This is a genomic window from Actinomyces urogenitalis DSM 15434 (assembly GCF_000159035.1).
Lineage (GTDB): Bacteria > Actinomycetota > Actinomycetes > Actinomycetales > Actinomycetaceae > Actinomyces > Actinomyces urogenitalis.
The window spans coordinates 437922-494583 of record NZ_DS999576.1 but is presented as its reverse complement, the minus strand read 5'-3'; the positions used below and the strand labels follow the sequence as shown (position 1 = coordinate 494583).

Genomic DNA, 56662 nt, shown 5'->3' with positions numbered 1-56662 from the left:
GCGGCCGCCGTCGATGACGTCGCCGCCACCCCGCAGTACGTCACCGGCATCTCACCCCAGCGCGAGATCCCGATCATCAAGCGGATCGCGATGGGCTCGCTGCGCAACAAGCTGCTCATCATCCTGCCGGTGGCCCTGGTGGTCAGCTGGCTGGCGCCCGCCCTGCTGCCGGTCGCTCTCGTGGTGGGCGGGAGCTATCTGTGCTTCGAGGCGGGGGAGAAGGTCATCGACAAGCTCCTCCATCCCTCCCACGCCACCGCCGAACAGGTGATGGACCGTGATGAGGACGCCGTCGTGCGCCAGGCCGTGACCACAGACTTCGTGCTGTCCACCGAGATCATGCTGCTGGCCCTGGCAGAGGTAGCGGGGGAGTCCTCGCTGCGCCGGGTCATCGTGCTGGTCATGATTGCCCTGCTCATCACCTTCGCCGTCTACGGCCTCGTGGCGGCACTGATTAAGGTGGACGACCTCGGCCTCCACCTGGCCTCGCGGGGTCGTGGCAGTGACGTCCAGCGGCTGGGACGCGGGATCGTGCGGGCGGCGCCGGGCCTGTTTACGGTCATCGGCATCATCGGGACGGTGGCGATGGCCTGGGTGGGTGGGCAGATCCTGGCTCACAACCTCGCCGAGCTCGGTGTGGCGGTTCCCGCCCACCTCCTGGAGGAGGCCGCGGGGCTGGCGAGCAACCCGGTGCTGTCATGGCTGGCGGCCACGGCGGCGGCCTTCGTCTTCGGCGTCGTCGTGGGACTGGTCCTGGCGGGCCTGGTGAGCCTGGCACGAAAGCTGGTGCGCTGAGGTGGCTCGCCGTGAGCGAGGGCGCCGGTGGGGTGCGCGCCTGGCCTGGTGGGCCTGGGCCAGCGGCTGCGGCCTGGCCGTGTCGGCCGGTTTTGCCCCGCTAGGAGCCTGGTGGGCAGTGCCGCTGGGGCTGGGAGGCATCATCGCAGCCACGACGCAGGTTACCTGGGGGAGCGCTGGTGCGCGAGGTCTGTTCTTCGGGCTGGGGATGTTCACGCCCCTGTTCCACTTCACGGCCGTGTCCATGGGCAACGCGCTGGGATGGGTCAGCCTGACGGTGGTGGAGTCCCTCTACCTCGTGGCCTGGGCGATGGCCTGGTCGGTGGTCAGTCGCCTACCGGTCCTGCGCGGCGAGCGGGCCAGGGCGATGGCAGGGCGCGCACTGGCGGCAGCCGTGCTGTTCGGCGGCGTGGAGGAGCTGCGCTCGAGCTGGCCCTGGGGAGGCTTTCCCTTCGGTCGCCTGGCCTTCGCGATGGCCGACGCGCCGAGCCTGCCCTTTGCGGCCTACGGCGGCTCCTTGGGGCTGAGCATCCTGGTGGCCTTGACGGGGGCGTGTGTGGCCGAGGCGGTGGGAGCCGCCCGCCGCCTGCGCCTGCTGCAGACCATCACCGCCGCCACGCTGGCTGGCGCACTCATCCTGGCACCGGTGGCGCTGCCGGTGGACTCGGTAGCCCAGGACGGGACCATCCGCGTGGGCGCGGTCCAGGGGGACGTAGCTGACAGCGCCCGCGCCGCTGACGACGCCTTCGCCAGGGCGCTGGAGGTCACAGGCAACCACGCCCAGGCGACCCTGGACCTGGCCGGCCAGGAGCCTGCAGGGTCGCTTGACCTGGTCGTGTGGCCCGAGAACGCTGCCGACCTGGACCCTCGTACCCACTCCTCGGCCGCCGTCCTCGTTGAGCACGCGGCCCATGCAGCCGGGGCGCCCGTGCTGGTGGGCGCCGTGGCCTACGAGGACGAGGTGCGCTACAACGACGTCGTCGTGTGGACCCCGGGCGAGGGCGCCGGGCAGTACTACCGCAAGCACCGCCCCGTTCCCTTCGGCGAGTACATCCCGTGGCGTCAGGCGCTGCGCCGGCTGACGAGCCAGGTGGACCGGATCGGGACGGATATGGTGGCAGGTACCGGACCGGTGACCCTGACCGTGCACGCTGCCGCTCGCGACGAGGACGTCACCGTGGCCATGGGCATCTGCTTCGAGGTCGCCTATGACGACATCCTGCGTCAGGGGGTGGAGCAGGGGGGCAGCCTCATCGTCATCCCGACCAACAACGCCAGCTTCGGCCGCTCGACCGAGGCAGCCCAGCAGCTGGCGCAGGGACGGGTGCAGGCGGTGGTGCACGGGCGCAGCGTCGTCCAGGTCTCGACCGTGGGCCTGACCGGAGTCATCACTCCCAAGGGCGTGGTGGTCCAGGAGCTGGAGCCCTTCACCCGCTCCGCCCTGGCTGCCGACGTCGGTTTGCGCCACTCGCTGACGGTGGCTGACAGGCTGGGGGCCTGGCCCGGGCGTGTCGTGCTCGCCGTCGCCGCGGCGCTCTACCTGACCGGTATCCTGTGCTGTGCACATGAGCAGCTCAGGCGTCGTCGCCGCCGGCGTCACTGAGGCAAGACATCGGAAGGCCCTGCCGTGAAGACCGTCGTCGTCATCCCGACCTATAACGAGATCGAGTCGCTACCCGGCGCACTGGACCGGGTGCGTCAGGCGGTGGCAGACGCCCATGTGCTTGTCGTCGACGACGCCTCACCGGACGGGACGGGTGCCTTCGCTGACGCCCGAGCCGAGCGTGACGACCACGTCCACGTCCTGCACCGCAAGGAGAAGGCTGGACTGGGCCCGGCCTACCTGGCCGGGTTCTCCTGGGCCCTGGCCAGCGGCTACGAGCTGGTGGTGGAGATGGACGCTGACGGCTCCCATCGGGCCGAGGACCTGGCGCTGCTCATCCAGCGGGCCGAGATGGCCGACCGGCCCGACCTCGTCATCGGTTCACGCTGGGTCTCAGGCGGGGCGACCCAGGGATGGGACGCTCGCCGGGTGGCGCTCTCACGTGCTGGCAACCTGTATATCAACGCCATGTTGGGCCTGCGGGTCAAGGACGCCACGGCCGGCTTCCGGGTCTACCGCGCCTCGATGCTCCGGCGGCTGGACCTGGGCAAGGTTGAGGCCATGGGCTACGGCTTCCAGGTCAACATGACGCTGCTGGTGGACGAGATCGGCGGACGCATCGTCGAGATGCCGATCACCTTCGTCGAACGGGAAGTGGGTCAGTCCAAGCTCTCGGGCGGGATCTTCTCCGAGGAGCTCGCGCTGGTCACGAAGTGGGGACTGCTCAAGCGTGGTGGTCAGGCGCTCCAGGCGGCGCAGCGCGCGGAGAACCAGTTTATGGACGCGCGCGAGCGCTGGTCGGAGCGTCGCAGACGACGCTGAGACCAGCGCTCGGTGGTGGGCTCGCGCCGTGCCGGCGGGAACCTCAGAAACGCTGACGGTAGATCTCGCCTGAGCGCAGCAGCTCCAGGCGCTCGTCGAGCAGGACCTTGAGCTCGTCGAGGCTGCGGCGCTCCAAAAGCATGTCCCAGTGGGTACGGGGAGCCTTCTTGGGCTCCTCGTCCTCAGGCTCCTCCTCGCCACGCAGGGTGGCGACCTGTCCGCACTCCCCGCACTCCCAGGTCTGGGGAACGTCCGCCTCCACGGACATCGGGACGACGGTCAGATGCGCCATCGGGCACTCGTAGGTGACGGTCTGGCGCTCTGCGAACTCCACACCCTCCTCAGACTCCATCGACTTCGCGCCGATGGTCATGCCTCGCAGTGCGCGGTCAGCCATGCTTGCCTCTCTCCTTGGTGGATGTGGTGCGTGGACGTGGTGCCGGTCCGCTCGGACACGGCATCGCCTACGCCAACACCGCGTGCGTCCGCTTTCTTCCCGACGGCGCAGCGCAGTGGTTTCTGAGCGCATAGTGTACCGGGTTGCTAGGTCTGAGCGCGCTCACGGCGGCATAATTGCGGCCATGGCAACCAAGCGCATCGGTATCCTCACCGCCGGCGGCGACGCCCCCGGCCTCAACGCCGCGATCCGTGGATTTGGCAAGGCCGCCATCGGCGTCCATGGCTGGGAGCTCATCGGCTTCCGTGACGGCATGCGAGGCCTGGCGGAGAACCGCTTCGTGCACCTGGACTCCGCCTCGCTGTCCGGGATCCTGACCACCGGAGGCACCTTCCTGGGAACCAGTCGGGACAAGGTGCACCGGATGATGGTCGATGGCCAGGAGACAGACATGATACCGACCATCGTGGACAACTACGAGAAGAACAAGCTTGAGGCCCTGGTGTGCCTGGGTGGCGGGGGCACGGCCAAGAACGCCAAGCGGCTCATGGACGCCGGCCTCAACGTCCTCCACCTGCCCAAGACCATCGACAACGACATCGTGGAGACCGACTCCTCCTTCGGCTTCGCCACGGCGTTGGAGATCGCCACCGAGGCCGTTGACCGCCTCCACTCCACTGCCCACTCCCACCACCGCATCATCCTCACCGAGATCATGGGCCACCGGGCCGGCTGGCTGGCGCTGGGCGCGGGAATCGCCGGCGGGGCCGACGTCATCCTCCTGCCCGAGGTGCCCTACGACGTCGACGCCATCGTGGCCAAGATCGAGCGCCGACGCTCCCACGGCTCGACCTTCTCCGTCATCGCCGTGGCCGAGGGGGCTCTGAACACTGCCGACCGCATGGAGCTCGACCACGCTGAGCAGCTGGTCAAGGAGGCCTCGACGCCGGAGTCCAAGGCGGCGGCCAAGCGGGGCGTCAAGCGGCTGGAGGCGAGCCACCGCGCCAACACCTTCACCCTGGCCGAGCAGCTGGAGGAGCGCACCGGCCTGGAGGCGCGCGTGTCCATCCTCGGCTACGTCCAGCGAGGCGGCACCCCGAACGCTGCCGACCGCCTGCTGGGCACGCGCCTGGGGGTGGCCGGGGCGCAGGCCGTTGAGGACGGCAAGTTCGGCGTCATGGTGGCTGACCGTGGGCACGGCACCGAGCTCGTGCCGCTGAAGAAGGTGGCGGGCAAGGTCAAGTACGTGCCCGCTGACCACGAGTGGATCCAGGCGGCTCGCGCCGTGGGTACGTCCTTCGGAGACTGAAGTCACAGTCCCGGTTACCTCGCGTTCATCCGTTCAGGGGCAGGTGGTCACCGCTCGTTAGCCAGGCCTCATTAGCGTCACGGCCGTGACCGCCCCGATGATCCCCGGACTCCAGGTGCGCGGTGGCGACGAGCCCCCTCGCCGCCGCCGGCGCACCGACCTCAAGCAGGTCCTTCTCGCTGCCGCCCTGATCGGCCCGAACCTGGTCCTGTTGCTCGTCTTTACCTACCGGCCGCTGATCGACAACATCCGTATCAGCCTCTACCGCTGGAACATCTCCTCTCCGCGCATGACCTTCGTGGGGCTGGACAACTACGTCCAGTACTTCCGCGACCCTGAGTCCTGGGCGATCATGGGGCACACCCTGGTGTTCACCGCGGCGGCCGTCGTGGGCTCGATGGTACTGGGCCTGTGCCTGGCGCTGCTGCTGGACAGGCGACTGCGCGGGCGCAATATCGTCCGTTCGCTGGTCTTCATGCCCTACGTCATCTCCGGTGCGGCGATCGGCGTTGCCTTCCAGTTCGTCTTCGACCCCGGCTACGGGCTCATCCAGGACCTGCTGGCCAGGATGGGGATCGCGTCTCCCAACTTCTACCAGGAGCCGGGTTGGGCCCTGTTCATGGTGACGGCGACCTATATCTGGAAGAACCTCGGCTACACCTTCGTCATCTACCTGGCTGCCCTTCAGGGCCGACGTACGGACCTGGACGAGGCCGCAGAGATCGACCGCACGAGCCAGTGGCGCAAGCTGTGGAGAGTGACCTTGCCCCAGCTGCGCGGCACCACGGTCTTCCTGTCGATCACCGTGCTGCTCAACTCCTTCCAGGTCTTTGACGTCATCCAGGTCATGACCAAGGGCGGTCCCTTCGAGACGTCGACGACGACGATGGTCTACCAGGTCTATCAGGAGACCTTCGTCAACAACCGCGCCGGATACGGAGCGGCGGTGGCCACGGTGATGTTCCTCGTGGTCCTCGTCCTGACGGTGGTCCAGGCCCGCACCAGCAAGGAGGCCTGAGCAATGGCATCCCGCCACATCCCCACGCACCACCCTGAGGTCCTGCCGCCCACGCCGGGCACCCAGGTCGAGGGCGAGCCAGTCTTGACCGCGGCCCAGCTGCGCCGTCGTCGCCAGCGCATCCAGGCCGAGGCGATGACTCCGGCCAAGGTCCTGGGCTACCTCGCGATGCTGGGCGCAGGGCTGGTGTTCCTGGTCCCGCTCTACTTCATCGTCATCACCAGCCTCAAGCAGTACGCGGATATCTACTCCGACCCCATCAGCTGGTTCCCGTCTCCTGTGGTGTGGGAGAACTTCGCCAAGGTCTTCTCCGGGCTGAGCTTTGGCACCTACCTGCGTAACTCCCTCATCATCACCTCCATCCTCACCGTCATCGAGGTAGTCCTCGGTGTGCTGACGGCCTACGGCTTCGCCTTCCTACGCTTTCCAGGCCGCAACGTCCTCTTCCTCGTGGTCGTCGGCAGCCTCATGGTGCCCAGCCAGATCACCATCATCTCCAACTACTCCCTCGTGGCCCAGATGGGCTGGCGCAACACCTTCATCGGCATCATCGTGCCGCTGGCCGGCGTCGCCTTCGGCGCCTTCCTCATGCGCAACCACTTCGCATCCCTGCCCAAGGAGGTCATGGAGGCCGCCGAGATGGACCACGCCGGGTTCTGGCGCACCCTGACCCGGGTGGTCCTGCCCATGAGCTGGCCGACTCTGTCCGCCTTCGTCCTCATCACCGTGGTCAACGAGTGGAACCAGTACCTGTGGCCCTTCCTCGTGGCCGACAACGACGACGTCATGCCGCTTCCCATCGGACTGACCCAGCTGCAGAACGTCGAGGGCATGACGAACTGGGGCCCGGTTATGGCCGGAACCGTCGTGACGACCATCCCCATGCTGCTGGTCTTCCTGGTCCTGCAGAAGCAGCTCATCAAGGGCCTGACCGCCGGGGCGGTCAAGGGCTGAGCGCATCCGATCTACCCATCTCCGAATCCATCTCACACAAAGGACACCATGACCATGGCACTCAACCGCCGACTCTTCCTCACCCTGGCTGGCGCCAGCACCGTGACCGCGACACTGGCCGCCTGCGCCGGGGGCGGCTCCGGCTCCCAAGGCGACGAGGGCACCGGCACCATCCAGTTCTGGTCCAACCACCCCGGCTCTTCCAAGGACCTGGAGCAGGCGATGATCGACGCCTGGAACAAGGCCAACCCGGACAGCCCGGCTGAGCTGGTCACGGCGGGCTCGTCCTACGAGGAGCTGGCACAAAAGTTCAACGCCGCGCTGTCCGGCGGGGACCTGCCCGACATCATCGTGGCCTCGGACGTGACCTGGTTCAATTTCGCCCTCAACGGCCAGACCGAGGCCCTGGACGAGCTGTGGACCAGCGAGGGCGTGGACAGCGCGGACTTCGTGGACTCCCTGCGTGAGGACTACGCGTTGGAGGGCAAGCACTACGGGATGCCCTACTCGCGCTCGACCTGCCTGATGTACCTCAACAAGGAGATGCTGGCCAAGGCCGGTCTGCCCACCGACCGGGGCCCGCAGACCTGGGAGGAGTTCGATCAGTGGGCACCTGCGCTCATGGAGGCCTCGGGTGGCAAGCCCGCCCTGGTAGTTCCTGACGGCACGGACTACCTGGACTGGTACTTCCAGGGCATGATCTGGAGCTTCGGAGGCGCCTACTCCAAGGACTGGAAGGCCACCTTCACGGACGAGGCCTCGATCAAGGCCGGTACCTTCCTCCAGGAGCAGGTGGCAGCCGGGCACATCGCGATCGACGCCGATCCGACCACTACCTTCTCCCTGGGCAACGCGGCGGGCCTGCTGCAGTCCACCGGGTCGCTTGCTGGCCTGGCCGAGACCGCCACCTTCGAGTTCATCACGGCCTACCTGCCTGGCCCTGGACCCTCCTGCCCCACCGGTGGCGCCGGTATCGCGCTGGTGGCGGGCATCTCGCCGGAGCGTAAGAAGAAGGCCATCAAGCTCATGGACTTCCTGACCTCGACGCAGAACACCATCACCTTCTCCCAGGGCACGGGGTACATGCCGGTGCGTACCTCCGCACTGGAGCACCCGGACGAGGTTGCCTTCCTGGACGCCAACCCCAACGCCCGCACGGCCATCAACCAGCTGGCTGAGAACACCAAGAGCCAGGACGCCGCCCGCGTCTTCGTCTCCGGGGGAGGACAGCGTATTGGCGGTGGCCTGGACCGGATCACGCTCAAGCAGGAGGACGTGGCCACGGTCTTCGCCGAGCTCCAGGAGGAGACCCAGAAGACCATCGACCAGGACATCACCCCGGTCCTGGGCAAGTAGTCAGCAGGAGGCACACACACCATGGCGAGCGTCGAGTTCCGGCAAGTGTCGCGTATCTACGATCCTTCCCGCCCACCAGCCGTGGCCCGGCTGAGCCTGTCCATCGCTGACGGCGAGCTGCTGGTCCTGGTCGGACCCTCCGGCTCGGGCAAGTCCACCGCGATGCGCATGCTCGCCGGCCTGGAGCCGGTGGACGAGGGCGCCGTCCTCATTGACGGCAAGGACGTGACCGAGACGCGTGCGCGCGAGCGCGACGTCGCCATGGTGTTCCAGAGCTATGCGCTCTACCCCAACATGACGGCACGCCAGAACATCGCCTTCGCCCTGGAGAACCTGAAGATTCCCAAGGCGAAGATCGAGGAGAAGGTCGCCTACGCGGCGCGGATGCTGCAGCTGGAGGAGCTGTTGGACGTCAAGCCCGCTCATATGAGCGGTGGGCAGCGTCAGCGTGTGGCGATGGGACGCTCCCTGGTGCGTGACCCGCAGGTGTGGTGCATGGACGAGCCGCTGTCGAACCTGGACGCCAAGCTGCGGGTGTCCACGCGTGCCCAGATCGCCTCGCTTCAGAAGAGCCTGGGGGTGACCACCGTCTACGTCACTCACGACCAGACCGAGGCGATGACGCTGGGGGACCGGGTCGCGGTCCTGCGCGAGGGAGTGCTCCAGCAGGTCGATGACCCAACCCACCTGTACGAGCACCCAGGAAACACCTTCGTGGCCAGCTTCATCGGCTCGCCGTCGATCACCCTCATTGACACGGTGGTCAGTGACGGACGGGCCGGGCTGGGGCCAGGTTCCGATGTCGACTTCGGCCTCGCGCATGAGCTCGCCTGCCGTCTGAGCGACGAGCGCGTCGTCGTCGGCATCCGTCCGGAGGGCTGGGAGCTGGTGAGCGACCACACTCCCGGCGCGGCAGCCCTCAAGATCGAGCTGGTGGAGAAGCTCGGCGCTGAGGCCTTCGTCTACGCTGCCCCGGCCTTCGGGCCGGCCAGCCCCGCGACGGTGCGTCGCAACCGAGTCTCCGTCCGGGTCGAGCGCGCCGCGGGCCTGCAGCCCGGGCAGGTGGTCTATGCCCGGCCACGCCCTGGCGCGGCGGTCTTCTTCCACCCGGACACGCAAATCAACCTGGAGTACCTGGGCTAGGCCTGGGCCCCACCGGCGACGTAGCGGGCCAGGTACTGGCCGGTCAGGGTCGAGGCGGACTCCACGAGCTGGGCGGGTGTGCCGGTAAAGACCACCTGACCGCCCTCTCGGCCCGCGCCGAGGCCCATGTCGATGATCCAGTCGGCATGGCCCCTGACGGCCTGGTGGTGCTCGATGACCACGTCGGTGCGTCCGGTGGACACGAGGTGGCCGAGCAGCTCCAGGAGGGCCTCGACGTCGGCCAGGTGAAGGCCGACGGTGGGCTCGTCCAGGACTAGAACGTCACCGTCCTGGCCAAGGTGGACCGCGAGCTTGAGACGCTGGCGCTCACCGCCCGACAGGGTGGTCATCGGCTGGCCCAGCCGCAGGTACCCCAGACCAGCCTTGTGGAGGTGGGTGAGGATCTTGACCGCGGCAGTCACGCGCGTCTCCTTGGCGGAGAACAGGGCCAGGGCCTCATCCACGCTCATGGCGAGCACCTCGGCGATGTTGTACCCGCCAAGGCGGTAGGCCAGGACCTCGTCGTTGTAACGCCTGCCCTGGCAGGCCTCGCACACGGTCGTGACGGTCTCCATGAAGCCAAGCTGGGTGTCGATGACGCCGGCCCCGTCGCACACCGGGCAGGCGCCCTCAGAGCTGGCGGAGAAGAGGCCGGGCTTGACTCCTCCGGCCTTGGCGAAGGCCTTGCGGATCGGCTCCAGCGCTCCGGTGTAGGTGGCGGGGTTGGAACGCCTGGAGCCCTTGATCGGGGACTGGTCGAGGGTGACCACGCCGTCCATGGGGGACAGGTGCCCGTGGATGAGCGAGGACTTGCCCGATCCGGCCACGCCGGTGACGACGGTGAGCACGCCGCGGGGGATGTCGACGTCGACGTCGACGAGGTTGTTGGTCAGCGCTGCGCGGATCTCGATGACGCCGGTGGCCGATCGCAGTGTGTCCTTCAGACCAGCGCGGTAGGCCAGGTGCCGGCCGGTGAGCGTGTCGGAGTCCCGCAGCCCGGCGACCGATCCGGTGAAGGTGATCTGGCCACCCTGGGAGCCGGCCCCGGACCGAGGTCGACCACGTGGTCAGCGATGGCGATGACCTCAGGCTTGTGCTCGACGACGAGGACGGTGTTGCCCTTGTCCCGTAGCGAGAGCAGGAGCTCGTTCATCGTGTCGATATTGTGGGGGTGCAGACCGATCGAGGGTTCGTCGAAGACGTAGGTGACGTCGGTCAGACCGCTTCCCAGGTGCCGGACGAGCTTCATGCGCTGGGCTTCACCGCCCGAGAGGGTGGAGGCGGGACGGTCCAGGGAGAGGTAGCCCAGGCCGATGTGGATGAAGGCGTCCAGGGTCTCGCGCAGTCGGGCGAGCAGGGGAGTGGTGCCTGTGATTCCGGCGACCTGGCGTGCCGCCTCAGGGGTGTCGTCGTCCCCCGTGCTGGCTGCCTCGAGGCCTCGGACCCACTCAGCCAGGTCCCTCAGCGGCATGGCGCAGGCATCGGCGATCGAGACGCCGGCGATGCGTGCCTGTCGAGCCGGCTCGGCCAGCCGGGTGCCCTCGCACTCAGGGCAGGTGCGGTAGACGACGGCGCGCTCAACGAAGGCACGCACGTGCGGCTGCATGGATTCGGGGTCCTTGGACAGCATCGAGGAGCGCAGGCGGCCGACGAGCCCCTCGTAGGTCATGGTGTGGGAGGAGATCTTGATCTTGGTCGGCTCCTTGTACAGGAAGTCGTCCAGCTGCTTGGGGGTGAAGTCCTTGATGGGCTTGTCGGCGGGGAACAGGCCGGTTTCACCCAGGGCCTTGACGTAGTAGCCGTCGGCCGTGTAGCCGGGGACCTTGATCGCGCCCTGGCTCAGCGAGAGCATCTCGTCATAGACCTCAGCCAGGTCGATGTCCGTGACCTTCCCGGTGCCCTCACAGCGAGGGCACATGCCGGCCTGGACGGTGTACTGCTTGCGCTCGCGGTGACGGTGCGGCCGTTCTTGACCGTCTTGAGGGGCGCCACCACCGGTGACGGAGGGCACATTGAAGGCGAAGGCCTGAGGTGAGCCGATCTGGGGGACGGACAGCCGGGAGAACAGGACGCGCAGGGCGGCTCCCACGTCACTGGCCGTGCCGAGCGTGGAGCGAGGGTTGGCGCCCAGTCGCTCCTGGTCAACGATGATCGCTGGGGTCAGTCCCTCCAGGTGGTCGGCGTCGGGACGGGCCTGGGACGGCATAAGGCTTTGGACAAAGCTGGAGTAGGTCTCGTTGATCAGGCGGCGCGACTCCGAGGCGATCGTGGAGAAGACGAGCGAGGACTTGCCTGATCCAGACACTCCGGTGAAGACCGTCAGGCGGCGCTTGGGGATGCGGACGCTGACGCCGCGCAAACTGTTCTCGTGGGCGCCGATGACGACGATGGCGTCGTGGGCGTCGGCTGGGACTAAGGCGGTAGTCGTCTGAGTCAAGGTCCGATCATGCCTGAGAGGGCATCATGATGGGAGTGCCAGGTGACGCCGTCGTGTCCGCCCTCAGCGCAGACTGAGGCTGCTTGTCGCTGGGGCGGCTGCTCTTGCTGCGATCGATCACTGATCGTCACGGTTACTGTGATCGCCGCGATCCCAATGTGCCGATAATGCACATTATGTCATACTCGTGAGGGCGAGCCCGCTCCTCCCAGGTGCGGCAGTACTGTCAGCACGTGCCCACGATTCCGCGCCGTCAGCCCTTCCCTACCGCCGTGTTCCTCGGAGACGCGATCACCACCGGTTGGCAAGCCGTGACGCACCCGCGCAACCGATGGAGCTCGCTGGTGTGCGAGAACCTGCGCTGGCGTGAGGTCAACCTCGCGGCTGACGGCCTGGGCTTCTTCGCCCGGCGTGGCGGTCATCTGCCCGGTGGTGGCCGAGCGCCCTCGTGCCGGGACACGACCTGGCTGGAGATGGTCCTTCGCGCCGAACCGGACCTGGTGACGGTGTGCCTGGGCGTCAACGACGCCGCCTACCTGCCTAGCCAGCTGGAGCTAGTGACTGCGGCCATTGAGCATGACCTGAGCTTCCTGCGTGAGCGGCTTCCTGAGCGCGCGGTCGTCGTGGCCCCCTACTTCCCTGCGCTCGGCGTCGGCCCGCGTTTCGGCGTCGTGCGCCGTGTGGTCCACGAGACCTCCACCCGGCTGGGCCTGGTGTCGACGGACGCGATGAGCAGCGCGATCGACGCCGATGAGGACAAGCTCGCCCTGGACGGCATCCACCCTGATGACTCCGGCCACGCCGCCATCGCCCGAGCCATGATCCAGGTCTACCAGGAGGTCGTCCCCGCGCTGTGCGTGCGCGAGGAATCCAGCTAGAGCATAGGGTTGTTCCCCTGCAGGCAGTACGACCAGGTCAGGAGGTCCTTGTGAGTCAACGCCGTGAGCCCACGCTCACCGACGTCGCCCAGGCAGCCGGCGTCTCCCCCACGACCGTTTCACGCGTACTGAACAACCGCGGCTACCTCTCCGAGGCCACCAAGCTCCGCGTCGCGCAGGCGATCGAGGAGCTGGGCTACCGTCCCAACCAGGTCGCCCGGGCCCTGCACGGCAAGTCGACTCAGACCGTGGGCGTCATCGTGCCCACCGTGGCGCTGCCCTTCTTCGGCGAGCTCGCCGCTGAGCTGGAGGACGCCCTGGCTGAGCGCGGCTACAGGATCCTGGTGTGCAACTCGATGGGCCGAGCCGACCGGGAGCGGGAGTACCTCGACCTCCTGGTCTCTCACCGGGTGGACGGCATCATCTCAGCGGGCCACAACGAGGACCGGGTCGACTACCAGCACATCCGCATGCCCTTGGTCACCGTGGACCGTGACCTGTCCCCCACGGTGACCAACGTGCGCTGTGACAACCTGGACGCAGGTCGCACGGCCACCCGTCACCTGCTCGGGCGCGGCGCCACGGCGCCGGCGCTGCTGACCTCGCGCTCAGGCCCGCACAATCTGCGTGAGGCCGGATACCGTGAGGTTCTCGCGGACGCGGGCATCGAGCCGGTGGTGCTCACCGTTGACTTCCACACCCCGGACCGCCAGCGCGCACGGCTCATCAGCTCCCAGCTTGATGGGGTCCGAGACCGCATCGACGCCGTCTTCGCCACCGACGACCTGTCCGCGGCGGCTGTGCTGGACTGGGCCAAGGGGCGCGGTCTTGAGGTGCCCGAGGCCTTCAAGGTCGTGGGCTTTGACGGTGCAGCGGCCCTGCGACGGGCTCTGCCAGGGCTGACGACCGTGCGTCAGCCCATCGCGCAGCTCGCGCGTACAGCGGCGTCCCGTCTGGTTGCCCTCATGGCCGCCCAGGCGGCCGGACGCGAGCCGCTGGCCTGCCCACCGACCATCGAGCTGCCAGGTGAGCTGCTGCCCGGCCAGACCAGCTAGGCCGGACAGCAGCTCACGCCACGGTGACTCAGTCCGTGGCGGCGGGCTGGGCGGCCAGGACCGTGAAGAGCGGGGCCTGCGTGCCGACCTCGTGACGGCCGGCGTCCGCGCACAGCTCCTGGCCCAGCCCCTCGAAGGCGGTGGCGTTGGAGACGACGATCGGGGTGACCGTCTTGTAGCCCTCCTCGACCAGGGCCTGCCAGTCCACCTCAACCAGGGTCTGGCCACGGCGGACGGTGTCCCCCGCCTTGACGTGGGCGGTGAAGTGACGCCCACCGAGCTCGACGGTGTCCATGCCGATGTGGATGAGCAGCTCAATGCCCGAGGCTGAGCGCAGGCCGTAGGCATGTCCGGTCGGGAAGGCGACGATGACCTCGCCGTCGACCGGCGAGACCACGGGACCTGCTGCGGGCTCGACGGCGGCGCCGGGACCGAGCATGCCCGAGGCGAAGGTCTGGTCCTCGACCTCGGGCAGCGGCATCGCCGTGCCCTGGACCGGTGAGGTCACCGTGAGGTCCTCCTTGGCGCCCTCAGGCAGCTCGACGATCTCGCGCTCCGCGGTGGCCTCAGCCTGGTGTGAGTGCTCCTGGACCGCCGCGCTGGCCAGCGCGTCCTCGTCCGCCTCCCCGGCCAGGCTGGCCTTGCCACGCGTGCTGGCGTAGGTGAAGGCGGCTGCGAAGGCCAGAACGAAGGTGAGCAGCTCCAGCACAAGGTAGACCGGGATGTCCTCGGTCTTGATCGAGACGAAGCCGACGAAGCCGGCTGCTCCTAGCGCTGCGCCACGCACGTTGAACAGGGCCACACCAGCCGCTCCCACGGCCGCGGCCCCCATGCCGATGAAGAAAGGCCAGCGCAGACGCAGGTTGACACCGAAGATCGCTGGCTCGGTGATGCCGAAGACGGCCGAGACACCACCGGCACCGGCCAGGCCCTTCATCTTGGCGTCGCGCGTGCGGAAGAAGACCGCCAGAGCCACAGCTCCCTGTGCCACGTTAGCCATCGAGGCGATGGGGAAGATGAAGTCGCCCACTCCCCCATTGACCGGCAGCAGCGGGATCTCGACGGCGGGGAAGGACTGGTGGAGGCCCGTGACGACGATCGGAGAGTAGACCAGACCGAACAGGAAGCCACCGATCGGGCCCAGGGTGTTGTAGATCCAGTCCAGGCCGTAGGTGATGCCGTCAGACAGCTCTCGGGTCACCGGACCGACGATGACGAAGGTGAGGAAACCGGTGACCAGGATCGTGATGAGCGGGGTGAGCAGGAAGTCCGCGGTGCCAGACAGGCGCTTGTGCAGCCACTTCTCGATCGTGGACAGGATCCAGGCTACGCACAGCACCGGGATGACCATGGCCTGGTAACCGATCTTGTCCACCGTCAGGCCGAACAGGTGCCAGACCTCGATGCTGCCCTCGGCCTGCGCCTGGGCGATGGAGTAGGCGTTGGTCAGGGAGGTGGAGACCATGGCGGCGCCCATGGCGGCGCCGAGGTAGACATTGCCTCCGAAACGCTTGGTTGCGGAGAAACCGACCAGGACCGGTAGGAAGGCGAAGGCGGCCGAGGAGACCATGTTGATCAGGTCGGCGTAGTCCGTCAGCCAGGCCCAGCGCTGGACCAGCGACTGGGAGCCGAAGAGCCCCTCAGCCGTCAGGACGTTGTTGATCGCCATCATGAGGCCGCCGGCGATGAGGGCCGGCAGGATCGGGACAAAGATGTCCGCGATCATCTTGATGAAGCGGGTGAAGAGGTTGCCGGACTGAGCGGCCTCCTGCTTGGCCTCGTCCTTGGAGACCTCACGCACCCGACCGGTGGCGATCATCTCCTTGAAGACCAGGTCGACGTCTCCCGGCCCGACGATGATCTGGTACATGCCGCCGGCCACGAAGGTGCCCTTGAGGTCGGGATCGGCGTCCAGCGCCTTCTGATCGACCTTGTCCATGTCCGCCAGGACAAGACGAAGCCGCGTGGCGCAGTGGGCAGCGGCGCTGATGTTCTCGGCGCCCCCAAGGTAGGTGATGACGTCCGCGGCTACGCGGGCGTGGTTCATAGCCACCCGGGTCTCCTTTCTGTGCTTCCCGGCCCCTCGGCACTGAGCTCAGGTCGCCGTGGTCGTCGCGAGATGACCAGGACGGACCAGGAGTATGTCAATCGTTCGTCACACTACCGTCACTCCCCCGGGCCTGACAAGGGGCCCGCCGGGCACGTTTCGGCTTGATGTCAGTCAAAGACGCTGGCCGAGACCGCCTTGACCTGCACGCCGCAGGTACTGAGCCGGGCCCCGCTGGCGGCGGGGTCAACGAAGCTGCGCATCGTGAAGGCCAGGTCGCCGTCGCCGACGAAGACCTCGGTGACCGACCGGTCGTGCAGCACCTCCAGCCGGGGGGGCAGGTCGCCGTCGAGGGTGACGGTGCGGGTGGCGCCGTGAGCGGTGTAGCGCGAGGAGGAACGGTCCACCCGCAGGAGACGTTGCGACAGGTCCAGCTCGATGGAGACGTGCGACGCCTGGCTGCCAATGCGCAGGCAGAGCGCTCCGGCGTCCTGCTCAGCCTCCACCACGAGGTGCCAGCTGCGGTGCCCCTCCAGCACCGTGACTGCCTCGCCACCCGCCTGGGCCAGGCTCTCCCGTACCTGCGCCTGCTCCTCGGGCTCGGGCAGAACCGGACGCTGGATGAGGCGGCCGTGGCGCAGCGAGAGCGCACGGGGAAAGGTCAGGGCGTGCACCCATCCCCCCTCGGTGACCGAGGGCTGGTCATCCTGCCCGGCGTTTCCGGCCCACCCGCTGAGCAGCGCCTGGCCGGGCTGGGAAGGGGCACGTGAGAAGGCCTGAGGTGCGTAGAACTCAAAGCCGTGGTCGACCTGGCGCAGTGTGCCGTCGCACTGCGTCAGCGCCGTGCCCTCCAGGCGCCCGACGGCGTAGACGCAGGGGAAGACGTTCTCGTAGCCGTCAGCCTGCTGCCGATCGGCGCCCTGCGGACACCAGATGAGGACGTCGCGGTCCTGCCCGGTGGTCTCCTCAGTCAGCCTGACCACTCCCGGGCACTCCCACATATAGCCCAGACGGTCCAGGACCCCACGGGCGTCAGGGAAGCTCAGCTCGCCCTCAAGGTGCCAGGTGAGCAGGTCGCTGGAGTGGTAGACGACGGCGGCGCCGGTCAGGTCCTGCCTCTGGGCCCCCAGCAGCATGCGGAAGCGGCCGGGGCGATCGGGGTCGCGGGTGACCTGAGGATCGCGGAAGTGGGCGGTGTAGCCCGCAGCGTGGGTCGGGATGAGGGGGTTGCCCGGCCACTTGGTGAAGGAGACCAGGTCCGGGGAGGTGACCAGGCACTGACTGGCCGTGCGCTGGTCATCGGCGTCCTTGAGGTTGCCGGTGTAGAACAGCTGGTAGCGGGCGGCGTGGGGAGCCTGCTGGCGCTCGTCGTCCTCCAGCACCAGGGCGTTGCCGGAGTAGGCGCCGGAGGCGTCATAGAAGGAGTCAGGCACGATGGCGGGCGCGTGATGCCTCCAGTGCAGCAGGTCGTGGGAGGAAGCGTGCCCCCAGTAGACCAGCCGGCGGGAGGGATGCATCGGGGTGTACTGGAAGAAGACGTGCGCCACGCCGTCGTCAATGAGCAGACCGTTGGGATCGTTGAGGCGGCCGACCGGCGGCGCGACGTGGATGAGCGGGTAGTCGGGGTCGTTGGCAGCGTGGGAGCCGGCCACGGCCTCCGCCTCGGCGGCGCGCAGGTCCTCGGTCATACCTCCAGGCTACCGGCCGGCAGGCCCGAGCACGGCGCTTAGTGGAAGTAGGGAATGATGAGCCACAGACCGAAGGAGACGATTGCCCCGGCCAGGACCAGGAAGAAGCCAGCCGCTACCTCCGCGGCGTGAAGACCCTCGACCTGCCCGGCCTGGCGCTTGACGTGGACCTCGTCGAGCATACGGGCGGCTGAGGAGGTAATGAGCATGACGAAGGCCGTGACCGTCACGGTCACGAGGGTGACCATTCCCAGGGAGGCCCAGTCGATGTTGATGCCGCTCATGCTGCGTCTCCTCCCCGGGATCCGGCGCCAGCCAGTTCCTGCTTGACCTGCTCGACGGTGCGGGGCTTGCGCGTGAGCGAGGGATCGGTCTGCTTGGCCACCACCACGGTGTGGGCGTCATTGACGTTGGAGAAGTCGACCCTGTTGTGGTTGGCCTGGCGGATGATCGCCATGGCACCGGCCAGCAGGACGACGATGACCGCCAGGGTGCCCAGCGTCCCCCCGCGCACGGCGACGTAGGAGGTCAGGGCGCCTACCACGCCGGCGGCGGGCAGCGTGATGAGCCAGGCCACGCCCATCCGGCCGAAGGTGGCCCAGGAGACCTTGGAACCGCGTCCCACTCCGGAGCCGAGGATCGAACCGGTGCAGATATGCGTGGTCGACAGCGCGAAACCGAGGTGGGAGGAGGCCAGGATGGCCACCGTCGAGGCCGTCTCGGCAGCGAGGCCCTGCGGAGAGTCGATGTGGACCAGGCCCTTGCCCATGGTCCTCATGATCCGCCAGCCTCCCGAGTAGGTGCCCAGGCCGATCGCCAGGCCCGCCGTGGCGATAACCCACCACTGTGGGCCGGTGCCGACCTCCTGGTACCCGGCGGCCACGAGCACGAGGGTAATGACCCCCATCGTCTTCTGGCCGTCCGAGGTGCCGTGTGCCAGGGCCACGAGGGAGGCAGACAGCCGCTGCCCGTTGCGGAAGACCTTCTGGGAGTAGCGGTCGTTGGGACGGGCCACGCGATAGGCGATCCAGGTGGCCACCGCCGCGGCCAGGCCAGCGACGCAGGGGGCGACGAGCGCCGGCAGGACGATCTTGGACACGACCGTGCCCCAGTGCACGCCCTGCAGCCCCGCGGCCACGACGACGGCGCCGATCAGGCCACCGAACAGGGCGTGGGAGGAGGACGAGGGCAGACCGAACAACCAGGTGGCCAGGTTCCACAGGATGGCTCCGGCCAGACCTGCGAAGACCATGGCCGGTGCGGCCTGGATGAGGGCGTCGTCGAAGAGCCCACCCGAGATGGTCTTGGCCACCTCGGTGGACAGGCACGCTCCGATGACGTTGAGCACGGCGGCCACGAGGACCGCACGCTTGGGGGTGAAGGCCCCCGTCGCGACGGACGTGGCCATCGCGTTGGAAGAGTCGTGAAAGCCGTTGGTGAAGTCAAACACCAGCGCGGTGATGACCACGACGACGACGATGAAGAGGGTGCTACTCATTCCAGTCCCAGTGGGCGAGGTAGACCCACCACCCAGGACGGGTGGAGGTCAGTGCCAAGTAAACATGGCCTGACAGAATTGTTACCAGTCGGTGGCGGTTTCGGGGAGCCGAGTGGCGGCGTGGAAGACCTCCAATCGGTGCCATAGGGGGTGCGATATCTCACGGAGCGGACGACACCGGGCCTTCGTCCCGGCCGGCCCCGGTGGCGGGACCGCGGTGGCAGGAGGCAGTGCCAAGGACTCATGATGAGCACGTGAGCCCTTGTCCACCGATCCCGTCCGACGACGCCTGCCACCCGCGCCGCCGGCGCCGGCGCTCGCCTGACGCGGCCACTGCCCTGTTGCGGGCGCTGGCACCCTCGGTCTATGTGCCTACGGCCGTCTTCGCCCTGGGGTCCGGCGCCGTCCAGCCGGTGCTCGTCCTGGCGGCGACCGACGTCGGCATGTCACACGCAGTGGCAGCCGGTGTGCTGGGCCTGCTGGGAGCGGTGGGCGTGGTCTCGGCCCCCTTGACCGGGGTGCTGGTCGGAAGAGTGGGTGGGCAGCGCTCGATGGTGCTGGGCACAGCGGTAGCGGTGGCGGCCGTGATCGGGATTCTCCTGGCGATGACCGTGCCGGGCCCGCTGGCGGTGGCGGTGTTCGTGGTGGGCATCGTGGCCCAGGCGGTGGCGGCCAACCTGTGGGCGCTGGCGCGCCAGGGCTACGTCGCCGACGCCGTCCCGCCCTGGGCGCGGGCCAGGGCCCTGTCCTTCCTGGGCGGGATGATGCGCCTGGGGGTCCTGCTCGGACCCGCGATCGGTGCCGGTGCGCTGGCGGTAGCGGGCCGGCGTGGTCCCTTTGTCCTGCAGCTGCTGGCCTGCTTCGTCGCCCTGTGGGGTGTGCTGGCCTGCGCCCTGCCCGACCGCCAGCTGCGCCAGGTGCGCCGGCAGACCGGCCAGGTTGCCCATCAGCGCCAGGAGGCGACGGGCGAGCGGCCGCCGGCAGTGCGGTCACGAGTGGACCACCGTGCCACCGCAGTCGTCGCTGTGGCCATCACCTGCCTGCAGCTGCTACGCACCAACCGGACTGTCCTCGTGCCCCTGTGGGGCGCGCACCTGGGGATGAGTGACTCCCTCATCTCGCTCACCTTCGCTGCCGGCGCCCTGGTGGACGTGGCCATGTTCATCCCCTCAGGCAGGTGGATGGACCGCTACGGCCGGCTGGCGGGCATCGTCCCGGCTCTGGTCATCATGGGCGTGGCGCTGGTGGTCACGATCGTGTGGACCTCGCCCACAGGCTTCATCCTGGGGACCTGTCTCATGGGCTTTGGCAACGGCTTCGGCTCGGGGATCGTCATGACGATGGGTGCTGACCTGGCCCCGAGCCCGGGGCGCGAGCGCTTCCTAGGATGGTGGCAGGGCATCGGCAACATCGGCTCGGCGGCGGGTCCCTTCCTCGTCTCGGCGCTGACCTCCACGGCAGGTCTGGCCTCCGGCATGTGGGCGACCGCGGCGCTCGGGGTGGTCGGCGGAGCCTGGGCGCTGGTGGCCGTGCCACGCGCCTACGCCCACGCTGGGATGGACATGCGAGGGCGCGCCCGTCACTGATCCTTGGACAGGCGCCCGCGCCCGGGCAGGACCGGGATAGGGTCAGGGCGGGCCCCGGCCCTCGCACACAGGAGTATGAGATGACCAGCCAGCAACGTACCCTCCCAGGCCGCGAGGACCAGGTCGCGGCCCTCGGCATTGACCTGGGCACCACCCGCACCGTCGTGGCCGTCAGCGACCGGGGCAACTACCCCGTCCTGCCCTTCACTGACGGCGAGGGGGACGACCACTTCTACCTGCCGTCCGTCTCCGCCCTGACGCCGGCGGGCCTGGTGCACGGGTTCCGGGCCCGGCAGGCCGCCCGCCAGGGCGCGCCGTTGCTGCGCTCGCTTAAGCGGCTGCTGGCCAGTCCCCGCACCACCTGGAGCACGCCTGTGCGGCTAGGCGGTCAGGAGCTGGCAGTCGGCGAGGTCCTCACCAGCTACCTGCGGCACCTGCGCGAGGAGATCGCTGCCCTGCCGGCACTGGCTGAGGTCGATCTCGCCGCTGCCACCACGAGCGTCGTCGTCGCGGTACCGGCCCATGCCTACGGCGCCCAGCGCATGCTCACCCGGGACGCCTTCGAGGCGGCCGGCTTCCACGTCACGGCTGTTGTCAATGAGCCCTCGGCAGCCGGCTTGGAGTACACCCACCGCCGCTCCGACACGCTATCCTCGCGGCGCACGAGGGTCCTGGTCTACGACCTGGGCGGCGGCACCTTTGACAGCTCGGTCGTGGACGTGACGGGAGGCCGGCACGAGGTGCTGGCCTCACGCGGCCTGCCGGACCTGGGAGGCGACGACGTCGACCTCCTCCTGGCTCAGATGGTCCTGGAGCGCTGCGGGACCCAGGAGGAGGACCTGTCCCCCACCGAGCTGGACGACCTGCTGGAGCAGTGCCAGGAGGCCAAGGAGGGGCTGACGCCTCAGACCAGGCGCGTCGTGGTCGAGCTGCGCGGGCAGAGCGTCGTGGTGGACACCGCTGAGATCTACCGCCGCTGCGCGCCGCTCGTGGCCAGGTCGCTCGCGGTGATGGAGCCTCTGCTGAGCCGGCTCGACGACGGCAGCCCGGACCTGAGTCACGTGGCTGGCATCTACCTCGTCGGCGGCGCCTCCGCCTTCCCGCCGGTGGCTCGAGCCTTGCGCGAGCGCTACGGCCGGCGCGTACACCGATCGCCCTACCCCGGTTCCTCCACCGCCATCGGGCTGGCCATCGCTGCTGACCCGCAGTCAGGCCTGACGTTGTCGGACCGCCTGAGCCGGGGCTTCGGGGTCTTCCGCGAGTCAGAGAACGGCGAGCGTACGAGCTTCGACGTGCTGCTGCGCCCTGACTCCGTCCAGGCCGGCGCGGGCCAGGCCACGGTGATCGAGCGAGAGTACCAGGCGGTGCACAACGTGGCTCGGTTCCGCTTCGTCGAGTGTGCGGACATTGATGAGCGTGGCGAGCCCTGCGGACGCACCTACCCTTACCAGGACGTCCTCTTCCCGCTCGAGGCCGGGCTGCGCGACCACGCCGACCTACGCCAGGTCGAGGTCAGGCGTACCGGCAACGGGCCACGGGTTCACGAACGTTACGAGGTCGACGCCGACGGGCAGATCCAGGTCACGCTCACCGATATCTCGGACGGCTACCGCCGTCGCTACGTCCTCGGACAGCGTCAGGACTAAGCGGGGGCCTTGATCAGGCTGGGCTGAGACGGTGGGGTTGCCTCACATCGCCCGGCGCTTGGCCGCGCGCCGAGCGGCCAGCTCGTCCTCGACGACCGGCACGTCACCGGCGTGGTCGGTGGGCAGCTCGGCCAGCGATCCCTCGACCTCATGCCACACGCGGCCCACGGCGATGCCGAAGACGCCCTGGCCGCCCTGGACCAGGTCGATGACCTCGTCGTTGCTCGTGCACTCGTAGACCGAGGCGCCGTCGCTCATAAGTGTGATGGAGGTCAGGTCCTCCACCCCCCGCTCGTGCAGGGCGTTGACGGCGGTGCGGATCTGCTGGAGGGACACGCCCGTGTCCAGCAGTCGCTTGACGATCTTGAGCAGGAGAATGTCTCGGAAGGAGTACAGACGCTGGGAGCCTGAGCCCTTGGCGGAACGGATCGTGGGTTCGACCAGTCCGGTGCGGGCCCAGTAGTCGAGCTGGCGGTAGGTGATACCAGCCGCACGGCAGGCGATGGGGCCCCGGTACCCGGTGTTGGTGTCGAGCTCGGGCAGCGGGTCACCGAAGAGCATCCCCTGGGTGCGCTGAAGGGCGACGTCGTGACGGATCGCTTCGTTCGCGCTCACGTGATGCTCCTGTCGGTTCGGGTGGTGGGGTGGGACCGTGGCGTGGTGGCCGCGCCAGCAGACCCCACGATAGGGGCCGAATGGGGTCTGCTCAACGAAGGGCGCGCGGCGCTGCGGCACCGACTAGGTCTCAATCTCAAGATGAGGTTCAGGCCAGACCTGAGGTAACGGCACTTTTCCTTGGTATGGCGCTGGAGTGTTGAAGATAGCCGGGAAGGTCAATGTGTGGCACCTCACATCTATAGTCACATGAGTCACACCAGTCCCGCGTGTCGCAGTGTGGTTACCGGATACCGGTCGGCCCTGCCGCGAGGTCCTGCCTCCACCGGGCCACCTTCTCCGAGATGCTCTCCTCCCCCAGGTCCACGCCCCGCAGGCGCAGCAGCCCATCAGAGGCACGCACAGGAAGGCCGCATCCGTTGGAGATCATGAGTGCCTCCCCAGGCGTGCACGGCACGCAGCGCCCAGGAGCCTGCTCGCCGGGGCTCTGGCAGGCGGCCAGCACGAGGTCGGCACGCAGGACGGCGTCGTCGTCGATGCTCAGCCTGACCTGCTCCAGCCGTCCTCCCTGTGCCTCCAGGCAGCGCTGGAGCAAGGGCGGCCAGTACCCCACCGAGCCCGCCTCCGCGCTCAGGCTCAGGCCTTCACGGGCGCTGACAGGCACGGCGAGGATGGAGGGCCCACCCTCCTGAACCAGGAGCGCGACAAGCCCTTCGTCAGGTGAGGTCGAGCGGACGGCGACCAGACGCATGTCGTGCACGTGTCCAAGGCTACGGAGCACCTGCGGCTGTGTCTGGCGAATGAGGCTCGTAAGGAAGGCCGCTTTCAGCCCAGGGACTCCAGCGAGCGGCGCAGCAGCTCCTCGTGCAGGCGCGCTACGGCTCCCGCCAGCGTGGCGGCACTCTGCTCGGCAGCCTGCGCCGAGCGGCCGCGCTGGTGCTGAACGGCGTGGTCAATGAGGTCCGCCTCGCGCTCGGCCGCGGTACGCACGGCCCGCAGGTTGCGCAGCGGCAGACCGAGCTCGTGGATCTGCATCGCCAGCTCGGCGGCGCGCAGCGCGGTGGGACGGAAGGTACCGCGGGCGTCAGCGGCGACCACGCCGATGGAGATGAGCTCGTCCATCTGCTCCTCACTGGCCCCGGTCCGACGCATGAGCTCGTCCAGGTCCACCGGTGCGTCCTCGTCGACCAGACGCCCGTGGGAGGCCACCACGCGCGGCACACGTACCTGCGCAGGCGGCTTGCGATCCATCTGCTCCAGGCGCTGGCGGATCACCGACAGCGGGAGGTACTCGTCGCGCTGGGCAGTCAGCGTGAAGCGCAGACGCTCGACGTCGGCCTGAGAGTACTGACGGTAGCCGTTGCCCACCCGGTGGGGATGGATGAGGCCCTCGCTCTCCAGGTAGCGAACCTTGGAGATGGACAGCGCGGGGAAGCTGGGGCGCAGATGCTCGACGACCTCCCCGATCTTCATCGAGGGCTCGTGCGAGACACCCTGCGGCCAGGAGGTCGCTGGGTCGGCAGGCTCGGGACGAGGGGCAGCTTGGGACGCTGTGGCTGCCTTGCGGACGGCGGGGCTCACTGCGCGCTGGGAACGGACGGACCGGGGTGGTAGCTCATCCGGTACTTGCCGATCTGGACCTCGTCTCCTGCCCGCAAGGTGGCTTCCTCCACGCGCTGGCGGTTGACGTAGGTACCGTTGAGCGAGCCCGAGTCGCGCACGGCGTAGCCGCCGCCCTCCAGCGCCAGGAACATGGCGTGCTTACGCGAGACGGTGACGTCGTCGAGGAAGATATCCGCGTGCGGGTGACGTCCGACCGTCGTCTGCTGGGAGTCCAGCAGGAAACGGGCGCCGGTCGTCGGCCCGTGGCCCACGAGCAGCAGCGCGGTGCCCGGCGGCAGCGCCGCGATGGCCGCCCGGTCCTGCTGCGAGAGCCCGATGAGGGGAGCCTCGCGCTCGTCCGTGGCGTCAATGGCGCCGAAGGTCTGGGTCGAGGTGGGATCCGGCTGTATCGGTGTGCTCGACATCATGTCCCCCTCGGGTCGGGTGGTGCCGGTCGCACCACGTCAGCCCCACCATACCGTTGCCACACCCTCCTGTGACAACGCCAGACCAGGCCAGGACCACAGGACGGCCTGGCGCTCACCGGCGGCAACGCAACGCCCTGGCCAGGTCGTCCTGGCACTTGAGGACCAGCCGTCGCAGTGCGGTGGGCGCCTGGGGGTGGGAGGACAGCCACTGATCGACAGCCTCCAGGTCCTCGCTGTCGCCGCAGGAGGGAAAGAGCCCGATGACGATCCGGGTGGCGATCTCCTGCCCGCGCCCGTCCCACACGGCCTCCAGCCCGGCCAGGTACCGGTGGGTGAAGGAGGCGGTGAGGTCGCGGTGACTGTCCACGGCAAAGCCCTGGATGAGAGCGTCGAGATGGTCGTTGCTCAGGGAGACGTCGTCAAGGACACGAGCAAAGACCTGCTCCTTGACCTCCGTCAGCGGGAGCGAGGAGACCGCCTGGAGGTGGCGGGTGCGCCCGGAGGCCGTGGGATCGTGAGTGAGGGCCTCGTCGAGCTCGCTGCGGTCTGCCTCGCCCAGGCGCGCCAGGGCGATGAGGGTCCTCCACCGCAGGTCGTCGTCGACGGTGAGTCCGTCCAGCCCGCCGTCGTCCAGCTGGCGCAGACGGGCCGCCGTCGTCGTCACGGCCTCAGCGCCGAGCAGGCGTGAGTGCCCTGCAGCCTCGATCCAGGCGCGGGCACGTACGAGCTGGGCATCGGAGCCGGCCGGTGAGGCGAGCAGCAGCTGCCAGGCATCGGGAGAGCCGTCCTGGACGGGGCCGGCCCCGACCAACGGAGGCAGGGTCTGCGCCCGGTCCTCGGGCCTGACATAGACCAGGGCGTCATGACGGCTACGTCCCAGCAGGCTCGCCAGGGTGGCGGGCTGGGTGGCGTCGTCGGCCTGAGCGAGGACCGTTGACAGGTACTGGCTGGCGGACAGCAGTCCGTCACGCACGAGGTTGTCCAGGCTGGACCACCACAGCGAACGGGTCAGCGGGTCCTCCAGCCGTGCCAGGCAGGTCCGGGCCGTGGCCAGTGAGGCGGCGTCAGGCCGGATGACGGCGTAGGTCAGGTCCTCGTCGTTGACGGTCACGAGGTCAGGCACAGGCAGCCCGACGGCCTCGGGCAGGTCAACGCTCGCCGTCTCCAGGGTCAGCGGCAGCCGGTGGGTCCGGGTGAGCTGGCCCTCATCGTCGAAGGAGTAGAGCCCGACCACGAGCGTGTGGGGCCGGATGACGGGGTCACCCGTGGCCAGGTCAGTGCCTTCCTGACGCACGGTCAGACGCGTGATGCGCTGGCCGTCGGACTCCAGCTCGTTGGTCAGGACCGAGGGGCCGGCGGTACGCAGCCAGGCCTGCGCCCAGGCGTCCATGTCGCGTCCAGAGGCCTGACCGAGGGTGTCGAGGAACTGGGCGAGGTCGCCGTTGGCGAAGGCGTGATCGGTGAACCAGCTGCGGGCCGCCTCGAGGAAGACGTCCTGGCCCAGGTAAGCCACCAGCTGCTTGAGGACCGCTGCCCCCTTGGCGTAGGTGATGCCGTCGAAGGTCTGACGCGCGGCCTCGACGTCGTCGACGGTGGCCACGATCGGGTGGGTCGTCGCGGGCCGGGAGTCCTCGGCGTAGGCCCAGGCCTTGCGCCCCAGCGCGAAGGTCGCCCAGGCCTCCGTCCATGGTGTGGCCGTCGCCTGGGCCCAGGTGCCCTGGTTCTCAGCGAAGGACTCCTTGAGCCAGGTGTCCTCCCACCAGGTGGGCGTCACGAGGTCACCGAACCACATGTGGCACATCTCGTGCAGGATCGTGTTGGCCCGCCCTGCGTGCTGGGCACGGGTGACCGGGCCCTGAAAGAGATAGGCCTCCTCATTGAAGGTCACGCACCCGGGGTTCTCCATGGCCCCGAGGTTGTACTCGGGTACGAGCACGCTGTCGTAGGCACCCCAGGGGTAGGGATAGCCATAGGCCTCGTCGTACAGGGTCATGCCCGCGGCGGTGACCTCCAGCAGCTCGTCGGCGTCCAGGTGACGGGCCAGGCTCGCGCGGCAGGACCAGGACAGCTCGACCGGCTCGCTGTCCGGCCTCAGCGGCGAGCGCCACTGGCTGCTCACCCGGTGCCAGGGCCCGGCCGCTAGCGCCGTGAGGTAGCTGGGCAGCGGCAGGGTGGTGGCGAAGCGGGTCATCACCGCCTCAGGGAGCTCACGGGAGGGACGAGACTCCTCGACCACGCCGTTACCCAGGACGGTCCACCCGGCGGGATGAACGACGGTCAGGCGGAAGGGCGACTTGAGGTCGGGCTGGTCCATCGAGGCCCAGGCCCGCCGCGAGTCCGAGGGCTCGAAGTGGGTGTAGAGGTAGGTCGCCCCGTCGACCGGGTCGTGGAAACGGTGCAGGCCCTGACCTGAGTTGGAGTAACGACCGCGGGCCTCCACCGCCACCCGGTGCTCCCCCGCCTCTAGATCCGGCAGGGCCACGCGCGCGCCGTCCCAGGAGACCTGGACCGGGTGGTCGTCGACGCTGAGCGAGACGACCTCCTCCCCCAGGAAGTCGATCCAGGCCCCTGAGCAGGGGGTGAGCACCTGAAGGGTCAGCTCGCTGCGTACGGCGAAGCCGGTCGCCTGTGGGTCAGGAGCGCTGGTGAGGTCGATGACGACGGCGAGCTCCTGGACGCTGAGGACCTGTGAGCGCCACAAGGCCTCAGCGCGAGAGAGGTTGGTCAGCGAGGGCAGACGGTCAGGGGCCTGGCTGACACTGGCAGAGGGCTGGAACGTCATGCTCAGTTCCACTTCTCCTCAGCGCGACCCTCCTGGGCCCACAGGACGTGGTAGACGCCGCTGGGGTCGTCAACGCGGTGGTAGGTATGTGAGCCGAAGAAGTCGCGCTGGCCCTGGATCAGGGCGGCAGGCAGGCGCGGAGCGCGCAGCTGGTCGACGTAGGCCAGCGAGGAGGCGAAGGCCGGGGCTGGCACGCCGGACAGCGCAGAGACCGAGACGACCTCGCGCCACGCCGGCAGCGCGTCCTCCAGGGCAGAGGCGAAGACCGGAGCAGTCAGCAGGCTGGCCAGCTCGGGCTCCTCGGCGTAGGCGCGGGTGATGTCATCGAGGAAGCGGGCCCGGATGATGCAGCCGCCACGCCAGATCCGCGCCATCGCGCCCAGGTCCACGTCCCAGCCGTTGGCCTGAGAGGCAGTGGCGATCTCGTCGAAGCCCTGGGCGTAGGCGGCGATCTTGGAGCCGTACAGCGCCTGACGCACGGCGTCGACAAAGGCCTGGCGGTCCTCCTCGGACTCAAAGGTCACCTCGCGCTCCCCGGCCTCGATCTCGGTCTCGCGCACCGCCGCACGCTGCGGGGCGGAGGAGGACACAGCGCGGGCAAAGGTAGCCTCGGCGATCGCCGGAGCGGCCACACCAAGCTCCAGGGCGGTCTGCGTCGTCCACACACCCGTGCCCTTGTGTCCGGCAGCGTCGACGACGACGTCGACGAAGGGCTCACCGGTCGCCGGGTCAACGCGCTCGAGGACCTCGGTGGTGATGTCGATGAGGTAGGAGTCGAGCTCGGAGTCCTTCCAGGAGCAAAAGACGGCGGCCACCTCAGCCACGCTGAGCCCGGCCACGTGACGCAGGAGGTTGTAGGCCTCGGCGATGAGCTGCATATCGGCGTACTCGATGCCGTTGTGCACCATCTTGACGAAGTGGCCGGCGCCGTCGGGCCCCACGTGCGTGCAGCAGGGAACGCCGTCCACATGCGCTGAGATCGACTCCAGCATGGGGCCCAGACGCCTGTAGGAGTCCTCGGTGCCGCCGGGCATGATCGAGGGGCCCAGCAGCGCCCCCTCCTCACCTCCGGACACTCCCATGCCCACGAAGTGAATGCCCTGCTCGCGCAGGGAGGCCTCACGACGCTGGGTGTCCTTGTAGAAGGTGTTACCAGCGTCGACGATGATGTCCCCAGGCTCCAGCAGCTCGCGCAGCTGGTCGATGACGGCCTCGGTCGCGCCTCCGGCCTGGACCATGATGATCGCGACACGGGGGCGACGCAACGAGGCTACGAAGTCAGCGAGCTCCGTGGCCGGCACGAAGGTGCCCTCGCTGGCGTAGCGGCTCATGAGACGCTCGGTACGCACCGGGGTCCGGTTGAACACGGCCACCGCGTGCCCGTGGCGGGCGAGGTTCCGGGCGAGGTTGGCGCCCATGACGCCCAGGCCGTACACGCCGATGTCGGCAGAGTCGGGCTGAGGGACGAAGGTGGTGGGAGCGGCGTCGTTGGTGGCGGTCATGGTCTGCCTTTCCACGGGCTGGTCGGTCGGGCCGTCGGCGTGGTGCCGACTCTGGTGGGAGCCTATCGCTGGTAGGCGACACCAACCCTGTCAGCCCGGTCTGCCACAGGCGTAGCGCTGGAAGAGGGACTGACAGCGCCTGTCTGGGCCCGGCGCCGGAGCGCTACCAGGCCAGCGCTCGTGCCTACACTGAACGACGGCGCCCAGGTCTGGGCGTCGTCACGACGTCAGGAAGGTGCACGTGGATACTGCAGATTCCGCTCACGCTACCTCGTCCTCGCAGGCGGCTGCTGGCAGCAACCCGCTGCTGGACCCCCGCGACCTCCGCCTGCCCAGGATCGCGGATCCTTGCGTCATGGTGATGTTCGGCATCACCGGCGACCTGGCCCGCCACAAGCTGCTGCCGGCGATCTACGACCTGGCCAACCGTGGCCTGCTCTCTCCCTCCTTCTCACTGGTGGGAGTCGGACGGCGCGACTGGAGCGACGAGGACATGCGCGCCTACGTGCGTGGCAGCGTCGGGGCCCACGCCCGTACCCCCTGGCACGAGAGCATCTGGGAGCAGCTGGCCGAGGGGATGCGATTCGTGACCTTCTCCTCCTTCGAGGACGACGAGGCCTATGAGCGCCTGACCGGCGTGGTCGCCGAGCTGGACGCCAGCAGGGGCACCAGCGGCAACCGCGCCTTCTACCTGTCCATCCCGCCCGGCTGGTTCCCCGCCGTCACCCAGCGCGTGGCCGCCTCGGGACTGGTCGACGACGCCCCTGGCAGCTGGCGCCGTGTGGTGATCGAGAAGCCCTTCGGCCATGATCGGGACTCCGCGCGTGAGCTCGACTCCCTGGTGGGGCGGATCGTGCGTCCGGATGACGTCTTCCGGGTCGACCACTACCTGGGCAAAGAGACGGTGCAGAACATCCTGGCGCTGCGCTTCGCCAACACGATGTTCGAGCCGCTGTGGAACCAGGGCTACGTCGACCACGTCCAGATCACCATGGCCGAGGACATTGGCATCGGCTCGCGTGCCGGCTACTACGACACTATCGGCGCGGCACGCGACGTTATCCAGAACCACCTGCTCCAGCTGCTGGCCCTGACCGCGATGGAGGAGCCGAGCTCCATGGACGCCGCGGCCGTCCGGGCGGAGAAGGAGAAGGTGCTCGACTGCGTGCGCCTGACGCGCCACGGCGTGCTCGACCTGGACGCCACCACGGCCCGTGGCCGCTATGTCGGCGGTTTCCAGGGCGGTGTGGCCGTGCCTGGTTACACCGAGGAGCAGGGCGTGCCGCAGGACTCGACCACGGAAACCTTCGCCGCCATCCGCCTGGAGATCGCCAACAGGCGCTGGGCCGGTGTGCCCTTCTACCTCCGGGCGGGCAAGCGCCTAGCGCGGCGGGTCACGGAGGTCGCCGTCGTCTTCAAGCAGCCACCCTTCCTGCCCTTCGACCCCTCTGCCACGGCAGGGGTGGGGGCGAACACGATCGTGCTGAGGATCCAACCGGACGAGGGCATCACCATGCGCCTGGCCTCCAAGGTGCCGGGCACCCACATGGAGCTGCGCGACGTCCTGATGGACTTTGGTTACGGAGCCTCTTTCAACGAGGAGTCGCCGGAGGCCTACGAGCGTCTCATCCTGGACGCGCTGCTGGGCGACGCCCCGCTCTTCCCCCACCAGCGGGAGGTGGACCTGTCCTGGCGCATCCTGGACCCGGTGATCGAGCACTGGGCCGCGGCAGGGGTGCCTGACTCCTACCGTCCGGGCTCCTGGGGCCCGGACAGCGCCCATGACCTGCTCACCCGTGACGGCCGTACCTGGAGGCGTTCATGATCACCACCCTGACCGCGACGACGACCGACCGCATCGTCTCCGAGCTGCTTGCCGTCGAGGGCGGCTCCGGTAGCTCGCGTGTGCTCACCCTGGTCATCTCCACTGACGCCGTCGGCCTGGAGGAGGCCCTGGAGGCCGCGCACGGGGCCTCACGTGACCATCCCTGCCGCGTCATCGCCGTCGTCGCCCCGCCCGGGCGCGAGGACGCCTCTGGGCCGCGCTCACGAGACGGTCACGTCTCTGCCGAGCTGCCCGGCCACCTGGATGCCGAGATCCGGGTCGGCCACGACGCCGGGGCGGGCGAGACGCTGGTCCTGCGTCCGTGGGGAGAGGCCGCCGAGCACACCGACACCCTGGTGGTCCCCTTCCTGCTGCCCGACGTCCCTGTGGTCACCTGGTGGCCGACGACGATGCCGAGCTGCCCGGCGCAAGACCCTCTGGGCCAGCTCGCCGGCACGCGGATCACCAATACCCCGGCCCAACCTGATCCTGTGGCCGCTCTGGCAGCTCTGGCACCCGGATACACCCGCGGAGACATCGACCTGGCGTGGACGCGGATGACGCTGTGGCGGGCCATCGTGGCCGCCACGCTCGGCCCGGTGCTGCGCGATCACCAGGTCAGTCGCGTCGCGGTGGCGGGAGAGCCCTCCAACGCCTCCATGGCACTGATGATCCGGTGGCTGCGCCTGCAGGCCAGTGTCGAGGTCGATCGGGTGGACGTGCCTGGCTTCTCTGGGATCTCCCAGGTTGCCGCCCACACGGAGGCCGGGACCTACCTCATCGAGCGCGCGGACCAGGAGCGGGTCCGGATCACCCGACCCGACGGCTCCGCGCCGCAGATCGTCACCATGCCCAGGCGTGAGCCTGTGACCACCATGAACGAGGAGCTGCGCCGGCTGACCCCGGATCTCGTCTTTGAAGAGGTGCTCGTGGCTTTCGCTGCTGATCACGGCTGCCACTGCCTGGGCCAGGAGACGGCGCAGGCCTCGCAGTAGGGCACGGTCCCTCCCCCGGTCACCGCGCGGTGGCTCGTACACGCTCAAAAGCCTGTGCGGGCCACCGCGGCGTCGTTATCGTGGAGATATGAAGACGTTGCCACTGGGTACCTCTGACCTGACCGCCTCCAACATCGTCCTGGGCTGCATGCGCATCAGGGACAAGTCTGACGCCGAGATCCGCCAGCTCGTCTCCACGGCCCTGGAGGCCGGCATCACCATGTTCGACCACGCCGACATCTACGGTGGTGACCACGCTTGCGAGAAGAGGTTCTCCCAGGCGCTGGGATGGAGCCGCTCCGAGCGCGAGCAGGTGGTCCTGCAGACCAAGTGCGGTATCCGCGGAGGCTGGTTCGACTTCTCTGCCGAGCACATCATCACCAGCGTCGAGCGTTCGCTTACTGCGCTGGGAACTGACTATCTCGATGTCCTTCTCCTGCACCGGCCGGACGCCCTCGTTGAGCCCGAGGAGGTCGCCCAGGCCTTTGACGAGCTCCACGCCGCCGGCAAGGTGCGTCACTTCGGCGTCTCCAACCACACTCGCGGTCAGCTGGAGCTGCTGCGCGCCACGGTCCGTCAACCACTTCTGGTCAACCAGCTGCAGCTCTCCCTCACCCACGCTCCGATGATCGCTGAGGGCGTGGCCCTCAACATGCAGCACGACCAGGCCCTGTCCCGCACGGACGGGATCCTGGACTACTGCCGCCTGACGAGCACGACGATCCAGGCCTGGTCCCCCTTCCAGTCCGGCGACGGCACCGGCCCGTTCGTGGGCAACTCTAGCTACTACCTGCCGCTGAACGAGACGCTCAACCGCCTGGCGGCCGAGTACGGCGTCTCACCGGACACGATCGCGACGGCGTGGATCACGCGTCACCCGGCTGCGATGCAGGTGGTCGTGGGTACCACGAGTCCGCAGCGCGTGCGCGACGCCGTGGCAGGCAGCGAGCTGCCTCTCACCCGCGAGCAGTGGTACGAGGTCTTCCGCGCGGCCGGGTACGTCGTTCCCTGATCTCACCCGGCTCTGCCCCAGGCGGGCCGGTGGGTCGCCTGCCTGGCTATGGCTGGGGATGAGTGTCGGTGCCCCGGCCTAGCCTGGCCGCATGAACCGATCTCACCACGGCGCGGCGCGGCGCTCAGCGCCGCGACATGGGTGGCAGGCCGTCATGACGGCGGCCACGCTCGCCGTCCTTGTCATGCTCGCTTGCGGCCTGGCGCCTGTGGCGCCGCTCGGCCCGGCCTACGCCGGGTCCACCGCCACGCAGAGCAAGGCAGGTACGCCCACGGCCTGGGATGAACGGGGTTCCCTCGTGCTGCCACCAGACCAGGCTCTGGCTGCCCTGGACCGGCTGCCGGCGGACTCACCGGCCGCCGTCTCCTGGGCGCAGGGAGGATCGCGCACCGGATGGTTCGGCGAGGCCTGGCAGGACGTGGACGGGGATGGGTGCGACACTCGTAACGAGGTCTTGGCCCGTGACCTGAGCGATGCCGACTTCTCGCGTGCCTCGGGGCTGCAGACGGCTGACCAGGGGCGGGGCGAGGGGGCGAGCGTCTGTCCTGACGCGACGGTGTGGACCGGAGTGCTGCACGATCCCTATACCGGCAAGGAGATTACCTTCCAGCGTGGACAGAACACCTCCGCCGCGGTCCAGATCGACCACGTGGTCCCTCTCAACTACCTCTACGCCCACGGCGCCTGGGCCTGGGACCAGCGCACCAGGCTCCTGGTAGCCAATGACCCCCTCAACCTCCTGGCGGTCGACGGCGAGGCCAACAGCGCCAAGGGTGCGTGCGGCCCCGCCACCTGCCCCGTGGGTACGAGTGAGACTGGTACCTGGACGACGGCGAGCGGCTCGGGCTGGTGGCCGCCGGATCCCGGGTTCCGCTGCGAGTACGCCCAGCGTTTCGTCTCCGTCCTGGCGGCCTACCGCCTTGGTGTGCCTGACGCCGACCGCCAGGCGCTGGCCGAGGTGCTGGGCAGCTGCACGCAGGCAGGCGATGGACAGGTCTCATGGCTCAAGCAGCTGTCAGGACTACGTCCTGGGGTGCTGGCGAGGGCCACTGCCCGTCCTCCCGTCGCCCTGCCACTGGGACTGGGACTGGCCCTGACAGGTGGAGCGCTCCTGCTGTGGCACCGGCGCCGTCGTTAGGATGCCGCCATGGTGAGCAAGGAGACCGTCCGGGCACAGGCACTGGCTGCGGCGGCCGAGTCCGGCGGACCCGCCTCGGCCAGGGTGGATGTGTGGCTGTGGGCGGTGCGCCAGTGCAAGACCCGTTCAGCTGCGACGGCAGCCTGCAAGGCCGGGCACGTACGGGTCAACGGGGAGCCTGTCAAGCCTGCCCAGCACGTCGTCGTCGGGGACGAGGTGCGCTACCGGGTGGACGGCTTTGACCGAATCCTCCTGGTCACTCAGATTCTTCTCAAGAGGGTCGGTGCTCCCGTAGCACGGCGTGCCTACGCCGACTTCTCCGCGCCACGTCCCTCTCCCCTGGACGCACCGGCCGCGATCATCCGCGACCGGGGTGCCGGCCGGCCCACGAAGAAGGAACGGCGCGCCCTGGATGCGCTGCGCGCGGGCGTGCCTGACGTGGACATCGAGCACATCCTCGACGTCGACTAAGACACCCCAGGAAGGATCACCATGTCCAAGCGCACTCGGGCCGCAGCCGTCTCCGCATTGGTACTCTCGGGGCTGGCCGGACTCGGCGCCGTCGGCGTGGTGGCCAGGCAACGGTCCCTGGCCGGGGACCTGGCTCGTGTCCAGCCAGGCTTGCGTGCGCCGCTGCTGGTTCTGGGCCGGGGTCAGGACGGTGAGCCGGGCACGGTGCGTCCCGGCAACCTCTTTCAGCGGGCCAGCAAGGCGCAGGAGCTGTTCACCCCTGCCGGGCTCGGCACCCGCCGCATGCTGAGCACACCGCAGGGTCCCGTCAGCGCATGGCTCTATGAGACTGCGCACCGGGCGGAGCAGGCTGGTAGCGGTGCGCTTGTGTGGATCCACGGCGGAGGGCTCGTGGGTGGGTCCCCCGCCCAGGACCACGCCCTGTGCTCTCGTTTGGCTACTGACCTGGGATGCCTCGTGGTCTGCGTCGACTACCGCCTGGCGCCTCAGCACCCCTACCCCGCGGCCATCGACGACTGCTTCGGCGCCCTGGCCTGGCTGCATGAGAACGCCTCAGACCTTGGCGTTGATCCTGAGCGTCTTGCCGTGGGTGGTGCCAGCGCCGGGGGCGGCCTGGCCGCCTGCGTGGCCCAGCGTGCCAGGGACGCGGGAGTGCCGCTGGTCTTCCAGCTCCTCATCTACCCCATGCTCGATGACCGAACCGGTGCCGGAGGCCAGGAGGTCCCTGGCCGCGGCGAGTTTGTGTGGACCGCTCGCTCCAACGCGCAGGGCTGGCAGGCCTATCTGGGGCACCCCGCGGGCGAGGAGGAGACTCGGCCCTGGGCAGCGGCAGCCCGCTGTCAGGACCTTGCTGGTCTGCCGGCGGCCTGGATCGGCGTGGGAGACCTCGACCTCTTTCTTGACGAGGACCTGGATTACGCCCGCCGTCTGGAACAAAGCGACGTGCCGGTCACCGTCCACGTGGAGCCCGGGATGTACCACGGTGCGGACTTCTGCACCTGGTCGCCGCAGATGCGCGCCTTCCGTACCCAGGCCGTGGAGGCGCTGGGATCGGCGTTCAGGCCTCGGCCCTGAGCAGCTCCTCCAGGACGCGCAGGACTCCTTGCTCGGTGTTAGCCGGCGCCTGGAACCGGGCGGCAGCCAGCACGTCCGAGTGGGCGTTGGCCATAGCGAAGGTCATCTCCGCCTCGTCGAAGAGCTCGACGTCATTGAGGTAGTCCCCGAAGACAGCCGTCTGTGCCGGTGTGACGCCCAGACGCTGCTGGAGGATGGCCAGGGCCCGCCCCTTAGAGGCCTTCGCCGACATGAGGTCGGTCCAGTGCAGCCCTGAGACCACCGTCTGCAGCTGCGGGGCGGCAGCGGCCAGGTGGGGTGCGGACAGGCGCTCGGCGTCAACAAAGTCGTGGACCGCGACCTTGAGGACGTCGTCCAGGCTCAGCGCAGTCAGGTCCGCCACCACCTGGCGCGAGGCGTAGTAGGTGTCCACCTCCGCCAGAAAGCTCTCATCGGTGCGCTCGACGTAGGCGACCTGCGGGGTGGCCACGACTGCTCCGACGTCGAGCCCGTGGCCAGGGCCCGCGAGCTGACGGACAGTCTGGATGACCGTGACGGCCTGCTGGCGCGTGATCGTATCGCGGAAAAGCTCGCGGTCGCCGTCGACGACGATCGTGCCGTTCTCGGCAATGATCGCGGTGTCCGCCACGAGCTCGCCGAGCGTGTGGCGCAGGTTGGCGAGCTGACGCCCCGAGGCCGGGCAGAAGACGATCCCGCGCTCGCGCAGACGAGCCACGACCTCAGCCAGGCCCGATGGCACCCGACCCTCGCCGTCGAGCAGCGTGCCGTCCATGTCGGTGACTACCAGGCGCAGGCGGGAGGCGTCTGCGGCCGGCGTGCCTGGACGCAAGGGAGTGATGACGGAGCGAGGGGTCGGGGCGTCAGCAGTGCGCATGGTGGGATCTTCTCAGATCCGCCAGCCTCCCTACGCCACCGGTGCCCGGTGCTACAGCTCCTCGTAGGTGGCCGGATCCTGGCCGGCTAAGCGGTGGCCACCATCGCCCAGCGCCGTGATCCGGCCGATCTCCTCAGGAGTCAGGCGCAGCGAGGCGGAGGCGAGGTTCTCCTCCTGGCGCGCCCGGGTGGAGGACTTTGGGATGGCGGTCACGCCGCGAGCCACGTGCCAGGCCAGGATCGCCTGGGCGGGGCTGGCCGAGTGCGCGGCGGCGACCTCGGCGACCACCGGGTTGCTCAGGATGTCCGACTTGCGCCCGAGCGGGCTCCACGCCTCCGTCGTGATACCGCGGGAGGCGTTGTAGGCGATCTGCTCGGTGTTGGGGAAGAACGGGTGGGACTCGATCTGGTTGACCTCAGGCAGCACGCCGGTCTCCCCCTCCAGGCCCTCAATGTGCTCGGGCAGGAAGTTCGAGACACCGATGTGGCGCACCAGACCACGTTCGCGAGCCTCGATGAGCGCCCTCCAGGTCTCCACGTACTTGTTCTGGGCGGGGTTGGGCCAGTGCAGGAGGTAGAGGTCGATGGCGCCGATCGGACGCATCCGCGAGACGGACTCCTCCACCGCCGCCAGGCCCTGCTCGTAGCCGTAGTACCGGCCGGGCACCTTGGAGGTCACCACGATCTCCTCGCGGCAGGCCAGGCCGGCCTCGACGGCGCCAGCCACGCCGTCAGCCACGCAGCCCTCGTTCTCGTAGGAGAAGGCTGAGTCGATGAGACGGTAGCCGACCTCGATGGCCGAGGTCACGGCCTGTGCCCCGGCGCGGCCACGCAGGTTGTAGGTTCCGAATCCAATGGCGGGCAGGGACAGGGGGCGGATGGCGTCACTCATACCTGCAGGTTAAGTGTCATGGCCTCCACACGCTGGGGCTCGCCGCACACGAGGAGGTACTCCGTGTTGCGCGTGTGGCTGATCCGGCTGACCTTCTGGCCGTGAGGGTTGAAGACCCCGATGCGGGCGCCGTTGTAGCGCTCGGAGGCGAAGGAAAGCACCTCGACGGCGCCGCCGCGCACCTGGCACATCTCGCGCAGCTCCCCCAGGGGCACGAATCCCTCGTTAGAGAAGGACAGGATGAGGACCTCGGCACGCACGGTGGCGATCAGCTCAGCCAGGGCCTGGGGCATCTGACGCCGCTTGTTGAACACCGACTTCGTGGCCTCATCGCGGCAGTCCAGCCTCTTGCAGGCCACGCCGTAGTACTCCGGGGCGTCCCAGCGCACCAGGGTCTCCCACACGTGGTAGTTCGTGTAGTAGCGGTGCTGGTTGTAAGGCGGGTCGAGGTAGGCCACGTCGACCGGGTCGAGGCTGTCAACGACGTCGAGCACGTCAGCGCGCAGGGCCCGGCCGGTACCCGGCACCAGCGGCGGTGCCTTGAGGGTCAGTGGCCTGAACGAGCGCGGGGCCCACTCCTTGAGGTAGGCCATCTGGACCCCCACGGTGGAGTCGACGGCGTCAGCCGCCTCGATCAGGCTGGTCAGGAGGACCGGGTAGAGCCAGGTGCCCGCGTAGTCGGTCTCGATCGCCTGGCGGACGGCGTCGATCCGCATGGCGTTGGCGCGCTGGAAGTATCGCGCGGCCTCGCTGAAGGTGCGGGTGATGTAGCCGCGCACGCCCGGCAGGGCGTTGAGGCGGGCCAGCGCCTGCTTCAGCTCAGCGTGATCGGCGGGGGTGAGTGCCTGGGCGTCGAGCTCGACGTAGGTACGGGCGAAGACCTCGGAGTAGGAGGCGATGTCGACGGCGGTGGTCGCGATCCCCTGACGGCACATCTCCTGGGCCACGCGGGTGGTGCCGGTGAACAGGTCCAGCCCCGTCGTGGCGCCCGAGGTGGCAAATATCTGACCCAGCACGGGCACGAGCAGGCGCTTGGAGCCGAGGTACTTGATCATGACCGCCCTCCCTGCCTGCGCCGTGACTGCCGAGACCCGCTCTCAGCCACCGTTCGTACCTGCCGCATGGTACTTGGCGCCGGCCAGGCTGCCAGATCGCGGGCCGCACGAACGGTGCGACGCGTATCGGGTGCCGCCGCCCTCAGTATGCAAACGCCATTGCGCAAATGGTATTGCAGACCTACTCTTGTTGTCATGAACAACGACGAGCAGCCCGCGTCAACCCCTCCGCTGACCTCCTCTCCCGCCCAGGAGCGGCGTTCTGCGCTACACCACAACCGGGACTACCTGGCCTGGTTCCTCGCTGACACCTCCTCCCAGCTGGGCAGGTCGATCCAGGCCTTCGCCATGCTGCTCATCGGCTACGCCGTCACTGGCTCCGTGGTCCAGGCAGGCCTGGTGTCCACGGTGTCCACCGTCGCCAGCCTCGTCCTGACCCTGCCGGGCGGCGTGCTCGTGGACCGATGGGACCGCAGGCTCAGCCTCACTGTCTCCGGCCTGGCTCGCGCCACCATCTTTGGTGCCGCGGCGGCGGCATGGTGGTGCGCAGGGCTCTCAGCGTCCCTGCTCTACGCCGTCGCCGCGGTCTCTGGCGCCCTGACGGGTCTGTTCTCCACCGCCTCCGACGCCGCCCTGAAGTCAGTGGTCCCGACCGAGGACCTGCCCAGGGCCGTGTCGGCCAACCAGGGCCGGGACGCCGCGATCAACCTCCTGGGAGCTCCTGTCTCCGGACTCCTCATCAATATCTCTTACGGCCTGCCCCTGCTTGCCGGGGCACTGTGCCCTCTGCTCCAGGCGGTCGCCACGCGGCTGATCCGCGCGGACCTGCGGCCTCGGCCTGAGCAGTCGCAGGACCCGGGGACCGGCTCCGACCCCTCCCCTTCCGGCCGGGTCTCCGTCATCGCTGACCTCCTGGACGGCTTCGCCGTCTTCCGTCAGATCGAGGTCCTTCCGAGGATCGTCGCGGCCCTGGTCCTGGTCAATACCGGCATCCAGGCCCTCATGGTCGGCATCACGCTCACCCTCCAGTCCTCCGGGACGCCCGCCTGGCAGATCGGCCTGCTCGACGGCGCGGTCGGGGTCGGCATGCTCGCTGGTGCGACCTTTGCCGGTCCTCTCGTTACCCGCGCGCCGAGCGGCCGGCTCATCATCACAGGCTTTCTGTTTATCGCGGTCTTCCTCGTCCCCCTGGCCTTCGCCCAGGACGTGCCCGTCATGCTCGGGCTCCTGGCGGTGGTGGGACTGGCCCTGCCGGTGGTCAACGGTGCGCTCGGCGGCTACATGCAGGCCCAGATTCCTGACGCCTTACAGGGCCGGGCCCTGTCAGCGATCGGCCTGGTCATCTCGTGTGCGCCGGCCCTCATGCCGGCGGCGGTCGGGGTCGGACTGACGCAGCTGGGCTCGGCCACCACGCTCGCGCTGACCTGCGTGCTCTTCCCGGCAGCGGCTGGCGTCCTGGCCTCAAGCAGGTCGATTCGCGAGCTGCCTCGGCCGGACCGGTGGGTAGCAGCAGTGTCTCGCACCGTGGTGCCACCTCAGGCAGGTGACGCATACGATGAGGCCCGCAGGGTGCACTGAGCACCGACGTCGGAGCACGGGGAGGACGGGCTGTGAGCACAGGTGCGCACCAGGGTGGTGCCGATCAGTCCCACACCGCCGCGTGGAGCGAGCCGGTTCCCGTGCCGGCCGAGGAGGCAGCCAGGCTGCTCACCCTCCTCACCCACCCCATCCGCTCCAAGATCCTGCGCACCATGGTGCACGGAGAGCCGATGCGGGTCTCCGACGTCGCCCAGGCGGTCGGCGAGCCGGCGAACTCGGTGTCCTACCACATGAGGGCCCTGGAGAAGGCCGGTGTCGCGCAGCGCCACGTGCCCACCGAGGGCGGCGACGGCCGCGAGACCTGGTGGGTGATCCCGGACTGGACAGGGCTGTCCTTCGACCCGGCCTCGATCCGGCAGCTTCCCGGTGGCGAGGCCGTGGTGGCGCAGTTCGAGCAGGCCGAGGCGGCACAGATCCTGGAGCTGTTCTCCGTGGCACGGCTGGAGGCTACTGAGGCGCTGGGGCTGCCCGGCCTGCGGGCGGACGGCCCCTTGCGGCTGACGCGCGAGGAGGCCCAGGCCTTCCAGGAGGGCGTGACCGCGCTCATCTCTCGGGCGATCGAGGCCTCCCGGCGCCACTCGCGGGCAGGGGACGACGACGGCGAGCGGGCGTACGCCTACGACTACCGGGTCGCCCTGCTCGCCGCAGTGGACCAGCCTGACGCCCCTTCCGCCGGCTCGGCTTCCTAGGCCTGGAGCCCATGCGCTGCTGCACTCAGGAGTCCGGGTGCAGCGAGGTGTCGGCGTCGTTCACGCGCCAGGAGTGGAATCGGACCGTGAGCCCGGCGCGGGTCGGCGCGCAGACAAGGGGCCCTGCGGCGACGTCGTCAGCCCGTTCGAGGGGGAAGACGCGCAGCAGCCGCAGCGGCTGCCCAACCACGCCACCACGGATCGTGACGGCGTCGTCGGTCCAGCTGGCACGGATACGGACGCGCTGACCGAGCCACTGCGGCACCTGGGCCAGAGACCAGTCAGAGCAGCCGTTGGTGACGACGGCGCCAGCGCTGAGCACGCCGTCGGCGTACTCCGTGGCAGCCTTGACCCAGCGTGAGGGCGAGCGGTGGATGAACAGGCCAGCCTGGTCGAACTGCTCCGAGAAAGCCGCGGTGTACTCGACCTCAACGGCCGTGCCGTACTCAAAGGGCGCCAGCAGACCGTGCTCCGAGGCATGGATGAAGCCGTACGAGGTGGTCCGCCAAGCATCCGAGCCCTCGACGGCGGTAACCAGCAGGTCCTCCCCCTCACGGCGCACCTCAGCCGGCTCATGGGTCCAGGTGCCCGTGTCCCATCGCACGTCCATGTCAGTCCTCCCGCCTGCGTGTACGACGAAGCCCGGTACCACTTTCCGCGTGATACCGGGCTTTTCGTCGGGCTGGCGGGATTTGAACCCACGACCCCTTGACCCCCAGTCAAGTGCGCTACCAAGCTGCGCCACAGCCCGTGACCTCACGGACCAGGTCCGCTCGGAACGAGTAGAACCTTAGCCCATGACGGCCTCGCACGAAAAATCCTGACACGGTGACCCCGCTCACCGCATCCCGGCGCTGGCCAGGACGCTAGCGCCGGCTACTCCCCCGCGTGCCAGGCCGCCATCCCGCCCGCCACATTGGTGAGATCTCCGGTGTAGCCGGCCTGCCGGAGCACCTGGATCGCGCGCGCCGAGCGAATGCCCTTGGCACACAGCACGAGGGTCGGCCGCGCCGGCTCAAGCTCGCCCATCCTGCCCGTCACCTCCGCCAACGGGATGTGCAGCGCGCCAGGGAAGGGATCGAGAGCCACCTCGACCGGCTCACGCACGTCAAGGACGGTGAGGTCACGGCCAACGATCTCACCCTCGGCCAGGCGCGCGCGCAGCCGCGACGCGGTGATCTGCTCACCCGCAGACCCCTCCCCCACGATGCTGGGCTGGGCCCCAGTGCCAGGAAGCCCGCAGAAGGCCTCGTAGTCGATCAGCTCGCGCACGCTCGGGTTCTCGCCGCACACCGGACAACCGGGGTTCTTGCGCAGTGGCAGCTGCGCCGTCGTCGCCTGCCAGGCGTTGACCATGAGCATCCGGCCGATGAGCGGGCGCGCCCCTCCCACGATGAGCTTGATCGCCTCGGTCGCCTGCATCGTGCCGATGATGCCCGGCATGACGCCCAGTACCCCGCCCTCGGCGCAGGACGGGACGGAACCGGGGTCGGGCGGCACGGGATGCACGCAGCGGTAGCACGGGCCCTGGCGGGCGTCGAAGACGCTGACCTGCCCGTCAGAACGGAAGACGGCTCCGTGGACGAGCGGCAGCCCCAGCATGACGCAGGCGTCGTTGACGAGGTAGCGCGTGGGGAAGTTGTCTGTGCCGTCCACCACGACGTCCCATCCACGCATGATCTCCAGGGCGTTGTCGCTGCGCAGCAGCGCCCTGTAGGTGACGACCTCGACGTCGGGGTTGAGTGCCTGGACGGCCTGGCGTGCCGACTCGGTCTTGTCCTGGCCCACCCCGGCGGTGGTGTACAGCACCTGGCGCTGGAGGTTGCTCAGCTCGACGACGTCGTCATCCACGATCCCGAGCCGTCCCACCCCGGCTGCGGCGAGGTACAGCGCTGCCGGGGAGGCGAGGGCACCGGCACCGATGAGCAGGACCCGGGCAGCGCGAATGCGCTGCTGGCCCACCACCCCGACCTCAGGAACCAGAGCGTTGCGCGAGTATCGGAGCCTGTCCTCAGCCGTGAGCGGCCGCAGCCGACCATCGGGGATGACGGACTCCCCGAGGTCGGCTGCGGTACGGCCTACGGCCGCGGCGGACTGTGCCTGGGCCCTCACGCGTCGCGTCGCTCGGCGCGGTAGCGGGCAATGAGCTGGCGCGTCGAGGCGTCCTGGGTCGACAAGGCCTGCTCGTCACCGCCCACGGCCGGTGCGATCTCGAGGGCGAGCTTCTTGCCCAGCTCCACGCCCCACTGGTCGAAGGAGTCAATGCCCCACACGATGCCCTCGGTGAAGGTGATGTGCTCGTACAGGGCGATGAGCTGGCCCACCACCGAGGGGGTGAGCGCCGGGGCGAGGATCGACGTCGTCGGACGGTTCCCGGCGAAGACGCGGGCCGGCACGATGGCCTCGGGCGTGCCCTCAGCGCGGACCTCCTCGGCCGTCTTGCCAAAGGCGAGCGCGGCAGTCTGGGCCAGGTAGTTGGCCAGGAACAGCTCGTGGACGTCCTTGTCCCCGTCCTTGGTGGGGTGGGCGGGGTTGGCCACGGCGATGAAGTCAGCCGGGATGAGCTCGGTGCCCTGGTGGATGAGCTGGTAGAAGGCGTGCTGGCCGTTGGTGCCCGGCTCTCCCCAGAAGACCTCGCCGGTCTCGGTGGTCACGGGGCTGCCGTCCCAGCGCACGGACTTGCCGTTGGACTCCATGGTCAGCTGCTGGAGGTAGGCCGGGAAGCGGTGGAGGTACTGGGCGTAGGGCAGCACGGCGTGCGTGGCGGCCTTGAAGAAGTTGCGGTACCACACGTTGAGCAGGCCCATGAGCATGGGGACGTTCTCGGCCGGGGCCTTGGTGGCGAAGTGCTCGTCCACAGTGTGGAAGCCGTCCAGGAACTCGGCAAAGGCCTCGGGGCCCACAGTCACGGCCAGGACCGTGCCGACGGCGGAGTCCACGGAGTAGCGCCCGCCCACCCAGCTCCAGAAGCCGAAGGCGTTGACCGGGTCGATGCCGAAGGCCTCAACCTTCTCCAGCGCCGTGGACACGGCCACGAAGTGCTTGGCGATGGCGCCCTCGGTCGGCACGCCCTTGGCCTGGAGGGCGCCAAGGAACCAGTCGCGGGCCATGCGGGCGTTGGTGAGGGTCTCCAGGGTCGTGAAGGTCTTGGAGGCGATGATGAACAGCGTCGTCTCCGGGTCGAGGTCCTTGACCTTCTCGGCGCAGTCGTTGGGGTCGATGTTGGAGATGAAGCGGGCGCTCAGCCCCTCCTGGACGTAAGGCTTGAGAGCCTCGTAGACCATCACCGGGCCCAGGTCCGAGCCACCGATGCCGATGTTGACCACCGTCTCGATGCGCTTGCCGGTCACTCCGGTCCACTCCCCCGAGCGCACCCGGCGGGCGAAGGCGTAGATCTTCTCCAGCGTCGCGTGGACGTCGGCAACCACGTCCTGACCGTCCACGGTCAGTGAGTCGGTCGCCGGTCGGCGCAGGGCCGTGTGCAGGACCGCGCGGTCCTCGGTGACGTTGATGTGCTCGCCGGCGTACATGGCGTCACGGCGACCGGGCACGTCCACCTGCTCCGCCAGCGCCACGAGGGCGTCACGGACCTCGTCGGTCAGGAGGTTCTTGGACAGGTCGACGAAGAGGTCGCCGAGCTCGTAGGACAGGCGCTCAGCGCGGTCAGGGTCGGAGTCGAACCAGCTGCGCAGGTCGGGCTCCAGCTCCTGGTGCAGCTGAGTGAGGGTCGCCCAGGCGGGCGTGGTCGTGGCATCAACAGGCTTGAGCATGGCCCCAGTCTAGGGCTCGACGGCGCCTGCCTCACCTCTGCCCTGTGGCCGGCGGGCCGTCAGCGGCGCTGACGCTTCTCGCGCACCCGCACCCCGATCTGGATCGGCGAGCCGACGAAGCCGAACTCCTCACGTAGGCGTCGCTCGATGAAACGCCGGTAGCCGGCGTCAAGGAATCCGGTGGTGAAGATCACGATGCGCGGTGGCGCGGTCTGCACCTGGGTGGCGAAGAGGATACGCGGCTGCTTGCCCCCGCGCAGCGGGTGGGGCGTGGCCGCCTGGAGCTCTCCGAGGAAGGCGTTGAGACGACCGGTGGGGATGCGGGTGGTCCAGCCCTCCAGGGCCGCGTCCAGGGCGCGCACGAGCCGGTTGGTGTGCCAGCCGGTGCGGGCGGCGAGGTTGATGTGGGGAGCCCAGGCCACGTGCGCCAGGTCGTGCTCGGTCTCCCAGGTGAGCATCTTCTGACGCTCCTCATCCACCAGGTCCCACTTGTTGTTGACCAGCACCAGAGCGCGTCCGGCGTCGACCACCTGCTGGATGACGCGCACGTCCTGCTCGCTGACGCTCTCCGAGGCGTCCAGGAGCACGACGGCGACCTCGGCCTTCTCAATCGCGCCCTGGGTACGTAGCACGGCGTAGTAGTCCGCGCCCCGCGACTGCTTGACGCGACGACGGATGCCGGCGGTGTCGATGAACAGCCACTGGCGCCCGTCCAGCTCGATGACCTCGTCAACAGGGTCTCGGGTGGTGCCGGCCAGCTCGTTGACCACGACGCGCTGGGAGCCGGCGATGGAGTTGAGCAGGCTCGACTTGCCGACGTTGGGACGGCCCACCAGGGCCACCCGGTTGAGGCTGCCGTGCTCGGGCGAGGGTCCGGCGACGGAGGAGACCTCCGGCAGGATCGCCATGGCGGCGTCAAGCACCTCACCTGAGCCACGCCCGTGGAGGGCGGAGACGGGGTAGGGCTCGCCCAGGCCCAGGTTCCACAGCGCCGCGGCGTCGCCCTCCTGGGCGGCGGAGTCGACCTTGTTGGCGGCCAGGACAACCGGCTTGCCCGAGCGGCGCAGCATCTTGACCACGCTGGCGTCGGTGGCCGTGATGCCGACCTGCGCGTCGACGACGAGGATGACGGCGTCAGCCAGCTCGACGGCGACCTCAGCCTGCGTGGCCACGGCCTGGTCGAGCCCCTTGACGTCCAGCTCCCAGCCGCCGGTGTCCACGATCGTGAAGCGGCGTCCAGCCCACTCCGCCGGGTAGGACACTCGGTCACGGGTCACGCCCGGGGTGTCCTGGACGACGGCGACGCGGCGGCCGAGCACGCGGTTGACGAGCGTGGACTTGCCGACGTTGGGACGACCCACGACGGCGAGCACCGGCAGCCCGGCATCGAGCCCGCCGTCGGCCTCAGGCACCTCTTGCGCCTCCAGCAGCGCCCGGTCCTCCTCGTCCAGCTCGTAGTCCTCCAGCCCGGCACGCAGCGCCGCGGCCCGCAGGTCCTCCTCAGCGTCCCTGGCCGCAGCCTCGTCCAGGGCCTGCTCAATGAGGTCGACCACGTGCTCCACGGACTGCTCAAGCGTCATGTCGCTGGTGTCGACCAGCGTCACGCCCTCGGGCGCGGTGAGGAACTGGGAGACGGTGGCATCGTCGCGGTCGCGGCGCACCACCTGGTCCCGCAGAGCCGCGGCGTCCACCGCCTTGCCGGCCGCCTCCAGGTCTGCGGCCCGGCGAGCCAGACGCGCCTCCTCGCTGGCGGTCACCAGCAGACGGACCTGCGCCTGCGGAGCAATGACGGTCGTGACGTCACGACCCTCGGCCACGATCCCGGCGCCGCCGGAGAAGGAGGAAGCGTCGCCGAGGGACTCGGCGTGGATGATCTCGCGCTGGAGGCGCGCCAGCTCGGCGCGCACGGACAGGTTGGTCGCCACGGTGGAGACCACCTGCGAGATATGCGGCTCGCGAATCGCCTGGCTGATGTCCACCCCGTCGCACACGACGGTGGGAGCCTGCGGGTCAAGGCCCATATCCAGGGGCATCGTCTCCACAGCAGCGGTCACCGCCTCAGGATCAGCCAGGTCCACGCCGCTGCGCTCACACCACCAGGCAGCAGCGCGGTACATGGCGCCGGTGTCCAGGTACGCCAGCCCCAGATGGGCAGCCACGCGCTTGGAGACGGTCGACTTACCCGACCCGCTCGGTCCGTCGATAGCGACGACGATTCCCATCCCTGCCTCCTTCACCCCGCCCGGCGCTGCAGGCCTGGGCGGTTGCGGTCATAGTCCGGAGCAAGACTGCCACGAAGGCGTGGCTAGAGCCGAACGACCCGCCAGCCGCCCTCCTCCAGGGTCTCCTCCAGCGGCTGTGCTGCCGCAGGCGAGACGGAGAGCATGGCGATACCGGCTGACTGTCCGGCCGAGTGCTCCATGGCGAAGTCCTCGATATTGACTCCGGCGGCGCCGACGTCGGAGAAGAGCCTGCCGAGCGACCCGGCGGTATCGGGAACGAGGACCTGGACCTCGGCGTAGCGCCGCGGCGCTCCGCCGTGCTTGCCAGGGATCCGCGCCTGGCCGGTGTTCCCTCGTCCCATGACGTCCGTGATGGCGCCCACGGCGCCCGGAGCGATGGTCTGCGCCCGCCCAGCGGCGGTGTAGTCGGGCGAGGCCGGGTCGACGGCGGCTGGAGCGATCCCGCCGATGAGCGTGTCCAGGTCCTCGCGCAGTGCCCGCAGAAGCCCCACGACGGGCCCGGCGTTGCCCACGAGGATGGCTGACCACAGCCGGGGGTCGGAGGCGGCGATGCGCGTGGTGTCGCGCAGTCCCTGCCCGGCCAGTGCCAGCGCCGACTCAGGTAGCTCCTCCAGTCGGGCGGCCAGCAGGGAGGAGACCAGCTGAGGCACGTGACTGACCGCGGCGACAGCCTCGTCATGCTCCGCCGCCGCCATGCGCAGCGGGGTCGCACCGACGTCGACGGCGAGGTTGCGCACGACGAGCTCGGCCTGGGGCGTGGCACCATCGGGCACGATGACCCAGGGACGGCCCACGAAGAGGTCGCAGTCCGCGGCGCCTGCTCCCGAGCGCTCGCGCCCGGCCATGGGGTGACTGCCCACGTAGCGGCGCACCTCCTGCCCCGCGTGCGCGCGGACCTCAGCCACCACCCGCTGCTTGACGCTGGCGACGTCGGTGACCACGGCCTCGGGGAAGGCCGACAGCTGCGCGAGTACCACGCTGGCAGCGACGTCGGGCGGCGTAGCCACGACGACGAGCTGGGGCGCCTCATCGCCGTCGCTACGCACACGGCCGGCACCCATGTCCCGGGCCAGCGCGAGCGAGGTGGGGCTCGTGTCAGACAGCTGGACCGCGACCCCGGAGGCGGACAGTGCCAGGGCGAGCGAGGTGCCCAGCAGCCCTGTGCCCACCACGAGCACGGGCCCCTGCGTGGCGACCGTGCCGTGAGGGTTGGTCGGTGGCGTCGTCGGTGCGCTGCTCATAGCCCGACCTCCTGCTGGAGGGCCGTGATCTCCTCGCCGGTCAGCCGTCGCATCTGCCCGGGGCGCAGGCCCCCGATGCCCAGCGGTCCGAGCTTCGTGCGGGCCAGACGCGTCACCGGGTGGCCGACGGCGTCCAGCATGCGGCGCACGATCCGGTTCTTGCCCGAGTGCAGCGTGATCTCCACGATCGAACCGGAGGGGCCGGCGTCCTTGACCACGACGCGGTCAGCCTGGGCCAGGCCGTCGTCCAGCTCGATACCACGCCTCAGCTTGCGCGGCACCCAGCCCTCCACCTGGCCCTCGACGATGGCGACGTAGGTCTTGGAGATCTCGAAGCTGGGATGCATGAGGCGGTGGGCCAGGTCGCCGTCATTCGACAGCAGCAGCAGGCCCTCGGTCTCGGTGTCGAGCCGGCCGACGTGGACCAGGCGGACGGACTCGGGGTGCTCGAGCTCTGTGCGGTGCTCACTGATGAACTGCTCAGCCAGGTCCGCCACCGTGGGGCGGCCCTGAGGATCCTCCATCGTTGTCACCACACCGGCGGGCTTGTGGAGCAGGACCGTGATGACGTCGGGGTCGGTCAGCACCCGCGAACCGTCCACGCGGATCTCCTGGCGGCTGGGGTCCACACGCACACCAGGCTCAGTGACCACGACGCCGTCCACGCTCACGCGCCCGGCCGCAATGATCTCCTCGCACGCACGGCGCGAGGCCACGCCTGCGTGGGCCAGCACCTTCTGCAGGCGCTCGCCGGTGGCCACGTACGGGTCGTCGGCTCCCCCACGTCCGGCTCGCTCGCGCTCGGCCACGATCCGGGCCTCCTCGTCCTCGTCGAGGGCCTCAGCGTCGAAGGCCGCCAGGAGCTCAGCATCCTCCTCCTCGTTCAGCTCCTCGACGTCGTCGGCGTCATAGAACTCCTCGCCGCCCAGCTCGCCCAGCGGCACCTGTACGGCGGGGTAGGTCTCGTGGCTCATCGGTTGCTCCTCTCGGCAGCCTCGTCCTCGATCTCGGCCAGGGCGGTGGTGTCTGGAAGGTAGGGGGCCAGGGGTGCCAGCTCGTCGAGGGAGTCGATACCCAGGTACTCCAGGAACTGCGTGGTGGTGCGGTACAGCAGGGCCCCGGAGGGCTCGGAGCCGGCCTCCTCGATGAGACCGCGCGCGTGCAGCGTGCGCACCACGCCGTCGACGTTAACCCCTCGGATCGCGGCTACCCGACCGCGCGTGACGGGTTGGCGGTAGGCAATGACGGCCAGGGTCTCCAGCGCGGCCTGGGAGAGCCGAGAGGTGGCCCCGCCGATGACGAAGCGCTGGACGAGGTCGTCAAACTGCACGGCTGAGGCCAGCCGCCAGCCCCCGGCGCCCCGGCGCACGACGAAGCCGCGTGCGGGCAGACCCACCTGCTCACCGGCGTACTCGCGAGCCAAGGAGTCAAGGACCGCCTCAGCCTGCGCCTCCTCCACGCCAAGCACCTGCGCCAGACCCGCGGCGGTGACCGGCTCATCGGCCACGATGAGGATCGCCTCGGTGGCCGCGCGCAGCTGGGGCTGTGGTACGGCGGAGATCTCGCCCTGGTGGGCGCCCGGTGCGCTCATGCGAACTCCTCCTCAACGTCTGTGGCCATGATGCCAGCCAAGGAGCCTGACTCGCCGGTCCAGGTCACGGTGATCTCCTCCATCGCCTCGTGCTGGGCCAGGTCCACGCTGCCCTCGCGGTGGAGGATGAGCAGGGCGAGGAAGCGGGCGACGACGACGGCCGTGCGGTCAGTGTCCTGGGTCAGCTCGGTGAAGGTCAGGCGGCCGTGGACCCGCAGCCGTAGGGCGATGAGGTTCATCTGCTCACCCACCGGCACCCGCTCGTGCAGGTGGACGGTCTGGACACCGGGATCGGCCGGTCGGGAGAAGGCCGCGGCAGCCAGGCGCGCCAGGTCCTGCGGGCTCAGGGAGCCCACGAGCCGGGGCAGGAGCGCCGCCAGCTGCGGCGGCAGGCCGACCACCCGTGGGTGGCAGCGCGCCACCTGCTCGGCCTGGACACGGAAGGCCGCAGCCGCCTCCTTGTAGGCGCGGTACTGCAGCAGGCGGGCGAAGAGCAGGTCCCGGGCCTCCAGGAGCTCCAGGTCCTCGCTGTCAGGCTCGTCCCCCTCGTGCGGAAGGAGCCGGTAGGCCTTGAGCGCCAGCAGCGTGGAGGCGACCACGAGGAACTCACTGGCGTGCCCCAGGTCCCAGTCGCTGCGCATATGGGCGATGAACTCGTCCGTCACCTCGGCCAGCGCCAGCTCAGTGACGTCCAGGCGCTTACGGGCGATGAGGGTGAGCAGGAGGTCAAAGGGCCCCTCGAACTGGGGCAGGGCGACGTTGAAGCCGGGCACGCGGGCCGGAGCGGAGGCCTCGCCGCCCACCGCCTCCTTGCCGGCGGGTGCGGGCCAGCCGCCACCCTGGTGCTCAGGCGACATCGCCCCGGGCGATGACCTCTCGTGCCAGTCGCCGGTAGGCCTCCGCCCCGGCGTGGGTGGGAGCGTAGCTCGTGATCGGCTCAGCGGCGACGGAGGCGTCGGGGAACTTGATGGTGCGCCGGATCTGGGTGTCGAAGAGCTGGTCCCCGAAGGCCTCGACCAGACGCTCGAGCACCTCACGCGAGTGCAGGGTGCGCGGGTCGACCATCGTGGCCAGGATCCCGTCGACCTGGAGACGCGGGTTGAGGCGGTCACGGACCCGGTCGACGGTCTCAATGAGCAGCGCCACCCCGCGCAGGGCGAAGAACTCGGTCTCCAGCGGGATGATGACGCCGTGGGACGCGGTCAGCGCGTTGATCGTCAGCAGGCCGAGCGAGGGCTGGCAGTCCACGAGGATGACGTCGTACTCGTCGAGGACCGGGCGCAGCACGCGAGCCAGCGCCTGCTCACGCGCCACCTCGCCGACCAGCTGGACCTCAGCCGCCGACAGGTCGATATTGGCCGGGACGATGTCCAGGCCCGGGGTCGAGGTGTGGTGGATGACCGGGCGCACGTCCGGGCGGGCGGCCACGAGCAGGTCGTAGATCGTCGTGTCCAGCTCATGGGCGTTGATCCCCAGTCCCGCGCTGGCCGCGCCCTGGGGGTCGAAGTCGACGATGAGGACCCGGCGACCGTACTCGGCCAGCGCGGCACCGAGGTTGATGGTCGTCGTCGTCTTGCCGACGCCGCCCTTCTGGTTGCACATCGAGATGACGCGGGCCGGCCCGTGCGTGGTCAGCGGTGCCGGCTGCGCAAAGACCTTGTCCTCAGCCTGCGGGGTCTCAGGCAGGTCAATAAGCCCGGGCTGGCTGCGCTGTCCGTGTCGCTGGTCGGAGTCACTCACGGGGCACACCTTATCCGAGATCAGCCGCGGGCACGGGGGTGGCTCGTGGCATAGACCTCACGCAGGTGCTCCACCGTGACCTTGGTGTAGATCTGTGTGGTGGTCACCGAGGCGTGGCCGAGCATCTCCTGGACCACCCGCACATCGGCGCCGCCGGCCAGAAGGTGCGTGGCGAAGGAATGGCGCAGCGTGTGCGGCGAGACGTGCTTGTCAGCTCCCAGGCCCGCCCGCGCGCTGGCCTGGCGCAGTACGCCCCAGGCGGACTGGCGCGAGAGGGGGCGTCCAAGGGTGTTGAGGAAGACCTCCGGCACGCCCCGGCCCTTGGCCGCCAGGACGGGCCGTGCCTGGACGAGGTAGGCGTCCAGCGCGTCCCAGGCATACTGGCCCACCGGCACGATGCGTTCCTTGCGGCCCTTGCCAAACAGCCGGATGCAGCCTGACTCCCGGTCGAGGTCATCGATGACCAGGCCGACCGCCTCGGAGATACGCGCCCCCGTGGCGTAGAGCAGCTCCAGCAGCGCCCGGTCCCTCAGGCTGCGGGGTGAGTCATCAGTGCTGGCGGCCTCCAGCAGCGCCTGGACCTCCTCGACTGACAGGGCCTTGGGCAGGCGCCGGCCCACCTGCGGAGGATGGACCGCGGCCGACGGGTCGACGTCGGTGTTGCCCTCATCGAGCAGGAACTTGTGCCAGCCGCGCACCGCCGTCACCGTCCGGGAGGCCGACGACGCAGCGAGAGCCCGGCCGCCGTCGTCACCGGTGCGAATCGCCTCCAGGAAGGCGGCTACGTCCGCCTCCGTGACGGCTGCGAGATCCTGGACTCCCCGCGCGAGCAGGAAGCGGCAGTAGCGCGTGAGGTCACGCTCGTAGGCCGCCAGCGTGTTGGGGCTCAGCCCACGCTCGACGCGCAGGTGGGCCAGGTAGCCACGACGCGCCCGCTCCAGCGCAACCGGCAGCTCAGCCGAACTTGACAACGAGCCCCAGGCCCACGATCGCCAGGGCCCACACGATCGCCACGCCGACGGTGATGCGGTTGAGGTTACGCTCAGCCACACCGGAGGTGCCGGCGGAGGAGGTGATGCCACCGCCGAACATATCCGACAGGCCACCTCCCTTGCCCTTGTGCATGAGGATGGTCATGATGAGGAAGAAGCTGGAGAGAACGAGGAGCACCTCGAGAGCAATCTTCAGGATGTCCATGCGTCTTTCCTTCGCTGTGTGTGGGCCGTGCCGGGCGGTCAAGAACCGCGCCAGTGCCTGACCATACCTGATGAACGGGCCGAGGCCCTGTCACCTTCCTCAGAAGATGACAGGGCCTCGGTCACTCTCGGTGTGAGGTAGACCTCGCCACGGGGCCGGCTCAGGCGTAGAAGCTCGCCATGGCGGCGAAGGAGTCGGCCTTGAGCGAGGCGCCACCGACGAGCGCGCCGTCGACGTCGGCCTGGGCCATGAGCTCCTTGATGTTGCCCGGCTTGGCCGAGCCACCGTAGAGCACGCGCGTAGCCTCAGCGGTCGCGTCACCGTAGTCGGCGCGCAGAGCCTGACGGATAGCGCCGCAGACCTCCTGGGCGTCCTCGGCGGTCGCGGTCTCGCCGGTGCCGATGGCCCAGATGGGCTCGTAGGCGATGACGATCTTGGCGACGTCCTCGGCGCTCCAGCCCTCCAGGGCGGCACGGATCTGGCCGAGCACGAACTCGACGTGGGTGCCAGCCTTGCGGATCTCCAGAGCCTCGCCGCAGCACAGGATCGGGGTCATTCCGGCATCGAGCACCTTGCGAGCCTTGGCGCCCACCAGGGCGTCGGACTCGTTGTGGTACTCGCGGCGCTCGGAGTGGCCCATGACCACGTAGCTGCAGCCCAGCTTGGTGAGCATGGCGGTGGAGATCTCACCGGTGTAGGCGCCGTTGTCATGGATGGACACGTCCTGAGCGCCGTACGTGATGTCTAGGCCGTCGGCCTCGACGATGGTCTGGACCGTGCGGATGTCGGTGAAGGGAGGGATGACCAGGACCTCGCACTTGGCGAAGTCGTGGTCAGAGTCCTTCAGTTCCATGGCCAGGCCCTGGACAAGGTGGTTGGCCTCGAGGTGGTCGAGGTTCATCTTCCAGTTGCCCGCCATCAGCGGGGTGCGGTTGCTCATCTGTATCAGCCTTCCAGGACGGAGATGCCGGGCAGGGTCTTGCCCTCGAGGAGCTCGAGGGAGGCGCCGCCACCGGTGGAGATGTGGGAGAAGGTGGACTCGTCGAAGCCGAGCGTGCGCACGGCGGCGGCGGAGTCGCCACCACCGATGACGCTGAAGGCCTCAGAGTCGGAGATCGCCTGGGCCACGGCCTTAGTGCCGGCAGCGAAGGCGGGGAACTCGAAGACGCCCATGGGGCCGTTCCACACCACGGTCTTGGAGGTGGCGATGGCCTCGGCGTACAGAGCCTGGGTCTTGGGACCGATGTCCAGGCCCATCTGCTCGGCCGGGATGGAGTCGGCGTCGACGACGGTCGCCGGTGCGTCGGCCTTGAACTCGGGGGCGACGACGACGTCGACCGGGACGAGGAGCTCGACGCCCTTGTCCTTGGCGGTGGCCAGGTAGCCCTTGACCGTGTCGATCTGGTCCTTCTCCAGCAGCGAGGTGCCCACCTCGTAGCCCTGGGCCGCCAGGAAGGTGAAGGCCATGCCGCCACCGATGAGCAGGCGGTCGGCCTTGCCCAGCAGGTTGGCGATGACGCCCAGCTTGTCGGAGACCTTGGAGCCACCCAGCACCACGGTGTAGGGGCGCTCAGGGTCGTTGACGGCCTTGGACAGGGACTCGATCTCCTTGCCCACGAGCAGGCCGGCGGCGGCCGGCAGGATCTGGGCGACGTCGTAGACGGAGGCCTGCTTACGGTGGACCACGCCGAAGCCGTCGGAGACGAAGACGTCAGCCAGCGAGGCGAGCTCCTTGGCGAAGGCCTGACGCTCAACGTCGTCCTTTGAGGTCTCGGCGGCGTTGAAGCGGACGTTCTCCAGCAGGACGATCTCGCCGTCGGCCAGGCCGGCCACGGCGGCCTTGGCGGACTCGCCCACGGTATCCTCGGCCAGCGTCACCTTGACACCGGTGACCTCAGCCAGGCGCTTGGCCACAGGGGCCAGGGAGAAGTCGGGGTTGACCTGCCCCTTGGGGCGGCCCAGGTGCGCCACGATGATGACCTTGGCGCCGGCCTCCAGGAGGGTCTTGAGGGTGGGCAGGGCGGCCTGGATACGGCCGTCGTCGGTGATGTTCTTCTCAGCGTCGAGCGGGACGTTGAAGTCGGAGCGGACCAGGACGCGCTTGCCGCGCAGGTCGCCCAGGGACTCGATGGTCTTCATGAGGCCTCTTTCTGTCAGTGGGGTGGGGCGGGCTGCGGCGTACCAGGGCACGCCCGCGGCCCAAAGGAGCCCTGGCGAGGCGACGCCCGCGCACGCAGTGGCGTGCGCGGGCGTCGTCGTCAGGTGCTCATTGCGAGCGGTACGTCAGGCCAGCTTGGAGGAGACCAGGGAGGTCAGGCGCACCAGGGCGTTGGAGTAGCCCCACTCGTTGTCGTACCAGGAGACGACCTTGACCTGGTCGCCGATGATCTTCGTCAGCTTGGAGTCGAAGATCGAGGTGTGGGAGTCGTGGACGATGTCGGTGGAGACGAGGTCCTCCTCCGAGTACTCCAGAACACCCTTGAGCTCGCCCTCAGCGGCAGCCTTCATAGCGGCGTTAATCTCCTCAGCGGTGACCGGCTTGGAGGGCTTGAAGGTCAGGTCGACGACGGAGCCGGTGGGAACCGGGACGCGCATAGCGTAGCCGTCGAGCTTGCCCTTGAGCTGCGGGAGGACCAGGGACACGGCGCGGGCGGCACCGGTGGAGGTCGGGACGATGTTGAGGGCAGCGGCGCGGGCGCGACGCAGGTCCTTGTGCGGGGCGTCGTGCAGGCGCTGGTCACCGGTGTAGGCGTGGACCGTCACCATGAGGCCGGACTCGATGCCGAAGTTCTCGTCGAGAACCTTGGCGAAGGGGGCCAGGCAGTTGGTGGTGCACGAGGCGTTCGAGATGATGTTGTGCTTCGCCGGGTCGTAGTCCTTGTCGTTGACACCCATGACGAAGGTGGCGTCCTCGTTCTTCGCCGGAGCGGAGATGATGACCTTCTTGGCGCCGCCGTCCACGTGGGCCTTGGCCTTGGTGGCGTCGGTGAAGAAGCCGGTGGACTCGATGACGATGTCCACGCCCAGCTCGCCCCAGGGCAGCTCGGCGGGGTCGCGGTGAGCCAGCACGCGGATGGCCTTGCCGTCGACGATGATGTTCTCCTCGTCGTAGGAGACCTCAGCGTTCAGACGACCCATGACGGAGTCAAACTTGAGGAGGTGGGCGAGAGTCTTGATGTCGGTGAGGTCGTTGACGGCGACGATCTCGAAGTCGACTCCCTGCTCCAGAGCGGCGCGGAAGAAGTTGCGGCCGATGCGGCCGAAGCCGTTGATACCAACGCGGGTGGTCACTTTGTGTCCTCCTAGTGCGCCGGTCGGGCGCACGTCTTCGTAACTGTATGCACACAGTGTGTGCACCGAGGCACGAGAGCCGAGCCCTTCGTGTCCGGCACAGGCGAGTCTAGCGGCAGGCGGGCTGCCAGCGCGACCGGCCACCACGCCAAGGGCGAACAGCGCACCCGTGAACCGGCGTCACCAGGTCGGGCGTGACACAGGTCGCGCCTGGCTTCGGGACCGTGGTCCCAGGCCGCGGCTACATATCAAGCATGTCCTGGGTCAGGACGGACTCGGTGTCCGCGATCCCCAGCTCGTGGGCGCGCTTGTCCGCCATCGCCAGCAGGCGCCTGATCCGGCCCGCCACGGCGTCCTTGGTCAGCTGGGGCTCAGAGAGCTGGCCCAGCTCCTCCAGGCTCGCCTGCTTGTGCTCCATGCGCAGCCTGCCGGCCTGGACCAGGTGCTCGGGGACGTCGTCGCCCAGGATCTCGAAGGCACGCTCCACCCGCGCCCCGGAGGCCACGGCCGCACGGGCCGAGCGGCGCAGGTTGGCGTCGTCGAAGTTAGCCAGGCGGTTGGCCGTTCCCCGTGTCTCGCGGCGCGAGCGGCGCTCGCCCCACACACGGTAGGCCTCAACCGCCCCCATCTTCTCCAGCAGCACGCCGATGGCCTCGCCATCGCGCACCACCACGCGGTCGGCGCCGCGCACCTCCCGGGCCTTGGCAGCGATGTCGAAACGTCGCGCGGCCCCCACCAGGGCCAGGGCCGCCTCGGAGCCAGGGCAGGTGATCTCCAGGGAGGAGGAGCGTCCCGGCTCCGTCAG

49 protein-coding genes, 1 tRNA gene and 1 pseudogene (1 of these 51 running past the window's edge) are annotated in these 56662 nt (G+C 69.1%); 20 read left to right on the top strand and 31 right to left on the bottom strand.

The features are described from left to right. The 3 genes in view from HMPREF0058_RS10315 to HMPREF0058_RS10305 are tightly spaced (at most 24 nt apart) and all read left to right on the top strand, a layout consistent with a single transcriptional unit that may run on beyond the window. On the top strand, nt 1-795 hold the 3' portion of the coding sequence (locus tag HMPREF0058_RS10315; protein ID WP_006549737.1) for a DUF808 family protein. 111 nt of this gene lie to the left of the window's left edge; 795 of the gene's 906 nt are visible here — the last part of the coding sequence; the start codon falls outside the window, past its left edge; it ends in the stop codon at nt 793-795. 1 nt (nt 796) lies between these two features. Continuing rightward, nucleotides 797-2398, top strand: a complete 1602-nt coding sequence (lnt, locus tag HMPREF0058_RS10310; RefSeq protein ID WP_006549736.1) for an apolipoprotein N-acyltransferase — start codon at nt 797-799, stop codon at nt 2396-2398. A gap of 24 nt (nt 2399-2422) precedes the next feature. Beyond that, on the top strand, nt 2423-3220 hold the full coding sequence (locus HMPREF0058_RS10305; RefSeq protein WP_006549735.1) for a polyprenol monophosphomannose synthase: 798 nt from the start codon (nt 2423-2425) through the stop codon (nt 3218-3220). A gap of 43 nt (nt 3221-3263) precedes the next feature. On the opposite strand, the gene HMPREF0058_RS10300 is transcribed toward HMPREF0058_RS10305, so the two are convergent. Continuing rightward, a complete protein-coding gene (locus HMPREF0058_RS10300; RefSeq protein ID WP_024035943.1) occupies nt 3264-3617 on the bottom strand; it encodes an RNA polymerase-binding protein RbpA in 354 nt (117 codons plus the stop codon). A gap of 184 nt (nt 3618-3801) precedes the next feature. Here HMPREF0058_RS10300 and HMPREF0058_RS10295 point away from each other — a divergent pair, with 184 nt between their 5' ends. The 5 genes from HMPREF0058_RS10295 to HMPREF0058_RS10275 all read left to right on the top strand — a co-directional run bounded on the left by HMPREF0058_RS10295 (nt 3802) and on the right by HMPREF0058_RS10275 (nt 9397). Then, nucleotides 3802-4926 (top strand): 6-phosphofructokinase, encoded by a 1125-nt coding sequence (locus tag HMPREF0058_RS10295; RefSeq protein ID WP_006549733.1) that lies wholly within the window; start codon nt 3802-3804, stop codon nt 4924-4926. An 85-nt stretch (nt 4927-5011) separates the two neighbouring features. Next, nucleotides 5012-5944, top strand: coding sequence for a carbohydrate ABC transporter permease (locus HMPREF0058_RS10290; protein ID WP_197055207.1), 933 nt, complete (start codon nt 5012-5014; stop codon nt 5942-5944). A 3-nt stretch (nt 5945-5947) separates the two neighbouring features. Then, entirely contained in the window at nt 5948-6898 is a 951-nt protein-coding gene (locus HMPREF0058_RS10285; protein WP_006549731.1) for a carbohydrate ABC transporter permease, read from the top strand. 54 nt (nt 6899-6952) lie between these two features. Next, nucleotides 6953-8254 carry an ABC transporter substrate-binding protein gene (locus tag HMPREF0058_RS10280; RefSeq protein ID WP_040319939.1) on the top strand — a complete coding sequence of 434 codons (1302 nt, stop codon included), beginning with the start codon at nt 6953-6955 and terminating at the stop codon, nt 8252-8254. Nucleotides 8255-8275: 21 nt separating this feature from the next. Then, a complete protein-coding gene (locus HMPREF0058_RS10275; protein ID WP_006549729.1) occupies nt 8276-9397 on the top strand; it encodes an ABC transporter ATP-binding protein in 1122 nt (373 codons plus the stop codon). On the opposite strand, the pseudogene HMPREF0058_RS13500 reads toward HMPREF0058_RS10275, so the two are convergent. Further along, nucleotides 9394-11834, bottom strand: a pseudogene (locus HMPREF0058_RS13500) (ATP-binding cassette domain-containing protein). The gene HMPREF0058_RS10275 and the pseudogene HMPREF0058_RS13500 sit on opposite strands and share 4 nt — an antisense overlap. 233 nt (nt 11835-12067) lie before the next feature. Between HMPREF0058_RS13500 and HMPREF0058_RS10265 the strand changes: the two are divergent. Together HMPREF0058_RS10265 and HMPREF0058_RS10260 are read left to right on the top strand one after the other, a co-directional pair. Then, nucleotides 12068-12712 carry an SGNH/GDSL hydrolase family protein gene (locus HMPREF0058_RS10265; RefSeq protein ID WP_040319872.1) on the top strand — a complete coding sequence of 215 codons (645 nt, stop codon included), beginning with the start codon at nt 12068-12070 and terminating at the stop codon, nt 12710-12712. A 50-nt stretch (nt 12713-12762) separates the two neighbouring features. After that, entirely contained in the window at nt 12763-13767 is a 1005-nt protein-coding gene (locus tag HMPREF0058_RS10260) for a LacI family DNA-binding transcriptional regulator (protein ID WP_006549725.1), read from the top strand. A 28-nt stretch (nt 13768-13795) separates the two neighbouring features. Here the strand turns inward: HMPREF0058_RS10260 and HMPREF0058_RS10255 are convergent, their stop codons facing one another. From HMPREF0058_RS10255 to HMPREF0058_RS10240, 4 genes are all read right to left on the bottom strand, one after another. Continuing rightward, nucleotides 13796-15814 (bottom strand): sucrose-specific PTS transporter subunit IIBC, encoded by a 2019-nt coding sequence (locus HMPREF0058_RS10255; protein ID WP_006549724.1) that lies wholly within the window; start codon nt 15812-15814, stop codon nt 13796-13798. Between the two features lie 170 nt (nt 15815-15984). After that, nucleotides 15985-17502 carry a glycoside hydrolase family 32 protein gene (locus HMPREF0058_RS10250; RefSeq protein ID WP_006549723.1) on the bottom strand — a complete coding sequence of 506 codons (1518 nt, stop codon included), beginning with the start codon at nt 17500-17502 and terminating at the stop codon, nt 15985-15987. A gap of 38 nt (nt 17503-17540) precedes the next feature. Continuing rightward, entirely contained in the window at nt 17541-17786 is a 246-nt protein-coding gene (locus HMPREF0058_RS10245; RefSeq protein ID WP_006549722.1) for a hypothetical protein, read from the bottom strand. Beyond that, nucleotides 17783-19000 (bottom strand): inorganic phosphate transporter, encoded by a 1218-nt coding sequence (locus tag HMPREF0058_RS10240; protein WP_006549721.1) that lies wholly within the window; start codon nt 18998-19000, stop codon nt 17783-17785. Before HMPREF0058_RS10240 ends, HMPREF0058_RS10245 begins: the two co-directional genes overlap by 4 nt. Nucleotides 19001-19254: 254 nt before the next feature. On the opposite strand from HMPREF0058_RS10240, the gene HMPREF0058_RS10235 reads away from it, so the two are divergent. Together HMPREF0058_RS10235 and HMPREF0058_RS10230 are read left to right on the top strand one after the other, a co-directional pair. Beyond that, a complete protein-coding gene (locus HMPREF0058_RS10235) occupies nt 19255-20586 on the top strand; it encodes an MFS transporter (RefSeq protein ID WP_244901984.1) in 1332 nt (443 codons plus the stop codon). 80 nt (nt 20587-20666) lie between these two features. Continuing rightward, nucleotides 20667-22232 carry an Hsp70 family protein gene (locus HMPREF0058_RS10230; protein WP_006549719.1) on the top strand — a complete coding sequence of 522 codons (1566 nt, stop codon included), beginning with the start codon at nt 20667-20669 and terminating at the stop codon, nt 22230-22232. Nucleotides 22233-22274: 42 nt separating this feature from the next. On the opposite strand, the gene HMPREF0058_RS10225 is transcribed toward HMPREF0058_RS10230, so the two are convergent. The 6 genes from HMPREF0058_RS10225 to gnd all read right to left on the bottom strand — a co-directional run bounded on the left by HMPREF0058_RS10225 (nt 22275) and on the right by gnd (nt 29161). Then, on the bottom strand, nt 22275-22793 hold the full coding sequence (locus HMPREF0058_RS10225) for a MerR family transcriptional regulator (protein WP_034235498.1): 519 nt from the start codon (nt 22791-22793) through the stop codon (nt 22275-22277). 337 nt (nt 22794-23130) lie between these two features. Next, nucleotides 23131-23607, bottom strand: coding sequence for a DUF151 domain-containing protein (locus HMPREF0058_RS10220; RefSeq protein ID WP_050765692.1), 477 nt, complete (start codon nt 23605-23607; stop codon nt 23131-23133). Nucleotides 23608-23672: 65 nt separating this feature from the next. Next, the gene (gene ftsR / locus HMPREF0058_RS10215; RefSeq protein WP_006549715.1) at nt 23673-24320 is read right to left on the bottom strand and encodes a transcriptional regulator FtsR; all 648 of its coding nucleotides are present in this window, start codon (nt 24318-24320) and stop codon (nt 23673-23675) included. Nucleotides 24321-24424: 104 nt separating this feature from the next. Continuing rightward, nucleotides 24425-24874, bottom strand: coding sequence for an FHA domain-containing protein (locus HMPREF0058_RS10210; protein WP_024035921.1), 450 nt, complete (start codon nt 24872-24874; stop codon nt 24425-24427). Nucleotides 24875-24989: 115 nt separating this feature from the next. After that, nucleotides 24990-27659, bottom strand: coding sequence for an aminopeptidase N (gene pepN, locus HMPREF0058_RS10205; protein ID WP_006549713.1), 2670 nt, complete (start codon nt 27657-27659; stop codon nt 24990-24992). Nucleotides 27660-27661: 2 nt separating this feature from the next. Next, a complete protein-coding gene (gene gnd, locus HMPREF0058_RS10200; RefSeq protein WP_006549712.1) occupies nt 27662-29161 on the bottom strand; it encodes an NADP-dependent phosphogluconate dehydrogenase in 1500 nt (499 codons plus the stop codon). A gap of 241 nt (nt 29162-29402) precedes the next feature. On the opposite strand from gnd, the gene zwf reads away from it, so the two are divergent. The 6 genes from zwf to HMPREF0058_RS10170 all read left to right on the top strand — a co-directional run bounded on the left by zwf (nt 29403) and on the right by HMPREF0058_RS10170 (nt 35676). Further along, nucleotides 29403-30986 carry a glucose-6-phosphate dehydrogenase gene (gene zwf / locus HMPREF0058_RS10195; protein ID WP_006549711.1) on the top strand — a complete coding sequence of 528 codons (1584 nt, stop codon included), beginning with the start codon at nt 29403-29405 and terminating at the stop codon, nt 30984-30986. Continuing rightward, the gene (locus HMPREF0058_RS10190; protein ID WP_006549710.1) at nt 30983-31981 is read left to right on the top strand and encodes a glucose-6-phosphate dehydrogenase assembly protein OpcA; all 999 of its coding nucleotides are present in this window, start codon (nt 30983-30985) and stop codon (nt 31979-31981) included. Before zwf ends, HMPREF0058_RS10190 begins: the two co-directional genes overlap by 4 nt. Before the next feature lie 88 nt (nt 31982-32069). Further along, a complete protein-coding gene (locus tag HMPREF0058_RS10185; protein ID WP_006549709.1) occupies nt 32070-32993 on the top strand; it encodes an aldo/keto reductase in 924 nt (307 codons plus the stop codon). Nucleotides 32994-33147: 154 nt separating this feature from the next. Further along, complete coding sequence (locus tag HMPREF0058_RS10180; protein ID WP_006549708.1) at nt 33148-34131, top strand: HNH endonuclease family protein; 984 nt, start codon at nt 33148-33150, stop codon at nt 34129-34131. A gap of 9 nt (nt 34132-34140) precedes the next feature. Further along, nucleotides 34141-34602 carry an RNA-binding S4 domain-containing protein gene (locus HMPREF0058_RS10175; RefSeq protein ID WP_006549707.1) on the top strand — a complete coding sequence of 154 codons (462 nt, stop codon included), beginning with the start codon at nt 34141-34143 and terminating at the stop codon, nt 34600-34602. Nucleotides 34603-34623: 21 nt separating this feature from the next. Then, a complete protein-coding gene (locus HMPREF0058_RS10170) occupies nt 34624-35676 on the top strand; it encodes an alpha/beta hydrolase (RefSeq protein WP_006549706.1) in 1053 nt (350 codons plus the stop codon). On the opposite strand, the gene HMPREF0058_RS10165 is transcribed toward HMPREF0058_RS10170, so the two are convergent. From HMPREF0058_RS10165 to HMPREF0058_RS10155, 3 genes are read right to left on the bottom strand one after another with little or no spacing between them, the layout of a single operon-like run. Then, on the bottom strand, nt 35660-36550 hold the full coding sequence (locus HMPREF0058_RS10165) for an HAD family hydrolase (protein ID WP_024036381.1): 891 nt from the start codon (nt 36548-36550) through the stop codon (nt 35660-35662). The genes HMPREF0058_RS10170 and HMPREF0058_RS10165 overlap by 17 nt on opposite strands. Before the next feature lie 51 nt (nt 36551-36601). Continuing rightward, nucleotides 36602-37441 carry an aldo/keto reductase gene (locus HMPREF0058_RS10160; RefSeq protein ID WP_006549704.1) on the bottom strand — a complete coding sequence of 280 codons (840 nt, stop codon included), beginning with the start codon at nt 37439-37441 and terminating at the stop codon, nt 36602-36604. After that, nucleotides 37438-38496, bottom strand: coding sequence for a DNA adenine methylase (locus tag HMPREF0058_RS10155; protein ID WP_006549703.1), 1059 nt, complete (start codon nt 38494-38496; stop codon nt 37438-37440). The genes HMPREF0058_RS10160 and HMPREF0058_RS10155 overlap by 4 nt, the downstream gene beginning before the upstream one ends. Nucleotides 38497-38691: 195 nt before the next feature. Between HMPREF0058_RS10155 and HMPREF0058_RS10150 the strand changes: the two genes are divergently transcribed. After that, complete coding sequence (locus HMPREF0058_RS10150) at nt 38692-40074, top strand: MFS transporter (protein ID WP_006549702.1); 1383 nt, start codon at nt 38692-38694, stop codon at nt 40072-40074. 32 nt (nt 40075-40106) lie between these two features. After that, nucleotides 40107-40784, top strand: coding sequence for an ArsR/SmtB family transcription factor (locus HMPREF0058_RS10145; RefSeq protein ID WP_040319871.1), 678 nt, complete (start codon nt 40107-40109; stop codon nt 40782-40784). Between the two features lie 25 nt (nt 40785-40809). Here the strand turns inward: HMPREF0058_RS10145 and HMPREF0058_RS10140 are convergent, their stop codons facing one another. From HMPREF0058_RS10140 to whiA, 16 genes are all read right to left on the bottom strand, one after another. After that, complete coding sequence (locus tag HMPREF0058_RS10140) at nt 40810-41394, bottom strand: DUF1349 domain-containing protein (protein WP_006549701.1); 585 nt, start codon at nt 41392-41394, stop codon at nt 40810-40812. Between the two features lie 67 nt (nt 41395-41461). Further along, nucleotides 41462-41535, bottom strand: a tRNA-Pro gene (locus HMPREF0058_RS10135). 125 nt (nt 41536-41660) lie between these two features. Continuing rightward, nucleotides 41661-42896: a molybdopterin-synthase adenylyltransferase MoeB gene (moeB, locus tag HMPREF0058_RS10130; protein WP_006549700.1), complete on the bottom strand. Its 1236-nt coding sequence runs from the start codon at nt 42894-42896 to the stop codon at nt 41661-41663. Continuing rightward, on the bottom strand, nt 42893-44554 hold the full coding sequence (pgi, locus tag HMPREF0058_RS10125; protein WP_006549699.1) for a glucose-6-phosphate isomerase: 1662 nt from the start codon (nt 44552-44554) through the stop codon (nt 42893-42895). Before pgi ends, moeB begins: the two co-directional genes overlap by 4 nt. A gap of 59 nt (nt 44555-44613) precedes the next feature. Beyond that, nucleotides 44614-46776, bottom strand: a complete 2163-nt coding sequence (der, locus tag HMPREF0058_RS10120; RefSeq protein WP_006549698.1) for a bifunctional cytidylate kinase/GTPase Der — start codon at nt 46774-46776, stop codon at nt 44614-44616. An 83-nt stretch (nt 46777-46859) separates the two neighbouring features. Then, nucleotides 46860-48038: a prephenate dehydrogenase gene (locus tag HMPREF0058_RS10115; protein WP_006549697.1), complete on the bottom strand. Its 1179-nt coding sequence runs from the start codon at nt 48036-48038 to the stop codon at nt 46860-46862. Next, entirely contained in the window at nt 48035-49012 is a 978-nt protein-coding gene (locus HMPREF0058_RS10110; RefSeq protein WP_006549696.1) for a pseudouridine synthase, read from the bottom strand. The genes HMPREF0058_RS10115 and HMPREF0058_RS10110 overlap by 4 nt, the downstream gene beginning before the upstream one ends. Continuing rightward, the gene (gene scpB, locus HMPREF0058_RS10105; protein WP_006549695.1) at nt 49009-49629 is read right to left on the bottom strand and encodes an SMC-Scp complex subunit ScpB; all 621 of its coding nucleotides are present in this window, start codon (nt 49627-49629) and stop codon (nt 49009-49011) included. Before scpB ends, HMPREF0058_RS10110 begins: the two co-directional genes overlap by 4 nt. Beyond that, complete coding sequence (locus HMPREF0058_RS10100; protein WP_006549694.1) at nt 49626-50486, bottom strand: segregation and condensation protein A; 861 nt, start codon at nt 50484-50486, stop codon at nt 49626-49628. Before HMPREF0058_RS10100 ends, scpB begins: the two co-directional genes overlap by 4 nt. Next, nucleotides 50476-51369, bottom strand: coding sequence for a ParA family protein (locus tag HMPREF0058_RS10095; RefSeq protein ID WP_006549693.1), 894 nt, complete (start codon nt 51367-51369; stop codon nt 50476-50478). The genes HMPREF0058_RS10100 and HMPREF0058_RS10095 overlap by 11 nt, the downstream gene beginning before the upstream one ends. Before the next feature lie 20 nt (nt 51370-51389). Next, nucleotides 51390-52340 (bottom strand): site-specific tyrosine recombinase XerD, encoded by a 951-nt coding sequence (gene xerD, locus HMPREF0058_RS10090; RefSeq protein WP_006549692.1) that lies wholly within the window; start codon nt 52338-52340, stop codon nt 51390-51392. Then, nucleotides 52324-52566: a preprotein translocase subunit SecG gene (gene secG / locus HMPREF0058_RS10085; protein WP_006549691.1), complete on the bottom strand. Its 243-nt coding sequence runs from the start codon at nt 52564-52566 to the stop codon at nt 52324-52326. Before secG ends, xerD begins: the two co-directional genes overlap by 17 nt. A 160-nt stretch (nt 52567-52726) precedes the next feature. Continuing rightward, nucleotides 52727-53506 carry a triose-phosphate isomerase gene (tpiA, locus tag HMPREF0058_RS10080; RefSeq protein WP_006549690.1) on the bottom strand — a complete coding sequence of 260 codons (780 nt, stop codon included), beginning with the start codon at nt 53504-53506 and terminating at the stop codon, nt 52727-52729. A 5-nt stretch (nt 53507-53511) separates the two neighbouring features. Beyond that, on the bottom strand, nt 53512-54705 hold the full coding sequence (locus HMPREF0058_RS10075) for a phosphoglycerate kinase (RefSeq protein WP_006549689.1): 1194 nt from the start codon (nt 54703-54705) through the stop codon (nt 53512-53514). A gap of 144 nt (nt 54706-54849) precedes the next feature. Continuing rightward, a complete protein-coding gene (gene gap / locus HMPREF0058_RS10070; RefSeq protein WP_006549688.1) occupies nt 54850-55857 on the bottom strand; it encodes a type I glyceraldehyde-3-phosphate dehydrogenase in 1008 nt (335 codons plus the stop codon). A gap of 241 nt (nt 55858-56098) precedes the next feature. Further along, the coding region (gene whiA, locus HMPREF0058_RS10065; protein ID WP_006549687.1) for a DNA-binding protein WhiA at nt 56099-56662 on the bottom strand (564 nt) is incomplete at its 5' end.

Coding starts and splice junctions, on each gene's coding strand:
- HMPREF0058_RS10300 (WP_024035943.1), bottom strand. CDS start 3,617: ATGGCTGACCGCGCACTGCGAGGCATGACCATCGGCGCGAAGTCGATG.
- HMPREF0058_RS10295 (WP_006549733.1), top strand. CDS start 3,802: ATGGCAACCAAGCGCATCGGTATCCTCACCGCCGGCGGCGACGCCCCC.
- HMPREF0058_RS10285 (WP_006549731.1), top strand. CDS start 5,948: ATGGCATCCCGCCACATCCCCACGCACCACCCTGAGGTCCTGCCGCCC.
- HMPREF0058_RS10280 (WP_040319939.1), top strand. CDS start 6,953: ATGGCACTCAACCGCCGACTCTTCCTCACCCTGGCTGGCGCCAGCACC.
- HMPREF0058_RS10275 (WP_006549729.1), top strand. CDS start 8,276: ATGGCGAGCGTCGAGTTCCGGCAAGTGTCGCGTATCTACGATCCTTCC.
- HMPREF0058_RS10255 (WP_006549724.1), bottom strand. CDS start 15,814: ATGAACCACGCCCGCGTAGCCGCGGACGTCATCACCTACCTTGGGGGC.
- HMPREF0058_RS10250 (WP_006549723.1), bottom strand. CDS start 17,502: ATGACCGAGGACCTGCGCGCCGCCGAGGCGGAGGCCGTGGCCGGCTCC.
- HMPREF0058_RS10245 (WP_006549722.1), bottom strand. CDS start 17,786: ATGAGCGGCATCAACATCGACTGGGCCTCCCTGGGAATGGTCACCCTC.
- HMPREF0058_RS10240 (WP_006549721.1), bottom strand. CDS start 19,000: ATGAGTAGCACCCTCTTCATCGTCGTCGTCGTGGTCATCACCGCGCTG.
- HMPREF0058_RS10230 (WP_006549719.1), top strand. CDS start 20,667: ATGACCAGCCAGCAACGTACCCTCCCAGGCCGCGAGGACCAGGTCGCG.
- HMPREF0058_RS10225 (WP_034235498.1), bottom strand. CDS start 22,793: ATGCTCTTCGGTGACCCGCTGCCCGAGCTCGACACCAACACCGGGTAC.
- ftsR (WP_006549715.1), bottom strand. CDS start 24,320: ATGAAGATCGGGGAGGTCGTCGAGCATCTGCGCCCCAGCTTCCCCGCG.
- HMPREF0058_RS10210 (WP_024035921.1), bottom strand. CDS start 24,874: ATGTCGAGCACACCGATACAGCCGGATCCCACCTCGACCCAGACCTTC.
- pepN (WP_006549713.1), bottom strand. CDS start 27,659: ATGACGTTCCAGCCCTCTGCCAGTGTCAGCCAGGCCCCTGACCGTCTG.
- gnd (WP_006549712.1), bottom strand. CDS start 29,161: ATGACCGCCACCAACGACGCCGCTCCCACCACCTTCGTCCCTCAGCCC.
- HMPREF0058_RS10190 (WP_006549710.1), top strand. CDS start 30,983: ATGATCACCACCCTGACCGCGACGACGACCGACCGCATCGTCTCCGAG.
- HMPREF0058_RS10185 (WP_006549709.1), top strand. CDS start 32,070: ATGAAGACGTTGCCACTGGGTACCTCTGACCTGACCGCCTCCAACATC.
- HMPREF0058_RS10180 (WP_006549708.1), top strand. CDS start 33,148: ATGACGGCGGCCACGCTCGCCGTCCTTGTCATGCTCGCTTGCGGCCTG.
- HMPREF0058_RS10175 (WP_006549707.1), top strand. CDS start 34,141: ATGGTGAGCAAGGAGACCGTCCGGGCACAGGCACTGGCTGCGGCGGCC.
- HMPREF0058_RS10170 (WP_006549706.1), top strand. CDS start 34,624: ATGTCCAAGCGCACTCGGGCCGCAGCCGTCTCCGCATTGGTACTCTCG.
- HMPREF0058_RS10165 (WP_024036381.1), bottom strand. CDS start 36,550: ATGCGCACTGCTGACGCCCCGACCCCTCGCTCCGTCATCACTCCCTTG.
- HMPREF0058_RS10160 (WP_006549704.1), bottom strand. CDS start 37,441: ATGAGTGACGCCATCCGCCCCCTGTCCCTGCCCGCCATTGGATTCGGA.
- HMPREF0058_RS10155 (WP_006549703.1), bottom strand. CDS start 38,496: ATGATCAAGTACCTCGGCTCCAAGCGCCTGCTCGTGCCCGTGCTGGGT.
- HMPREF0058_RS10150 (WP_006549702.1), top strand. CDS start 38,692: ATGAACAACGACGAGCAGCCCGCGTCAACCCCTCCGCTGACCTCCTCT.
- HMPREF0058_RS10140 (WP_006549701.1), bottom strand. CDS start 41,394: ATGGACGTGCGATGGGACACGGGCACCTGGACCCATGAGCCGGCTGAG.
- pgi (WP_006549699.1), bottom strand. CDS start 44,554: ATGCTCAAGCCTGTTGATGCCACGACCACGCCCGCCTGGGCGACCCTC.
- der (WP_006549698.1), bottom strand. CDS start 46,776: ATGGGAATCGTCGTCGCTATCGACGGACCGAGCGGGTCGGGTAAGTCG.
- HMPREF0058_RS10115 (WP_006549697.1), bottom strand. CDS start 48,038: ATGAGCAGCGCACCGACGACGCCACCGACCAACCCTCACGGCACGGTC.
- HMPREF0058_RS10110 (WP_006549696.1), bottom strand. CDS start 49,012: ATGAGCCACGAGACCTACCCCGCCGTACAGGTGCCGCTGGGCGAGCTG.
- scpB (WP_006549695.1), bottom strand. CDS start 49,629: ATGAGCGCACCGGGCGCCCACCAGGGCGAGATCTCCGCCGTACCACAG.
- HMPREF0058_RS10100 (WP_006549694.1), bottom strand. CDS start 50,486: ATGTCGCCTGAGCACCAGGGTGGCGGCTGGCCCGCACCCGCCGGCAAG.
- secG (WP_006549691.1), bottom strand. CDS start 52,566: ATGGACATCCTGAAGATTGCTCTCGAGGTGCTCCTCGTTCTCTCCAGC.
- tpiA (WP_006549690.1), bottom strand. CDS start 53,506: ATGAGCAACCGCACCCCGCTGATGGCGGGCAACTGGAAGATGAACCTC.
- HMPREF0058_RS10075 (WP_006549689.1), bottom strand. CDS start 54,705: ATGAAGACCATCGAGTCCCTGGGCGACCTGCGCGGCAAGCGCGTCCTG.